The 57,671-nt window shown below is 66.1% G+C and carries 42 protein-coding genes and 2 tRNA genes (2 of these 44 cut by a window edge); 22 read left to right on the forward strand and 22 right to left on the reverse strand.

Annotation, left to right across the window (positions count from 1 at the left end; translation table 11 throughout):
* From IPM49_00900 to IPM49_00925, 6 genes are all read left to right on the forward strand, one after another.
* Positions 1–234 carry the end of a hypothetical protein gene (locus IPM49_00900; GenBank protein ID MBK9273083.1) on the forward strand. The gene continues 4,221 nt to the left of window position 1, outside the view, so 234 of the gene's 4,455 nt are visible here — the last part of the coding sequence; its start codon lies off the left edge, out of view; its stop codon occupies positions 232–234.
* A 3-nt stretch (positions 235–237) separates the two neighbouring features.
* Positions 238–888, forward strand: a complete 651-nt coding sequence (gene plsY, locus IPM49_00905; GenBank protein MBK9273084.1) for a glycerol-3-phosphate 1-O-acyltransferase PlsY — start codon at positions 238–240, stop codon at positions 886–888.
* 41 nt (positions 889–929) lie between these two features.
* Positions 930–7,292 carry a PD40 domain-containing protein gene (locus IPM49_00910; protein MBK9273085.1) on the forward strand — a complete coding sequence of 2,121 codons (6,363 nt, stop codon included), beginning with the start codon at positions 930–932 and terminating at the stop codon, positions 7,290–7,292.
* Positions 7,293–7,331: 39 nt separating this feature from the next.
* On the forward strand, positions 7,332–7,613 hold the full coding sequence (locus tag IPM49_00915; GenBank protein MBK9273086.1) for an ATP-dependent Clp protease adaptor ClpS: 282 nt from the start codon (positions 7,332–7,334) through the stop codon (positions 7,611–7,613).
* Between the two features lie 2 nt (positions 7,614–7,615).
* The gene (locus IPM49_00920; GenBank protein ID MBK9273087.1) at positions 7,616–8,410 is read left to right on the forward strand and encodes a M48 family metallopeptidase; all 795 of its coding nucleotides are present in this window, start codon (positions 7,616–7,618) and stop codon (positions 8,408–8,410) included.
* Positions 8,411–8,452: 42 nt separating this feature from the next.
* A tRNA-Arg gene (locus IPM49_00925) sits at positions 8,453–8,526 on the forward strand.
* A gap of 47 nt (positions 8,527–8,573) precedes the next feature.
* Here IPM49_00925 and IPM49_00930 read toward each other — a convergent pair.
* A complete protein-coding gene (locus IPM49_00930) occupies positions 8,574–8,822 on the reverse strand; it encodes a hypothetical protein (protein MBK9273088.1) in 249 nt (82 codons plus the stop codon).
* 24 nt (positions 8,823–8,846) lie between these two features.
* Positions 8,847–10,028 (reverse strand): aminotransferase class V-fold PLP-dependent enzyme, encoded by a 1,182-nt coding sequence (locus IPM49_00935; GenBank protein MBK9273089.1) that lies wholly within the window; start codon positions 10,026–10,028, stop codon positions 8,847–8,849.
* Between the two features lie 82 nt (positions 10,029–10,110).
* Between IPM49_00935 and ychF the strand changes: the two genes are divergently transcribed.
* Both ychF and IPM49_00945 read left to right on the forward strand, forming a co-directional pair.
* The gene (gene ychF / locus IPM49_00940) at positions 10,111–11,202 is read left to right on the forward strand and encodes a redox-regulated ATPase YchF (protein MBK9273090.1); all 1,092 of its coding nucleotides are present in this window, start codon (positions 10,111–10,113) and stop codon (positions 11,200–11,202) included.
* Positions 11,203–11,388: 186 nt separating this feature from the next.
* Positions 11,389–13,518, forward strand: coding sequence for a M3 family metallopeptidase (locus IPM49_00945; protein MBK9273091.1), 2,130 nt, complete (start codon positions 11,389–11,391; stop codon positions 13,516–13,518).
* Between the two features lie 63 nt (positions 13,519–13,581).
* Here IPM49_00945 and IPM49_00950 read toward each other — a convergent pair whose 3' ends face one another.
* Complete coding sequence (locus IPM49_00950) at positions 13,582–14,112, reverse strand: hypothetical protein (GenBank protein ID MBK9273092.1); 531 nt, start codon at positions 14,110–14,112, stop codon at positions 13,582–13,584.
* 138 nt (positions 14,113–14,250) lie between these two features.
* Between IPM49_00950 and IPM49_00955 the strand changes: the two genes are divergently transcribed.
* Both IPM49_00955 and IPM49_00960 read left to right on the forward strand, forming a co-directional pair.
* Positions 14,251–14,853, forward strand: coding sequence for a sigma-70 family RNA polymerase sigma factor (locus tag IPM49_00955; protein MBK9273093.1), 603 nt, complete (start codon positions 14,251–14,253; stop codon positions 14,851–14,853).
* Complete coding sequence (locus IPM49_00960; protein MBK9273094.1) at positions 14,846–15,517, forward strand: hypothetical protein; 672 nt, start codon at positions 14,846–14,848, stop codon at positions 15,515–15,517. The genes IPM49_00955 and IPM49_00960 overlap by 8 nt, the downstream gene beginning before the upstream one ends.
* Positions 15,518–15,522: 5 nt before the next feature.
* Here the strand turns inward: IPM49_00960 and IPM49_00965 are convergent, their stop codons facing one another.
* From IPM49_00965 to IPM49_01005, 9 genes are all read right to left on the reverse strand, one after another.
* Positions 15,523–18,552: a CHAT domain-containing protein gene (locus IPM49_00965; GenBank protein MBK9273095.1), complete on the reverse strand. Its 3,030-nt coding sequence runs from the start codon at positions 18,550–18,552 to the stop codon at positions 15,523–15,525.
* A gap of 175 nt (positions 18,553–18,727) precedes the next feature.
* Complete coding sequence (locus IPM49_00970) at positions 18,728–19,756, reverse strand: T9SS type A sorting domain-containing protein (protein MBK9273096.1); 1,029 nt, start codon at positions 19,754–19,756, stop codon at positions 18,728–18,730.
* A gap of 5 nt (positions 19,757–19,761) precedes the next feature.
* The gene (locus IPM49_00975; protein MBK9273097.1) at positions 19,762–20,787 is read right to left on the reverse strand and encodes a hypothetical protein; all 1,026 of its coding nucleotides are present in this window, start codon (positions 20,785–20,787) and stop codon (positions 19,762–19,764) included.
* A gap of 38 nt (positions 20,788–20,825) precedes the next feature.
* Positions 20,826–21,464, reverse strand: coding sequence for an isoprenylcysteine carboxylmethyltransferase family protein (locus IPM49_00980; GenBank protein MBK9273098.1), 639 nt, complete (start codon positions 21,462–21,464; stop codon positions 20,826–20,828).
* Between the two features lie 76 nt (positions 21,465–21,540).
* Positions 21,541–22,683 carry a hypothetical protein gene (locus IPM49_00985; protein ID MBK9273099.1) on the reverse strand — a complete coding sequence of 381 codons (1,143 nt, stop codon included), beginning with the start codon at positions 22,681–22,683 and terminating at the stop codon, positions 21,541–21,543.
* A 32-nt stretch (positions 22,684–22,715) separates the two neighbouring features.
* A complete protein-coding gene (locus IPM49_00990) occupies positions 22,716–23,342 on the reverse strand; it encodes a GNAT family N-acetyltransferase (protein ID MBK9273100.1) in 627 nt (208 codons plus the stop codon).
* Between the two features lie 346 nt (positions 23,343–23,688).
* Positions 23,689–24,021 carry a GNAT family N-acetyltransferase gene (locus IPM49_00995; protein MBK9273101.1) on the reverse strand — a complete coding sequence of 111 codons (333 nt, stop codon included), beginning with the start codon at positions 24,019–24,021 and terminating at the stop codon, positions 23,689–23,691.
* Between the two features lie 175 nt (positions 24,022–24,196).
* A complete protein-coding gene (locus IPM49_01000) occupies positions 24,197–24,562 on the reverse strand; it encodes a LytTR family transcriptional regulator (GenBank protein MBK9273102.1) in 366 nt (121 codons plus the stop codon).
* A 14-nt stretch (positions 24,563–24,576) separates the two neighbouring features.
* Entirely contained in the window at positions 24,577–25,206 is a 630-nt protein-coding gene (locus IPM49_01005; GenBank protein MBK9273103.1) for a GNAT family N-acetyltransferase, read from the reverse strand.
* 164 nt (positions 25,207–25,370) lie between these two features.
* On the opposite strand from IPM49_01005, the gene IPM49_01010 reads away from it, so the two are divergent.
* Positions 25,371–28,343 (forward strand): fibronectin type III domain-containing protein, encoded by a 2,973-nt coding sequence (locus IPM49_01010; protein MBK9273104.1) that lies wholly within the window; start codon positions 25,371–25,373, stop codon positions 28,341–28,343.
* A 46-nt stretch (positions 28,344–28,389) separates the two neighbouring features.
* Here the strand turns inward: IPM49_01010 and IPM49_01015 are convergent, their stop codons facing one another.
* Complete coding sequence (locus tag IPM49_01015; GenBank protein ID MBK9273105.1) at positions 28,390–30,330, reverse strand: hypothetical protein; 1,941 nt, start codon at positions 30,328–30,330, stop codon at positions 28,390–28,392.
* Between the two features lie 179 nt (positions 30,331–30,509).
* Here IPM49_01015 and IPM49_01020 point away from each other — a divergent pair, with 179 nt between their 5' ends.
* From IPM49_01020 to IPM49_01045, 6 genes are all read left to right on the forward strand, one after another.
* Positions 30,510–31,289, forward strand: a complete 780-nt coding sequence (locus tag IPM49_01020; GenBank protein MBK9273106.1) for a hypothetical protein — start codon at positions 30,510–30,512, stop codon at positions 31,287–31,289.
* Between the two features lie 170 nt (positions 31,290–31,459).
* Positions 31,460–33,367 carry a type IIA DNA topoisomerase subunit B gene (locus IPM49_01025; GenBank protein ID MBK9273107.1) on the forward strand — a complete coding sequence of 636 codons (1,908 nt, stop codon included), beginning with the start codon at positions 31,460–31,462 and terminating at the stop codon, positions 33,365–33,367.
* Positions 33,368–33,420: 53 nt separating this feature from the next.
* A complete protein-coding gene (locus IPM49_01030) occupies positions 33,421–34,191 on the forward strand; it encodes a hypothetical protein (protein MBK9273108.1) in 771 nt (256 codons plus the stop codon).
* Entirely contained in the window at positions 34,188–34,616 is a 429-nt protein-coding gene (locus tag IPM49_01035; GenBank protein MBK9273109.1) for a hypothetical protein, read from the forward strand. The genes IPM49_01030 and IPM49_01035 overlap by 4 nt, the downstream gene beginning before the upstream one ends.
* Positions 34,613–37,381, forward strand: coding sequence for a DNA gyrase/topoisomerase IV subunit A (locus IPM49_01040; protein ID MBK9273110.1), 2,769 nt, complete (start codon positions 34,613–34,615; stop codon positions 37,379–37,381). The genes IPM49_01035 and IPM49_01040 overlap by 4 nt, the downstream gene beginning before the upstream one ends.
* Before the next feature lie 83 nt (positions 37,382–37,464).
* Positions 37,465–37,848, forward strand: coding sequence for a hypothetical protein (locus IPM49_01045; GenBank protein MBK9273111.1), 384 nt, complete (start codon positions 37,465–37,467; stop codon positions 37,846–37,848).
* Here the strand turns inward: IPM49_01045 and IPM49_01050 are convergent, their stop codons facing one another.
* Both IPM49_01050 and IPM49_01055 read right to left on the reverse strand, forming a co-directional pair.
* Entirely contained in the window at positions 37,849–40,854 is a 3,006-nt protein-coding gene (locus IPM49_01050) for a VCBS repeat-containing protein (protein MBK9273112.1), read from the reverse strand. It abuts the gene before it with no gap.
* Between the two features lie 33 nt (positions 40,855–40,887).
* Positions 40,888–41,679, reverse strand: coding sequence for a universal stress protein (locus IPM49_01055; protein ID MBK9273113.1), 792 nt, complete (start codon positions 41,677–41,679; stop codon positions 40,888–40,890).
* Between the two features lie 147 nt (positions 41,680–41,826).
* On the opposite strand from IPM49_01055, the gene IPM49_01060 reads away from it, so the two are divergent.
* The gene (locus IPM49_01060) at positions 41,827–44,217 is read left to right on the forward strand and encodes a choice-of-anchor B family protein (protein MBK9273114.1); all 2,391 of its coding nucleotides are present in this window, start codon (positions 41,827–41,829) and stop codon (positions 44,215–44,217) included.
* On the opposite strand, the gene IPM49_01065 is transcribed toward IPM49_01060, so the two are convergent.
* Both IPM49_01065 and tsaD read right to left on the reverse strand, forming a co-directional pair.
* Positions 44,218–45,162: a tetratricopeptide repeat protein gene (locus IPM49_01065; protein ID MBK9273115.1), complete on the reverse strand. Its 945-nt coding sequence runs from the start codon at positions 45,160–45,162 to the stop codon at positions 44,218–44,220.
* Between the two features lie 33 nt (positions 45,163–45,195).
* Entirely contained in the window at positions 45,196–46,209 is a 1,014-nt protein-coding gene (gene tsaD, locus IPM49_01070) for a tRNA (adenosine(37)-N6)-threonylcarbamoyltransferase complex transferase subunit TsaD (protein ID MBK9273116.1), read from the reverse strand.
* Between tsaD and IPM49_01075 the strand changes: the two genes are divergently transcribed.
* Complete coding sequence (locus IPM49_01075; GenBank protein MBK9273117.1) at positions 46,202–50,770, forward strand: translocation/assembly module TamB; 4,569 nt, start codon at positions 46,202–46,204, stop codon at positions 50,768–50,770. The genes tsaD and IPM49_01075 overlap by 8 nt on opposite strands.
* On the opposite strand, the gene IPM49_01080 is transcribed toward IPM49_01075, so the two are convergent.
* From IPM49_01080 to IPM49_01100, 5 genes are read right to left on the reverse strand one after another with little or no spacing between them, the layout of a single operon-like run.
* A complete protein-coding gene (locus tag IPM49_01080) occupies positions 50,771–51,994 on the reverse strand; it encodes a bifunctional 3,4-dihydroxy-2-butanone-4-phosphate synthase/GTP cyclohydrolase II (GenBank protein ID MBK9273118.1) in 1,224 nt (407 codons plus the stop codon).
* Between the two features lie 41 nt (positions 51,995–52,035).
* The gene (locus tag IPM49_01085) at positions 52,036–53,238 is read right to left on the reverse strand and encodes a glycosyltransferase (protein MBK9273119.1); all 1,203 of its coding nucleotides are present in this window, start codon (positions 53,236–53,238) and stop codon (positions 52,036–52,038) included.
* Positions 53,235–54,437 (reverse strand): glycosyltransferase, encoded by a 1,203-nt coding sequence (locus tag IPM49_01090; protein MBK9273120.1) that lies wholly within the window; start codon positions 54,435–54,437, stop codon positions 53,235–53,237. Before IPM49_01090 ends, IPM49_01085 begins: the two co-directional genes overlap by 4 nt.
* Positions 54,409–55,842 (reverse strand): LptF/LptG family permease, encoded by a 1,434-nt coding sequence (locus tag IPM49_01095; GenBank protein ID MBK9273121.1) that lies wholly within the window; start codon positions 55,840–55,842, stop codon positions 54,409–54,411. Before IPM49_01095 ends, IPM49_01090 begins: the two co-directional genes overlap by 29 nt.
* Before the next feature lie 46 nt (positions 55,843–55,888).
* Positions 55,889–56,317: an SRPBCC domain-containing protein gene (locus IPM49_01100; protein MBK9273122.1), complete on the reverse strand. Its 429-nt coding sequence runs from the start codon at positions 56,315–56,317 to the stop codon at positions 55,889–55,891.
* Here IPM49_01100 and IPM49_01105 point away from each other — a divergent pair.
* The 3 genes from IPM49_01105 to IPM49_01115 form a co-directional block, all read left to right on the forward strand.
* On the forward strand, positions 56,316–57,047 hold the full coding sequence (locus tag IPM49_01105; GenBank protein ID MBK9273123.1) for a hypothetical protein: 732 nt from the start codon (positions 56,316–56,318) through the stop codon (positions 57,045–57,047). The two genes, IPM49_01100 and IPM49_01105, sit on opposite strands and share 2 nt — an antisense overlap.
* A gap of 103 nt (positions 57,048–57,150) precedes the next feature.
* Positions 57,151–57,224 (forward strand) — tRNA-Met (locus tag IPM49_01110).
* Positions 57,225–57,260: 36 nt separating this feature from the next.
* Positions 57,261–57,671: the 5' portion of a nuclear transport factor 2 family protein gene (locus tag IPM49_01115; GenBank protein ID MBK9273124.1), read on the forward strand. 36 nt of this gene lie beyond the right edge of the window; 411 of the gene's 447 nt are visible here — the first part of the coding sequence; it begins with the start codon at positions 57,261–57,263; its stop codon lies off the right edge, out of view.

Consider the following 57,671-nt stretch of genomic DNA (forward strand, 5'->3'; position numbering starts at 1 on the left):
AGTGGCGATGCGATGACCATCCTGCTGATGCTCGACGACCAGACCTACTACTTCTTCCAGTACGCGCGTAACTACCTTTATGCCTACAGCAGCGACCAGCAGTTCAACACGATGCTGAGCGAACTGAAGGACGACAAACGGGTGCTGGAGAGCAGGAAGGACGAACCGGCCTACCAGTTCATCCTCACCAACAAACGCAAGGTGGACGAGTTCCGCGACCGATTCGGGCTTTGAACCATGGACTTCCCCTGGGTGTACGGAGCGTTCAGCGTGGTGCTCGCCTACCTCATCGGCAGCATCCCCACCGCGGTGTGGTGGGGCCGGGCCTTCCATGGCATCGATGTGCGCGAGCACGGCAGCCGCAACGCGGGCGCCACCAACACCTTCCGCGTGCTCGGCCCCCGGGCCGGTGTTCCCGTGCTCCTCATCGACGTGCTCAAGGGCTTCATGCCCGTGCGCGTGCTGCCCAATCTCTCCGGATTGGAAGTGGACGGGGAGGCGTGGATGTGGTTCCGCGTGACGCTCGTGCTGGTCACCGTGCTCGGGCACCTCTATCCGGTGTTCGCAGGCTTCCGGGGGGGCAAGGGCGTGGCCACCTCCCTGGGCGGGGTGCTCGCCGTGCACCCCGGCGCGGCGCTGCTCTGCGTGGGGGCCTTCGCGCTCGTCTTCATCCTGTCCCGCTACGTCTCGCTCGGGTCGATGACCGCGGCGGTCATCTACCCTCTGGCGGTGGTGCTGGTGTTCCAGGAGACCAGTCCGGTGAAGGTGGGCTTCGCTGTGGTGCTGTGCCTCATGGTGCTCTACACCCATCGCCAGAACATCGGTCGCCTGTGGCGCGGAGAGGAGAACCGGTTGGACCTGGCCGGACGGAACGCCGGAAGCCCATGAAACCGCCGACCCCTCCAAGCGGTATAAGGGCGCGCTCTTCGATGATGACCCGCCTCGCGGTGCTCCCGCTGTGGCTGTGCGCTGCCTTCCTCGCCCACGGACAGGGCGACAAGCAGTTGCGCGCCAAGGCCGACGCCCTCTTCGCCGAGGAGCGGTTCGCCGAGGCACTGCCCTTGTACTCGCAGCTGGTGAGCCTGGAGCCCGGCGACCGCCGCCTGAACTATCACTTCGGCACCTGCGTGCTCCACGGCGGCGGCGACCGCGAGAAGGCCGTCGGCTTCCTGAAGTACGCGGCCGAGGACCCGGCCATGCCGGCGCTCGCCTGGTACTGGCTGGGCCGCGCCTACCACCTCAACTACCGCTTCACCGACGCGCTGAACGCCTACCAGCGGTTCCGCGGCACCGGGGACACCAAGGCCATCGCCGCCCATCCCGTGGACGGCCTGGAGCAGCAGTGCCGCAACGGCCAGCAGCTCCTCAGCAGCCTCAAGGAGATCACCGTGAGCAGCAAGGTGGAGGTGGAGGACCGCGAGTTCTTCCGCTACTACGACCTGGAAGGCATCGGCGGCCGCATCGTGGTGACCCCGGATGAACTGAAGACGCCCCTGGACAGGAAGTACACCGGCCGTTCGCTCATCTACCTGCCCGACAAGCCCGGCCCCATCTACTTCGGCAGCTACGGCAGGGACGGGAAGAACGGTCGCGACATCTACCGCACGGAGCTCCTGCCCAACGGCACCTTCGCCGCACCGGTGCGCCTGGCCGGCTTCATCAACACCGACCAGGACGAGGACTTCCCCTTCATGCATCCCGATGGGAAGAGCTTCTACTTCGCCAGCAAGGGGCACAACAGCATGGGGGGCTATGACATCTTCAAGAGCACCTACGACCGGGGGATGGACGCCTTCGGGCGACCGGTGAACCTCGACTTCGCCGTGAACACGCCCGACGAGGACCTGTTCTACATCGTGGACGGGGAGGGCCGGCAGGCCTGCTTCGCGTCGGCGCGCAGCAGCAGCCAGAACATGCTGCACGTGTACCGCGTCAGTACCGAACAGGTGCCGGTCGTGCTCACCGTGTTGAAGGGCACCTTCGCCTCGGCCTTCGATCCGGAGGACCGCAAGGCGCACATCGTGGTGGAGGACGGCCTCACCCGCGAGGTGGTCGCCGATGTGCGGACGGACATCAACGGCACCTACCTGATCAGCCTGCCGCGCAGTGGCCGTTACCGGTTCCTGGTGGAGGCGGGCCCCTCGGGGCGCACCCATGCGGGGATCGTGGAGGTGCCGCGCAGCGATGGCCCGCGCGCCTATCGCCAGGAACTGAAGCTGGAGGACCAGGGCGGCCAGGAGCGGTTGCTCATCCGCAACTACTTCGAGGAGGCGCTGGAGGGCGATCTCGTGGCCATGGCTCTCGAGGAGATCAAGCGTCGTGCCCGCCTGGATGTGGGGCAGGCCACGGCCGCACCGCCCGTCGCCCAGGAGGAGGCGCCGCGCAGCACGGACCAGTTGATGAACGAAGCGGGCTTCACCGGCGACCGCACGGCGGCCTCCGTGGTGGCCGATCTGCAGAAGTCCGCACTGCAGGACGAGCAGCGGTTGATGGACCTGGCCGATGGTTCAGGCGCCGCCTTCACGCTGGCCCAGGAGGCCGTGCAGGAGGCCGAACGCTCGGCCGCGCTGGCGGACGACCTGGTGAAGCAGGCGGTGCTGACCACGGACACGGTGGCACGCGACAGGCTGATGCGTGATGCGGCGCTGGCCCGCGCCCGCGCGACCGACGCCAACGCCAAGGCCCGCGCGGCCATGCGCACCGGGCAGGACCTCGACGCCGAGCGGATGGCCACCGCACAGCGGGCCCAGCGCACGGCCACACTGGCCACCGAACTGGGCGATGCGCTGAACGCGAAGCAGGCCGAACGCACGCTGCCCCTGCTGGTGAAGGCCCGCGAGCTCGAGGAGGCCGCGAAGGGCTCCGGCGCGACACCCGATCTGGTGGAGCGGGTGCGGCGCGAGGCCACCGAGAAGGAACTCGAGGCCACACGCGCCATGGCCGCAGCCCGCAGCAAGAGCAGCGAGGAGAGCGAGCTTCGCGACCGCATCGGCAGGCTCGAACGCGAGCTGGCCACCGCCAAGGGCAAGACCCGCCAGGACGAGATCACGCGGGAGCTCACCGAACAGCGCGAACAGCTCGGCTACCTGGGGCAGGAGGTCACCAAGGCCTACCAGCGGGCGCGTGCGGCCGAGGAGGAGGTGGCCACGATGCGGACGCGCGGCCAATTGGTGGCGGGCCTGGTGAAGCGACCCGACCTGCGCCCGGCCGCACAACTGGACGCCTCCGCGGTGGAAGCGCTCGCCGGGCGCATCGCGCAGAACGTGCAGCGCATCGGCGGCCTGGCGGTGGATGAGCGCTACAGCGGCGCCACGGCCGCGCAGCTGGCCGAGGAGCCCGCAGCCCGGTACGACTGGCGCTTGGACGAGGCCCTCGCCGCAGCGGAACCACGGGAGGCGACCACGTCGACCTCATCGGAGCGCACGGCGGCCGAGGAGGCCTCGGCGCGCACCATCGCCGCACCCGCAGGACAGCAGCCACAGGCCGCGCCCGTGCAAGTGATGCAGCCGGAGGGCATCACCGCCCAGGATGGGGCGGTCCCCGAAGAACGCCCCTCCACCGCTGCAGGAGCCGCGGCGCAGGAGGTTCCCAGGGAGCAGGCCCCGGACAGGACCGTTCCCCTGTCAGGGAGCGTGACACCGGATGCCGCCGCCGAACAGCCCACGGACGCGATCGCCGCAGCGACGACTTCAGGCGGTGCCGACGACACGATCGCGGCAGCCCCGGTGCAGCCGCAGGATGCGTCGACCTCTTCCACAGGCGAACCGAAGGTGACGAGCGACGGTGCCGTTGGAGCACCGCCGGAGGCGCAGGGGCCGCCCACGCCGCAGCAGATCCGCGAGGAGGTCGTTGCACCCGTGGAAGGGTCGGAGCGGGCGGAGACCCAAGAGCCGGCCATGACGAACGAGCAGCAGCGCTTCGTGCTGGAGAACGAAGTCGCCGAACTGCAGCAATTGCGGGCGGCCACGCGCGACCGTCAGGAGCGTGAACGCGTCACGGCCCGGATCACCCAGGTGCGTACGCGGATCGACAGCCTCGATGCGGCCGTCGCCGCAGCGCGCATCGCTGCGGAGTCCACCATCCAGCCGGTCGACAGCCCCGAGGTGGCGGTGGTCGGCGGCACCGCCCTGGACCTGCCGGCGGGGCTTTCCGATGAACAGCTCATCGAACTGCTGACCCCGGGCCACGCGGCCGATGTGGCCCGCCTGCAGGCCGTCCAGGACCTTGACGAGCGTGTGGCCGCGCTCAGCGATCTGAGCGCGATCCTCGTGGACAGCATCGACGTGCAGGTGCAGCGGCAGCTGAAGATCATCGAACGCGAACCGTCCCGCTCCGCGGACGTGCTGCCCCGGGTGGACCGGCTGCGGATGCTCAAGGCCGCCGAGGAGTCCCGCGCCGAACGCCTGCGGTCGGAAGCCATGCGCAGCGATCTGCTGGTCACCGCCGCTCCCGTCTCCGGGATCGATCGTGAGGCCGTGGGTGGGTCCGCTGCGATGTCCGGCACGGAGGCGGCACGGTACGTGGCCATCGCCGGGCGCCCCACCGCGGTGTACACCAGCAAGTTGGAGGTGAGGTCCGCAGAGGTGGGCGAGGCCGTGGCCCTGCGTGACAAGGACCTGGCGGAGATGGACCTGCTCCAGGTCCGGATCGACTCCCTGGAGGCGATGCTCGATACGGTGCAGGGGAAGACCTACGACCGCATCCGCAAGGAGGCCGACCGGGCCATCGACGATCAGCTGATCCTGCGCACGGACATGGGTCAGCGCATGGCCTACATCACGCGGGAGGAGCTCAAGGCCGGACGTGACAGCCTGAAGCTCCTGTCCACGAAGGTGGCCCCTCTCGGCCTTGCACCCGATGAGCCGGTGCTTGCCCTTGCCCGCTCCGAGGAGGGCAGTTCCCGCACCTACGCGGCGGAGGGCGAGCGCCTGCGGAAGCTTGCCGACCGCACGGAGGACATCCTGGCTCGGGACAGCCTCTATCGCCTGGCGTACACCGCCGAACTGCAGGCGCTGGCCGCGGTCGATCGGGCCATCACCGCGCAGGCGTACATCACCAGCGAGCGCTTCCTTCGCGGAGAGCCGCTGACCATGGCGCAGGTGGAGGAGCGCATGTTCGGTGCGCCTGCGACCCTGGCACAGGGAGCCGACCGCGCACGGACCGATGACGGCGCTGGGACGGCGGTCGTGGCCCCGCAGGAGGAACCGGTGAGCGCGGACGACACGGGGTTGGAGACCGTCCCGCCGACCGAGGCCGTTGCACAATCGGATACGGTGGTGCGTGCCGGGGGCGCGACCGTGGACACCGCCGACGGGCTGGATGCGCCCTCCACCGAAGGTGCTGTGGAACCGGTGGTCGCCGCCGGGGCGGAGCAAGGCGCGGATGCCGCCGCTCCGACCCGTTCGGCCCCGCTCGACCCGTCCGGTCAGGTGCGCTACTCCACCTTCCTGGCCAGCGACGCGATGCCCGCCGTGGGCGTGAGCGAGCTCCTGCTCGAGGATGAGACGGTCCTGCAGGAGCAGGCGAAGGCCGCCCTGGACCGTTCGGCGGATGACCAGCAGCGGTCCATCGCCCTGGCCGACCGTGCCGTGGCGGTGCGCGACAGTGCGCTCCTCGCAAGGAAGAAGGTCAGGCCTGAGCTGGAACGGGAGGCCATCCGCCTGCAGACCCTGTCCGACTCCCTGCATCAGGCCTCCCTGCTCACCGCCGAGGAGGCCCGCGTCCTGGAGCAACGGCAGCGCGATGTGGCCGAGGCCAAGGCGTTCGCCGAGAAGCTGAGGACCTACTACTACCTCAGCGGTGAGGAGCATCTGCTCGTGATGGACAACGTGGACCGGAGCCGCTATTTCCAGGCCAAGGTGAAGGCCATGGAACAGCAGGAGGCCGGCACCAGTGCCGCGGAGGAGTCCGCCGGCATGAAGCAGCTCGCCGAAGCGCTGACGCGAGAGGCGGACGAATTGGAACGCACCGCCCCGTCGGCCGGCCAGGAGGCCGGGCGGGAGCAGGTGGCCGCACTGCGCGCCCGTTCGATCGTGCTCGCCCAACGGGGAGATTCGCTCAGCGCCGTGGCCCAGCGCCTCAAGAGCGCGGCCTCGCTCAACGATGGTCAGGCGGCCCTGTACCTGCAGCAGCTGAACATCGACACGGCCTCGGAGATCATGGCCTTGGAACAGCGGACGCGCCGTGTGGAACCGTTGATGGCGGAGGTGCGTGCGGGTCAGGTCCCCGGACCGGTGAGCGCGCCGACGACAGTTCCAGTGCGCGAGGGCGATCCGGCATCGGCGGGCACGGCGATGCTTCCGACCGCGCCTTCTATGGCACCTGCCTCCTCGTCCGATGGTGTCCGCGGCCTGGAGGTCACGGCCGAGCCGCTGCGACGCGATGTGTTCGACATGGCGGCCACCCCGCTGCCCCGCGCCACGCCGATCCCGATGGAGCAGCCGCTGCCGGCCGGCCTGGTCTTCAGTGTGCAGATCGGCGCCTTCCGCGACCCTGTGCCGCAGCAGGTGTTCAGCGACCTGGCGCCGGTGACCGGCGAACGCACCACCAGCGGGCTGGTGCGCTATACGGCCGGGCTCTTCACACGCTTCGCGACCGCCGATGAGGCCAAGGTCAGCGTGCGCGGCCGCGGTTATCGGGATGCCTTCGTGGTGGCCTTCTACAACGGCAAGCGGATCACCCTGGCCGAGGCGCGGCGCCTGGCCCAGGGTGAAGGCGACCTGACCGCCACCACGCCGGCACCACGTCCCATCGCGGAGGGCCCAACCCCGGAAGCCACGCGACCCGCACCGGTCCCGACGCCCGCACCGGAGGTCACCGTGCAACGACCCTCCGACCTGCAGCCCGCCCCCACGGTTGCTGTCCAGGAACTGGCGAACTACCCGGCCACGGCCGCCGAGGTGATGGCGCAGTTCAGCCCGCCGGCCGACGCCACGGCCTACTACAACGACCCTGCCGCCGCACCGGCCCGGCAGGTGGAGACCGTCAAGGGCCTCTTCTTCACCGTACAGGTCGGTGTCTACTCCAAGCCGGTCGCCTTGGACAAGCTGTTCAACATCACCCCGCTCAACAGCGAGGCCATCCCCGGCGGGCGCATCCGGTACACTACCGGCATCTTCCGCGATCTGGACGTGGTGCGCACGCGGCGCGAGGATGCGGTGGCCAAGGGGGTGAAGGACGCCTTCATCACGGCCTACCTGAACGGCAGGCGGATCCCGGTGGCCGAAGCGCGGGCACTGCTGCAGCGGTTCGGTACCGAAGTGCTGGTGGACGCTGCCCTTGTGACGCCATAGGGCGGTGCGACCGCTTATTTTCGCGCCATCCCGACCCCGATGGCCCACGTCACCGAACATGAGGAGGCCCTGCTCGTTGAGCTGCTCTGCGAACATGGCCCGCAGCGCGAACTGCTGCTGCACAACGACGATGTGAACACCTTCGACCACGTGATCGGCTCGTTGGTGGAGATCTGCAGGCACGATCCCATCCAGGCCGAGCAATGTGCCTGGATCGTGCATTACAGCGGCAAGTGCAGCGTGAAGCGCGGCACCTTTGACACGCTGGAGCCCATGTGCGTGGCCTTGCTGGACCGCGGCCTGTCCGCCACCATCCAGTGACCATGCCGCCGCATCGCGCCTCACTGCTCGCGGCCCTGATGATGGCCTCGGGCTGTTCATCGGTGCCCATCACCGGCCGCAGCCAGTTGAACCTGCTGCCCGAGAGCGAGATGATGGGCATGTCGCTCACGGCCTATCAGGAGTTCCTGCAGCAGAACCAGGTGCTGCCCGCGACCGATGGCCGTGCGGCGCAGGTCCGTCGCATCGGGGAGCGCCTGGCCCAGGCGGCCACCAGCTACCTCAACGATGTGGGGGCATCCGAGAGGGTGGCCGGCTTCCAATGGGAATTCAACACGGTGAACGACCCCACGGTGAACGCGTGGTGCATGCCCGGCGGCAAGGTGGTGGTGTACACCGGCATCCTTCCGGTGACCCAGGACGAGGCGGGCCTGGCCGTGGTGATGGGGCACGAGATCGCCCACGCCATCGCGCGGCACGGCAATGAACGCATGAGCCAGGCCCTCGCCATCCAAGGCGCCGGCATGACGCTCGAGGCGCTCACGGCCTCCAAACCGGGGCTCACGCGGGACCTCTTCCTTCAGTCGTACGGCATCGGCAGCCAGTTGGGCATGCTGGCCTACAGCCGCAAGCACGAGACCGAGGCGGACAAGATGGGGCTGGTGTTCATGGCCATGGCGGGTTACGACCCGCGCTCCGCACCGGCCTTCTGGCAGCGGATGGCGGCGCAGGGCGGGGCGAAGCCGCCGGAGTTCCTCAGCACCCACCCGAGCGACGAGACCCGGGTGCATGACCTGGAGGCCTACATGCCCGAGGCGCTCAAGTACTACAAACCCTGATCGGCTTTATGCGGATCCGTTATCTTCGCAGCCGCTTTAGCCGGACCCGTAGCTCAATTGGATAGAGCATCTGACTACGGATCAGAAGGTTTGGGGTTCGAATCCCTACGGGTCCGCGGATCGAAAAGGGCGCCTTCGGGCGCCCTTCTTCGTTCCCGTCGCATCAGGCCGCATCGGTCCCCCTGCGCCGCAGCACCTTCAGGAGACCGGGCAGCGAGAAGAGCACCCAGGCGCACTCCAGGATGATGAAGCCCCACTGCACCGCCCGGATGGCGTCGATGGCCAGCAGCAGCGCGCCCAGGAAGTTGAGCAGCAGGTAGGGCAGGGAGTCGCTGCGGATGCGGCCCGTCTGCGAAAGGGCATAGGCGATGAGCAGCAGCGCGGCGCCGAGGAGCTGGGGAATCTGGGACATGCGGGCGAAGCTACCCGGGCGGCCTCAACGCTCCACCATCCGCCGGGTCACCTGCAGGAAGCGGTCCAATTCCTCCACGGTGTTGTAGTAGTGGGGCGAAGCGCGGACGACCCGGTCGATCCCGCGTTCCTCCAGGTCGAGCCGGGCGATCTCGTGGCGCGCGACGGTCACGTTGATCCCCTGGTCGGCGTAAGCCGCCTGCAGCGCCAGAGGGTCATGCCCTTCCATCGTGAAGGTGACGATGCCGCCCCGTACCATACCGGTATCGTGAACGGCGATACCGGGTAGCGCGGCAAGCCCTGTGCGCAGGTCTGCGGCCAGCGCGGCCGTGCGCGCGCTGATGGCGTCCATCCCGAAGGAGAGCGCATGGTCCACCGCCACCCCGAGCCCGATGCGGCAGGCCACGCTGTGCTCGAAGTCCTCGAAGCGTCGGGCATCCGGGCGCCAGGCGAAGTGCTCGCGGTCCGTCCAGCTCGCTGCGAAGTGATCCACGAAGGGCGGTTCCAACCGGTCGAGCACGGAACGCCGCACGTAGAGGAAGCCGGTGCCCCGCGGCCCGCGCAGGAACTTGCGGCCCGTGGCGGAGAGCAGGTCGCAGCCGATCCGTTCGACGTCCAGCACACGCTGGCCCACGCTCTGGCAGGCATCCAGCAGGTAGAGGGCGCCGCTGCCGCGCACGATCGCGCCCACCTCCTCGGCGGGGTTGATGAGGCCGTTGCTCGATGGGGCGTGGGTCAGCGCCACGAGCTTCACCCGGTGGTCGAGCATCCGCCGCAGGGCGTCCAGGTCGATCGCCCCGTCGGGGCCGTTGGGCACCACCTGCACCGCGCACCCGGTGCGTCGGGACACCTGCAGCATGGCCAGCCAGTTGCTCACGTATTCCGCGTGGCCCGTGAGGATCACATCCCCCGGACCCAGCGGAACGCTGTGGAAGGCCATGTCCCAGGCGCGGGTGGCGTTCTCCTGCAGGGCGATCTCGTCGGTGCCGCAGTTCAGCAGCCGGGCGAGGGCCGCATAGGTGTTCTCCAGCAGCGGGGCGGCCTCCATCGCGGCTTCATATCCGCCGTGGAGGGATTCCCGGTCCAGGTGCGCCTTCACGGCCTCCACCACGGGCAGGGGCATCAGGCCGGCCCCCGCGTTGTTGAAGTGCAGGCGATGCGTGCAGCCCGGGGACTGCGCCCGGGCCTCTTCCACGTTCAAGCTCATGTCCACAAAGCAACGCACCGCCGGCACCACAAGCGCGGAGCGGAAGCGGTACCTTCGCGCGCTTTTTCAACGGACCATGGGACTGAAATGCGGCATCGTCGGCCTGCCCAACGTGGGCAAGAGCACCCTGTTCAACTGCCTCAGCAACGCCAAGGCGCAGGCGGCGAACTTCCCGTTCTGCACCATCGAGCCCAACGTGGGCACCATCACCGTGCCTGACGCCCGCCTGAACAAGCTGGCCGAACTGGTGAAGCCCCAGCGCATCGTGCCCACCACCGTGGAGATCGTCGACATCGCCGGCCTGGTGAAGGGTGCCAGCAAGGGCGAGGGCCTGGGCAACCAGTTCCTCGGCAACATCCGCGAATGCGACGCCATCCTGCACGTGCTGCGCTGCTTCGACGACCCCAATGTGGTGCATGTGGACGGCAGCGTGGACCCCGTTCGCGACAAGGAGGTGATCGACATCGAGCTGCAGCTGAAGGACCTGGAGACCGTGGAGGCGCGCATCAAGAAGGTGGAGAAGCAGGCGCAGATCGGGGAGAAGGAGGCCAAGCGCCGGTTCGAGCTGCTCACCCGCATCCGCGAGGCCCTGCTGAAGGGGCAGAGCGCCCGCACGGTGGTCACCGCCAACGACGACCCCGCGCTGCTGGCCGAGTTCCAGCTGCTCACCACCAAGCCCGTGATGTACGTGTGCAACGTGGACGAGAAGAGCGCCACCACGGGCAACCGCTACGTGGACCAGGTGAAGGCCGCCGTGGCGGACGAGAACGCCGAGGTCATCTTCGTCACCGCCGCGATCGAGGCCGAGATCGCCAGCCTGGAGACCCCCGAGGAGCGCGAGATGTTCCTGAAGGACATCGGCCTCGACGAGCCGGGGGTGAACAAGCTCATCCGTGCGGCCTACCATCTGCTGAAGCTGCAGACCTACTTCACCGCCGGCGTGCAGGAAGTGCGGGCCTGGACCATCCACCAGGGTGACACGGGCCCCAAGGCCGCCGGCGTCATCCACACCGATTTCGAGAAGGGCTACATCCGCGCCGAGGTCATCGGCTACGACGACTACATCACCCTGGGGAGCGAGGCCGCCTGCCGCGCCGCAGGCAAGCTGCGCACCGAGGGCAAGGAGTACGTCGTGAAGGACGGGGATGTGATGCACTTCCTGTTCAACGTGTAGAAAGCCGAGCAGGCGTCCCGCCTGTTCCTTGTCACAGCCCTCCCAAGGCATCCCTTCAGCACAGGGTCATGGGCATCCTTGCCCGCGACAAGTGCTGAACGTCCGCTGCCTTCAGCACGAGCACCATCCGTCCCGGGATGGCTGCGCCCATGATGGATCTACCTTGCGACCCCTTTGTTGGAACCCATGTACAGATCCCTTTCACCGATCGCGGCCATGGCCTTGCTGGCCGCCTGTTCCCAAGCCCCTGAACCCACCACGAGCACCATGGAGACCGCCGTTGCCGACGCGCTGCTCGAGCGCAGCGACCTGCCCTTTTTCGCCCCCGCTTTCGACAAGGTCACCGATGCCGACTTCCGTCCGGCCATCCTGGAGGCCATGAAGCGCCACCTGGCCGAGGTGGACGCCATCGTGAACGACCCGGCGGCCCCCACCTTCGAGAACACGATCGTGGCCCTGGAGCGCGCCGGTGGCGCCTACACCCGGGTGACCAACTGGTTCTACAACATGACCGGCAGCGCCACCAACGACAGCCTTCAGGCCGTGAAGGCCGACCTGGCCCCCCGGATGGCCGCGCACGCCGATGCGATCACCTTCAACGACAAGCTCTTCCAACGCATCAAGGCCGTGTACGATCAGCGTGCGAGCATGAGCATGCTGGCTGAGGACGCCCGACTGCTGGAGCGCTACCATGCCCGCTTCGTGCGCGCCGGGGCCTTGCTCGACGCGGCCGGCAAGGAGCGCATGAAGGCCCTCAATGGCGAGGAGGCCGGGCTCACCACGACGTTCGAGGACAACATCCTGAAGGAGCGCATGGCCTCGGCCATCGTGGTGGACGAGGTGAAGCAGCTCGACGGCATGAGCCCCGAGGGCATCGAGGCCGCCGCAGCCGCAGCCAAGGCCAAAGGCCAGGAGGGCAAGTGGCTCATCGACCTGCGCAACACCACCACGCAGCCGGCCCTCGCCGAACTGAAGGACCGCGCCCTGCGCGAACGCATCATGAAGGCCTCGCTTGCGCGCAACGGCCGCGGCAACGAATGGGACAACCGGAAGATCATCGCCCGCCTGGCCCAGCTCCGCGCAGAGAAGGCCAGGCTGCTCGGCTTTCCCAGCTGGGCCCACTTCGTGATGGACGACCAGATGGCCAAGAGCCCGGACCGCGCGCTGAAGCTCATGGCCGAAATGGCCCCGGCCGCCGCCGCCAACGCCCGCAAGGAGGCCGCCAAGCTGCAGGCCATCGTGGACAAGCAGGGGGGCGGGTTCAAGATCGCTTCGTGGGACTGGGACCTTTACGCCGAGCAGGTGCGCAAGGCCGAGTACGACCTGGACGAGGCGGCCGTGAAGCCCTACCTCGAGTTCGAGAGCGTGCTGCAGAACGGCGTGTTCTTCGCGGCCAACCAGCTCTTCGGGCTCAGCTTCAAGGAACGCAAGGACCTGCCGGTGTACCACCCGGACGTGCGCGTGTTCGACATCATCGACACCACGGGCACCGCGATCGGCCTGTTCTACGGCGACTACTACGCCCGCGACAACAAGAACGGCGGTGCGTGGATGAGCAGCTTCATCGACCAGAGCACCCTGCTGGGCCAGCAGCCCGTGATCACGCAGAACTGCAACTACGTGAAGCCCGCCGCCGGCCAGCCCTGCCTGCTGAGCTGGGATGATGTGACCACGCTCTTCCACGAGTTCGGCCACGCCCTGCACGGCATGCTCAGCGCGCAGAAGTATCCCAAGTTCGCCGGCACCAACACCAGCACCGACTTCGTGGAGTTCCCCAGCCAGGTGAACGAGAACTGGGCGCTGCTCCCCGAGGTGCTCAACCATTACGCGAAGCACTGGAAGACCGGTGAGGTGATGCCGGCGGAGCTTGCCGAAAAGCTCCGCAAGGCCAGCCGCTTCAACCAGGGCTACGCCACCACCGAGTACCTGGCCGCCGCGCTCCTTGACCTGGAGTGGCACAGCCTGAGCGCGGACGCTCCGCTGGTGACCGATGTGGACGCCTTCGAGAGGGCCGCCTTGCAGAAGTACGGGCTCGACATCGCCGAAGTGCCACCGCGCTACCGCAGCTGCTACTTCAGCCATGCCTGGACCGGCTACGCCGCCAACTACTACGCCTACCTGTGGAGCGAGGTGATGGACGCCGACGCCTTCGCGTGGTTCCAGGCGAACGGTGGCATGACGCGCGCCAACGGCGACAAGTTCCGGCGCACCGTGCTGAGCATGGGCGGCAGCAAGCCCGAGGCCGAGCTGTACCGCGACCTCACCGGCCGTGATCCCAGCGTGGAACCCTTGCTGGTGAAGCGGGGGTTGAGGTAGGGGGGAGTGCGAGCGCCCACGATAGCCTGGATGGGCTTCGTGGGCGCTTGGCATTCGTTGGGGTCAGCGGTAGGTGACCGTGTACCCTTGCCGTTCGGCGAAGTCCAACACCGCCTCCGCATCCGAACGGTCCACCCTCTGATCGTCCATGGCCTGTGCCATCCGGCTCTCGATGATGAAGACCTTGTATTGCAGGGAGCCGGTCATCGTCAAGTACGGTTGTCCTCCCGTGCTGTTCCGGATGTACAACCAAAGGTCACCATCGGACTCCACGCCGTGGAAGAACTCGTTCGTGGTGTTGCCCGCATTGAAGTAGTGCATCACCGGCTGCTGGACCCATTCGTATCCCCCATCGATCGGGTCGAGCCAGATGTAGACCAAGGCGAGCTGGTCCGGGGTGAGGTTGGGCACCCAGGACGGTGCGGGTTCCGCCCAAACATGGCTGGAGCTGTAGTGATGGAAGGCAGAGAGGGACAGGCTGAATTCGTAGGCATCGACATTGGCATTCCCGTCCCGTCCGGCAGGCCCTGCAGGACCTTCTTTCGTACAGGCGCCAAGCGCAAGGCAGAGGATGGATAGGGTTCTGATGTTCATGTCCGAAGGGTTGTTGCGCCTACTCGCTCCGGGCTTTTCGGCATCCGCCCTCCCCCGGACCATCCGGGTTCAGGGGTGCATTCCGGGGGAGCTGTCCCGGTTATCGATCCCGGACTATTTTGGCGACACCGTCCCCGCATGACCGACCCGGAGATCATCGAGTCCGTGCGGAGCAGCGACCAGCTGCTCCAAAGCCGCGCGGTGGATGCGCTCCTGAAGCAGATCAAGCCCGCGCTGATCCACTACGTGAAGCAGAACAGCGGCACGCACGAGGAGGGCGTGATGATGGCCAACGAGACCGTGGTGGTGCTGTGGGAGGCGTTGGGCATGGGCAGTTACCGCCAGCAAGCGGGCGTACAGCTCAGTACCTGGTGCAACAGCGTGGGGCGCAACCTCTGGCTCAAGGAGCTCAGGCGGCGCAAGGGCAAGGTGGGTGATAACCGGGAGGGGGGCTTGGGGAATGAACCCACGGACCCGGTCACACCCGAGGACCTCATCACGGCCATGGAGGAACACAAGCTGGTATCGGCGGACATGCAGCGGGCCTGGCGGGCGTTCAAGAAGCTCAGCCCGGAATGCCAGAAGCTCTTCCAGGCCGACCTGGATGCCCGGCCGGAGCAGGAGATCATGCACGAACTGGCCATGACCAACCTGGGCTCCGTGAAGGTGAAGCGCCACCGCTGCAAGGCCAAATGGATCGAACTTTACAAGCAGGAAGGCCCTGACCCGAGCGATGGCTGAGCAGGATGACATCCGGCGCCAGGAGCGCATCGAGGCCTACGTGGGTGGCAAGCTTGCGGGGGAGGAGTTGCGCGCGTTCGAGGCCGAGCTGGCCACCGACGAACAGCTCCGGCAGGACGTGGAGATGGAGCGCACCTTGGCCGGAACGCTCCAGCGCAGCCCGGAGCTGCGTTTCCGCGACCTGGTGCAGCGCGTTTCGGATGAGCAGGAGCGGGGCGCTACCGGCGGGGGTGGAGCGGAGAAACCGGTGATCCCGATCGATCGCGGGCGCATGAGATGGTGGGCGGCCGCGGCGGGCGTGGCATTGCTCCTGGGAGCAGGCGCTTTGTTCTTTCTACAGGGTCCCGATCCCCAGCAGCTGGCCATGGCCGAGGTCCGGGAATTCTCCACCACGGTCCGCGATGACTCGATCGGAGCCAGTGCGCATGCCGATACGCTCATGAAGGCCCGTCAGTTGATCCTGGACCACAAGCCCGTTGAGGCGATCGCGCTGCTGCAGGTACCTCGGACGGCCGTATGCCAGGAGGCCGAGCGAAAGTGGTTGCTCGGTGCCGCCCACCTAGTGGCGGGGAACAGCGACAAGGCCCGACCTGAACTCCAGCAGGCCAGCCAGGCCGGCTGTGCCATTTCGCCCATGGCCGCCTCGTTGCTCAAGGCGCTGTGAAGGGCTCAGGCCGCTGCCCGGCGTGACCGCTGCCAGAGGAACGCGCCGCCAGCCAGCACCACCAAGACCCCAGCTCCCCACATCCACGGCCGGATGGGTGAGCGCTTCTTCAACCGCACCGGTTCGTTGTCCCCGATCAGGATGAAAGCCGCCCACTTGCTCGCCGGCTCGTTGGGGTAGGTGCGCCGGTACCACCGCTTGGCCTCGGCCAGCGCATCGGCCTTACCCAGGCCCTCGGCCAGCTTCTCGTAGAACTTCACCATGATCTCCTTGGTGGCGAGGTCGTCGACCTTCCAGAGGGAGGAGACCGTGGAGCGTGCACCGGCGAGCATGAAGCTGCGGGCGAGGGAACGCACGCCTTCCCCGTCCTGATGGATCCCCTGTCCTGTTTCGCAGGCGCTCAACACGACCAGCGGGGCCTTCACCGGCCGGGTGAACAGTTCATAGGCATGGAAGACGCCATCTTCTTGGTCTGAAGGGTCATTTCCCCTCGAATCTGCGGTCCCGTCAGCTGATGCGCGGAACACAAGCCCGGATCGGGCCGGCTGGGCATGGGAATACGCATGCATGGCCAGGTGGAGTACGCCGTCCTGCTCCAATGTGGTCTTGAAGGCCTCTTCATCCGCATGGCCGGCAAGGAACGGTATCGATCCTACGGTACTCGATATGGAGCGCACTTCATCCTCGTTATGGAGCAGCGGTCCTGATCGCCCCCTTTGCTCGGAAGGCATAAGCATGTTACGCGATACGTGTTCATCGCTTGTCAACAGCGTCCCTGAGCCATAGTTCGGGGCAAAAGCGAACACGTCAAGCTCAGCGGTAAGGGGAGGAATGGCATGCTCCTCAAGCAGGGTGGAAGCAGACAGTGCATAGCGGACCGCACAGTGATCAAGGACCGTCGTGCCGTCATCATCAACGGGCAGCGTTTCCATGGGCAGGTAGCAGAGCTCCTGCGAGGGCAGGAAAACCAACTCCTTCAGGCCGGGCCGTATGAACGGCTCAGGGATCAGGTTGCTCAGTGATGCTTTGGCGCTCAGCTCAAGGCCTGACAGCGAATCGATGCCGCTGCGGCCGTTGATCAGGGCGTTCAACGCACGGTTGAGATCCGCGTCACGAGATGCTCGATGGAGCATGACCGTGTCCGGGTCAAGGCACGCCATGAACACATCGTTCTTGGTCAGGCGGTAGGCGATGACCGTTGTGCCCGGATCAAGGCGTGCACGCAGTTCTCCGGCGAGCCCCACGTCCACGTGTGTCGGTGCACTAGCGGGTACAGTTGCTTGTGCAAGAACTGCTTCGATCGAATCGATCCGTGTCGAGCACCTCAGGACGTCCGGATGGATCTCTGTGGCACCCTGTTGAGCCAACGATTCTCGCTGCTCCCTGGCTGCGCTCAACAACGCTCGAAGCTCCGACCGACCAGCTTGTCGAATCAGGTAGCGATCACGCCGGAAGGCCATGGCCTTGTCGTCATCCATCCAGGCGAACACACTGTCCGCAAGCCCGGGCCGCAGTATTTCGTTTGGCGCCGGCCATGCATTCCGCATGAGCCGTGCGGTCATCAACTCGCGAGATCTGATGAGCTTGGATAGGTCGATGCCTTCCACCATGAAGAGGCTGTCGATCATCATGGATTGACGAGCCGAGAGGCGCTCGAGCAGCCGGGCGGAACGAATGGAGGTTACATCCCGCTGTAGAAGTTCCAGCACTTCCTCCAGGTCCCCCAGACCTTCGATGCTCCAAAGAGAGAGCGGAAAACTCGTTCGTTCAAGCGAGTCCCATTCGAAGTGGTCATTGTCGGCCATGATCGCACAGGCTTGTCGCACCGTCTCGAGCGAGGCCATGTGTTGGCCCTCCATCGTCTGGCAGAAGGCCAATAGCTGGAGAGCCCTGATGGTCTCCCCGCCGCATGGGCCATCAAGGCACAGTTGTGCGTACTTGGAGATGGAGTCCAAGGAGGTCGGCTCCCAGGTGTAATACTCTGCGGCGATGTTCGCGAAGGTCTTTGCGAGAAGGGCCTCATGAACCGGGGTCAGGGTGCTACGAAGCCTGAGCACGCTCTTTTGACGAGCCGGTCCGACACCGTACCGGGCGTTGCAACTATCCGCCAAGGGCATGGCCTCCAACGTTCCGGCCAGGCGGTCGCGGGCATTCCGCGCGACCAACGGGTCATCGGATCGCATGAGCGCTTCATTGAGCGCGACGGCCTTCGTGCCATAATGCTCGGATCGGCCTGAGTCCCCTAAATTCCGGAACGCATAGGCCGTATTGTGGAGTTCGACGGCCAGACCTTCCGCCTGTGCGATCGTTTTGACACGCACTGTGTCAAGCGCCAGCACCGCCTGGTGAAAGCACGTGTTGGCAGCCGTCGTACGCGAGTTTCCGGCGAGATATTGGCCTCGCTTGCTATAGTAGATGCTGATCACCTGAGGGTTGTGCACACCGGGCAGTAGCCGACGAACCTGTTCGAGTCGGATTAAGAAACTGTCCGGTTCCGCTTCAGTGGAAGCGAGGAGGGTGCCGGCCCAGAAGTTCGTATCCCGTGATGTGGAGGACGCATGCAATGCAATGACCCGGGCGAAGGCGGCGCGAGCGCTATCACGTTGGTCTGCTCTGAGATAAGCATACGCGAGTGCGCGCCCATGTGCGCCGGCGCGCATCCAATCTCGCGCGGTTCGAGCCCGTTCGAAGGCGGTCGCATAGTTCCGCATGGCTCGTTCCATCTCGCCGATCGCATTGTACCCATTACCCAAGGTCACGATCAACTCCGTGCCCATCGAGTCGCTCGCCGGCCATACCTCATCCCATCGTTGGGATATCTCTTGTAAGAAGTCGGTCGCTGCACCAGCGCCTTGCAAGAGGCCGGTGCTCCCATGGATCTTCATGCACGCCATCCCTAACGCCCTTTGGCTGTCCTGGTCGAGTCTCTTGGAGATCGTGTTAACAAGGGTGACCGCATCATCCCTTCGGCCCAGCAGATCATCAAACCGTTTGTTCCGAAAGAGTGAATCAACCTCGGTCGCAAATTCGTTCACGGCCCTATCGGGAACTGAACCATGCGGTGGATATCGCGGTTTGATCACCACTTGGCCGAGTACGACGGACAACGTCGGTCTGCTTGATTCGGCGCTTCTGGATACTTCGTGAGTATCACCTGGGATACACGCCACCAAGCCATACAGGCACATCAAGAAGCACAGAGGCGGGGTGCTATTCCTTGACGAACCTCCCATGCACTCTGCCTTTTTCCGTGGCCACGACCACGAAGTAAGCACCATTCGGCAACCCCGAAACATCAACGGTCAGTGAGCGGACGCCAGTGCCGGTCTGTCCAAGGGAGCCGTTGGTGATCGGAACCGCCTGCCCCAGGGCGTTCAGGACGAGCACAGGGCCTGTAAATTTCTCGGAGCCGGTCAGGTCGATGCGGAGGGTTTGGGTGGCGGGGTTCGGGCTGAGTTCAAGACCGAGCTGGTCCTTCTTGATGGGTGTCGATCCAACCGAAAGAAGGTCGAGTGCCAAAGTGTCGACCTCAGCTTGGCTCAGACAGCGGCCTTTGTAGATGCGTACATCGTCCACGACACCTCGGAAGAATCCAGCGGGCGGGTCAGCAGGCGCACGATCGGCAGCTCCGATCGAAAAGTGGATGTTGGTGGATAGGTTCTTGTTCGGTGCGAGCTGATCGGCGGCGACAAGCACCCCGTTCACGAAGAAGCTCAGCTCGTCCTCGGCGCAGCGGCTGATCGTGTAATGGTACCATGCACCGAAGCTTACGGGATGGTCCATGATGAGTAAAGCTTGCGTGTTGTTGCCGAACATCGCAGCCGCGCTGATGGTGTCTGGTAAATCGTCTCTGAAACCGAATGAGTAGCCGGACAGGGGAGGCGTTCCGGATACCGTAGTCCCCTTCGCAAGAGGGTAATCGTGATGGGTCGCATTCGGTGTGATGCTGTCGATGCGGCACCAGAGGGCGATGGTGTACCGGCTCGTATCCATGTCCAGCACATCTCCATAGCTCCAGAAGCTGGCACCGTCAAAGCAAGCGGCGCCGTTCGGGTCGCCGAACCGGTCTGTGCAGGATCCGGGGGTGCCGTGGGTCACGGTCGGAGTGAGCAATCCGATCACATCGTTCGGGCTACCATCCAGCGGAAAGTGTGCGATGAGGCTGTCGTTCAGCGATTGACCGACCGATGCGGTGCAGTAGAACAAGAGCGCGCTGAGCAGGATCAATGTGTTCTTCATGGGTATCAGAGTTTGATGAATCGCCCAAAGGCTTTGTACCTTGTTCCGACCAGGCTAACCCAGTAGGTGCCTGGCATCAGACCGGCGACATTGACCGTGATTCCTGCGGCTGGGGGAGTACGGAGCCATCCAAGAGCCTTGGATGAGACCACCCTTCCCATGGCATCCGTAATGTTCAATACCGAAGAGCCATCCAACGGCAGACTCGTCAAGATGACCAATTGATCGGTCACAGGATTAGGTTGGATCCTCAGGTCCAGGGCGCGCGGCAAGTCCGAAACGGGCACAGATATCCCATAGTACAACGTATCGATCTCGGTCTGGCTCAGGCAGCGGCCTTTGAAGATCCGGATGTCATCCACGGCACCCTGGAAGAATGAACCGTCCGGGTCCTGCGATGGGCTCCTGTCCAACGCCCCGATGGCGAAAACGATGTTCGCGCTCAGGTCGCGATCAGGCGCCGAATAGCGCTGATCCAGGAGCGATCCGTTCAGATAAAGGCTTAACGAGGTATCACAACGGTTCATGAGTACGTGGACCCATGCACCGATATCGAAGGCGGACTCAACCGTATCTACAGCGCTGTTCGCGTCGCCGGTGAACAACTCGATCCGAGCGGAATCCCCTCCAAAACCATTGATCAAGGTGCCCCAGCCACTATTAACCGTGGTACCAGAGACCGTACCTCCCTTGCTTACGATCCTGGATCCCACCGGATATTGCGGTACAGTATCAGCTTGGAACCAGAAGGACACTGCGAAGTCGTTGGTATCCATATCGAGCACATCCCCATAGCTCCAGAAGCTGGAACCGTCGAAGCACGCGGCACCGTTCGCTGCATTAAAGCGGTCCGGACAAAAGGATGGAGTACCCGCCGAGTCGGTCGGCGCAAGACCGCCGATCACATCGTTCGGGTTCCCGTCCAAGGGGAAGTGTGCGAGGAGGCTATCGCTAAGCGCTTGCGCCTGTGCGCTGACAAGCGCGATCGCAAAGAGGAACGCTGCAAGCGGGGTGCGCAAGTTCTGTTCCATGGTGGTTTGGGTGTTGAGGTGGCCGGGTACGGTCCGATCTACCAGATACACGGCACCAATCGTTGCGTCCGTGCTTTCAAGTTCACATAGGCCTCGCCGAAGCCTGCTTCCAGCGCCCGTTCCTCCACGGCGATCCTGCGCATGTACACCAGCAGCATGCCCGGCCCCATCAGCACAAGGCCAAGGTAACTGTGCATGAGCAATGCCGCACCGATCATGGCCAGCCAGGCACCGGTGTAGCTGGGGTGGCGCAGCCAGCGGTAGGGGCCGCTGGTGATGAGCTGCTGCCCGGGCTTGATCTGCACGGTGGCGGCGAAGTTGGTCTTGAGGGTGCGGATGGCCCAGAGCCGGAAGGCCGTGCCCCCGGCCATCAGGGCCACACCGCTCATCACCCAGGCATCGAGCACCTGCGGGGCGCCTTGCACGTACGCCCATTCCAGCACGCTCAGGATCTGGCCCAGGCCGCTGACGCCGAGGATCAGCCAGATGGTCCAGCCATCGGTGGCCTTGTGCGCTTTGCTCTCTTCCATGCTCAAGGCGGGTTGGCTGAGGAAGAGCACGGTGCAGAAGAAGGCCAGGACAACGACCGGCCAGCTGAGCAGGAGCGCCGGTGCGCCGGCCAGCGGGAGCGCGTAGAAGAGCGCCAGGAAGAGCAGGGTGGAGGGGAGCTTGGTCATGGTGAGGGCTGTTTATTGGTAGATACCAGCATGGATGATCCGGTTATCGGGTTCGCGGATTGAAGACTGTTGGGCACTAGATCGGCGGCGAACACGGCTTGGGGGGATCGTTCGGTCCTGGGCGCACCTTGCCTGCGAATGTGACCCAGAGGAGCTCTATCCGGGTGGCGGAAACCATGGCCAGCGCCGTAAGTATGCTAATGGTCACCAAGAAGAAGGTGCTTTGGATCTCGAGTTCATGCAGGCGCTCAGGCTGAAGGGCGATTCCGTGAGATCGGGTGTCGATGTCGTTCTGTCGGACCATAGCGTGTAGAATTACCGGTACCAAGTAGATCAGTTTGCTTAGGACCAGGAACATGAATCGCATGGTCCGCTTGATCTGATCATGTCCGGCATCCGTGCATCCGTTGCAGCCTAAGAGCTGTGGTGGCATGGTGAGCACATTGAAATTTGCAGCAGCCTGGTAGATGCGGAGTCGGGTGCAACGCTCCTCATTCGTTGTTCTGGGAAGGCAGTTCACCCAGTCCAGGAGGGTCTCCAGGTTGTGGTGTTCCCGGAGCAGGTTGTACACCAAAGCAAGCAGCAGTAGAGTGAACCCGAGGCCAGAGAGTAGTGCGAGGTCGTTCAGGTCAAAGGCTAGTCCGAAGAAGGGGAGGTCCACGAACAGGTTGGCCCGGATGTATGCACGTCTGGTCTGTTCGAATCCATCATGCGCATGGATGACTTCTCCGGCAGCGTTCGGCAGATCGATAAGTGCCTGGCGCATGGATTCTGCCTGCATTGGTGTGATGCTGTCCAAGTATTCCATGTGATCCACGAAGTCAGTGGAGATCCAAGGCACGGATGCTCGCTCGTATAGTGAATCTGAGATGGCCTGGATGCTGTGTAGGCGCTTAAGCGCGATGCTGAAGACATCGGGCCTATTCGTCTGTAGTATTGCGGAATCCTTCAAGAAGCTAGGACCATGTATGGATAGCACATATTGTTTGAAGCTCAACAGATCAGGATCTGCGGCTCTTGCGTTGCGGACGATTGTGTCGAGTTCGGCGAGGACCATATAGCGGTTCATGCGGGCACGCCCCCAACTGGTCTCCTTCCCGTTCCAGTAGGCGATGGAGCAAAGCACACAGGCGATGATGACCAGTGTTGTTGTGAATCTGCTGCGTTCGATGGCCTGCTTCAAGCCATCGAGAATGTGGGGAAATAGTGAGTCTTTCATGGCTCATTTATGTGGTTGGAATTGGTTGAGCCCTACGCCGCCATCTGTACCCCGCAAGGCCGCTTGAACCCCGGTGAAGGCTGGTCCCAACCCTGCTTCCGGGCGATGCGGTCGTAGTCGTAGGTGAGGCAGGTCCAGGCTCGTTCATTGATGGCTTTCCGGAAACGCACCGCTCCAGCCAAGGGCTCAAAGCCACAGAGGCGATAGAACGGGACATGCGCATCATCGCAATCGAACACGCCGTGCCTGAAGCCTTGTGGGGCCATGGTCCGCACCATGGCCAGCACGAAGGCGCGCGCGGTGCGGAACCCCCGGTGTTCGGGTACCAGGCAGAAGCGGCTGGCCTCCAGCATGGGCTGGCCCAGCGACCGGCGCTCGGCGATGTAGGCGCGCACGGCATCCGCAGCTTCGGATGCCACGTAGTTGAGCATCGGGATGGGCGTTGCACTCCCATCCGCCTCGATGAAGCGCACGCAGCCGGCGAGTTTGCCGTTCAAGTACCAGCCATAGTGATGAGCGCGTTCGTCGAACCGGTCCTTGTCCTGTCCATCGGCTCCGGCCACGTAGCCTTTCAACCGGCTCTCGCTGTAGATCCTGTACCGGAACCGGAAATACACCTCCAGCTTGCCGGGATCGGTGATGCGGGTGAGGGTGAACATGGGGTAGGGCGTTGTTCAGGGGTCTATTCCACGCGGACTCTTTCGGTTATCGATCAAGCCGCTTTACGCGGAACACGTGCTTGTTCGGCAATGGGATCATCGACAGCACGTTCGTTATACCGCACTACTTGGTCGTACACGAATTCCATGCATGTACCCTTGAAATCAGCGCAAGGACAATCGATCATTTCCGCACCTGCCAATGGACGGAAGCCCATTGATGCGTAGAAGGCAACATGGTGTGAATGACAGCCAAAGAGTCCATGATCGATCCCCGCCCTATGCAACGTGCGGGTCATGGCGAGCACGAATTCGCGTGCGTTACGAAGTCCGCGGTATTGAGGTGCTAGGCAGAACCGGCTCGCTCGACCATGCTCTGGTCTTTCGACCTACGTGAGTTGATATAGCTATGGACGGCTATTGCCGTGCTGTCCTTCATGTAGCCAAGCATGGGGATGGCTATTTCATGTGCATCTGGCTGCACGAAACGCACACAGCCTACGAGTTCGTCATGCATGTACCATCCGTAATGGTCTGCCCGCTCGTCGAATGCATCCTTGTCAGTGCCATTACCTTCAGGTAGGAACCCTTTCAACCGGCTCTCGCTGTAGATCCTGTACCGGAACCGGAAGTACTCCTCCAGCTTGCCGGGATCGGTGATGCGGGTGAGGGTGATCATGGGGTAGGGCGTTGTTCAAGGGTCTATTCCACGCGGACTCGTCCGGTTATCGATCGCAGGCATCACGTGCCCAAGTCTATCCGCTGGGCCGCCTGGAAAACCGTCGGGCCGGGGCTTTCCGCGCAGCGGGCGAAATGGCGGACCGAGCGTGGCATGGCCGGCGTCAGCGGACCGGTCACAGCAGCCAGCTGCGAAGAGTTCCGAGCAGGTGGGTGAACTCCGGCCAGGCCCGCTTGCTCATGGGCACCACGAGCTGTTCATCGAGCACCAGGTTCCGCTCCGGGTCCACCGCCTGTACATGGTGCAGGGCCACGATGCAACTGCGATGGGTGCGCGCGAAGAGCAGGTCGCCGATGCGCTGCCCGCAGCAGAGGCGATCCTCCAGGTCGCTGAGCGGGTGAAGCACCACGGTGTGCTGGCCATCGGTGGTGGTGATGCGGGCAACCTTGTCCTCGGCGTCGATGCGCAGCAGCGTGCGGGCATTGAAGAAGTACGGTCCATGGGCGGTGCGGAGGATGAGGGGGAAGGATGGGGTGCGCATGGTGTTGGGGTGTTTCAGGCGGCGACCTTCAGTGACCCGAGCATCAGGAAGCCCAGGGCCTGCAGGTCAGCGCGGTTTTTCTTCAGGAGATCGGCGTAGGTGCCGCGCAGGAGGTAGCCGGGATGCATGCCGCGTGGACGGGCGTACCCTGCGAAGCCGTCCACCACCGCGAAGCCCATGCGCTGCCAGAAGGCGGCATGCGGCGCATCGCAGGTGAACACGCAATGGTCGCGGCCGTAGCGGTGTGCGGTGGCGATGATGGCCAGCACGAAGCGGCGGGTGGTGGCCAGCGAGCGCTTCTCCCGCGCCAGGCACAGGCGGCTCACTTCGCTCACGGGCTTCCCGTCCTTCCTGGCCTGTGCCACCAGATCCAGTGCGGCATCCCGGAGCGGGCCTTCGCCCAGGTCCTTGAAGAGGTGCAGCGGATGCCGGGCCTTGATCGGGTTGAGCAACCGCACACAGCCCACCAAGCGATCATGCTCGTACCAGCCGAGGTGCAGCGCGGTCGCGTCGTATTCGTCGGTGTCGAAGCCCTCCGGTCCGGCGAGGAACTCGCGCTGGTCACTGGTCGCATAGATGGCATGCCGGAACCGGTGGTAGTCGAGCACCTCGGCATGGGAGGCGATGGGGCGGAGGGTGCACATGGCGCTGGTTTCTGGATGTGCATTCCATCCGCGTGGCCCCGGTTATCAGGTGCGGCTCCTCGACAGCATCACGTCCGTCGACCCCAAGGAGGCCCCGGTGCACAGCCCCGTAGCACCGGGCGGTTCGACCAGAAGGCCGCGCTTCCATTCCCTACCTTGCATACATGCTGCTTCGCCGCGCTCTTCTGCTCCAGCTCACACTCCTGTCCGCCGGGCTTGCGGCCCAGGATCCCGGGATCGGCCAGGTGGCCGCTCGCATCCAGGCGCTTCACGATCGCGGGGCCGCCTTTCCGGAAAGGACCCTGGTCCAGGCCGCGGCGGAGGATGCGCGAACGACCGCCCTCTGGCAACAGGCCTGCACGCGAGCCACGACGCTGCATGTGGCGCGGGAGGCCGCCATCGCCCTTCGGAACGATGCCCCATCGACCTTCCGCTTCACCCTGCCCACACCGGATGGACCGCTGACGCTTGAGCTCGAGCGGTGGGCCCCGCTGGCCGACGGGTTCACGGTGACCACGGCCTCACACGGGACGGTGCTGGTCGACCCCGGGGTGCATTACAGGGGACGGGTGATGGGTGACAACTCCTCCGTGGCGGGGCTCAGCGTGTACGGTGATGAGCTGATGGGCCTGGTGCGCGATGCGCAGGGCACGCTCGTGCTGGGGCGGCTGAAGAACGAGGACGTTCATGTGGTGTATCGCGAGCACGACCTGCGTGAACGGCGTCCAATGAACTGTGGGGCGGAGTACACGGGTGGTCACTACCATGCCGGCGAGCTGCAGGGTGATGCCGATGACCGGACGATCCGCTGCGTGAAGTTCTACTGGGAGGTGGACCACCCCATCTTCCAGGACAAAGGCGGCGTGGTGGCCACCACCAACTACGTCACCGGCCTCTTCAACCAGAGCGCGATCCTGTTCGACAACGACGGGGTGGACGTGCAGTTGCAGGAGGTGTTCGTGTGGGACGTGCCCAGTCCATACACCGGCCCGAGCACGAGCAACTACCTCAACCAGTTCGGCGCGTTCCGCACCAGCTTCAACGGCGATCTGGCGCACCTGCTGGGCTACAGCGGTGGGGGCGGCATCGCGTGGATCAACTCGTTGTGCGGAAGCACCTCGTCGCGCATGGCGTACAGCGACATCAACAGCAGCTACAGCAACGTGCCCACGTACAGTTGGAGCGTGGAGGTGGTGACGCACGAGCAGGGGCACAACCTGGGCTCGGCGCACACCCATGCCTGCGTGTGGAACGGCAACGGCACGGCGATCGACGGATGTGGTCCCACGGCGGGCTACACGGAAGGGTCCTGCGCCACAGGTCCGCTGCCGGCGGGCGGAGGCACGATCATGAGCTACTGCCACCTGGTGGGCGGGGTGGGCATCAACTTCAACAACGGCTTCGGTCCGCAGCCCGCGGCGGTGATCCGCAACCGGGTGAACGCGGCGACCTGCCTGGCGCAATGCGGCAGCAGCTGCGATCCGCCGGGCACGCTCAGCGTCACCAACCTCACCAGCAACGCGGCCACCTTGAGCTGGTCGAACCTCGGCGTGACGTCCTACACGCTGCGCTGGAAACCACAGGCCGCCAGCACGTGGACCACCATCCCGGGGCTGACCACCACGACCTATGCGCTCACCGGGCTTTCGCAGACCACGGCTTACGAATTCCAAGTGCAGAGCGATTGCGGAGCGTCCAGTTCGGCGTTCAGCGCGAGCACCGTGTTCACCACCCCGGCGCCCTGCCCGGATGCCTTGGAGCCGAACGAGACCTTCGCCACAGCGGCACAGGTGGTGCTTCCAGCGAACATCAGTGCGTTGATCGCCACGGCATCGGACGCCGATCACTATGGGTTCAGCATCACGGGCACGAGCACCATCAGCATCTTCCTGTCCGGTCTGCCGGCGAACTACAACGTGCGGCTGCTGGGGGCCGGAGGCAACCAGCTGGCCCTTGCGCAGAACAGCGGCACGAACAGCGAGTTCATCAACTACGCCAATGCGGCGGCCGGCGCGTACGTCGTGCATGTCTTCGGCTCCAACGGGGCCAGCGATCCGGTGGCGTGCTACAGCCTGTCGATCACCGCCCAGTCCAGCACCTGTGACCGTCCGCAGAGCCAGTCCGTGACGGGCATCACGTACAATGGCGCCACGCTGAATTGGTCGGCCGTGCAAGGCGCTTCGGGCTACGACGTGCAATGGAAGGAGAGCACGGCACCCACGTGGACCCTTGTTCCAGGCGTTACCGGCACCACGTTGCCGCTGACCGGGCTGGCCTGGAGCACGGCGCATCAGTTCCAAGTGCGTTCGGTCTGCCAGGGCACGATCGGCGGGCAGGGCGGCACATCGCTTTGGACGCAGCCCGGCTCCTTCACCACCGGCACGCCGCCCTGCGAGGTGGCTCCGCCCACCGTGCTCGCGGCGAAGGTGCTGTTGGACGGGGCGTGGCGAAGCGCGGCCAGCTTGATGGTGGACAGCCTGCGGCGGCAGGGCGTTCTGCCCCTCACTGAACCTTACACGGCGCTGGGCCACACGCTCACGGGTGCCACCACCACCAACGCATCGGTCCTGGCGGTCACGGGCGCCAACGCCATCACGGATTGGGTGCTGGTGGAACTGCGTTCGGCGACCGTGCCGGCACAGGTGCTTGAGGCCCGGGCCGCGCTGGTGCAGCGGGACGGGGATGTGGTGGCGGTGGACGGCATTTCGCCGCTGGGCTTCTGCCAGGCCGCGGGCAGCTACCACGTGGCGGTGCGTCACCGCAATCATCTGGGGGTGATGACGGCGCAGCCGATCGCGTTGAGCGCCACGGCCACCGCGCTGGACCTGAGCGTGGCCACCACGGCCACCTGGGGCACCAACGCACGCAAGAGCGCGAACGGTCGGACCCTGCTGTGGTCGGGCAATGTGGTGGGCGATGCGCAGGTGAAGTACACCGGCGGGAGCAACGACCGTGATCCCATCCTGACGGCCATCGGGGGGGCGGTGCCCACGAACACCGCCTCCGGCTATCTGCCGGCGGATGTCACCCTCGATGGGCAGGTGAAGTACACCGGCACCGGCAACGACCGCGACCCGATCCTGAGCAACGTGGGCGGCACGGTGCCGACCGGGACGGTGACGCAGCAGTTGCCGTGAACGTCACGGCCGGAGGCCAACCTCCGGCCGTGGCGCGCCGTCGGGGTCACTGGACCACGATGCGTTCGCTGTGCTGGACGGCCCCATCCATGAGGCTGCAGATGAGGTAGAGGCCGGCAGGCAGGTCGGAGACGTCGAAGGCGATCTGGTTCCTGCCCGCACGGGGCAGACCCGCGAACACATCCCTGACCATGCGGCCGTGTGGGTCGAGCAGGATGACCTGGGTGGGTCGTGCCTCTTCGACGATGAACTCGAACACGGCCCGCTCCGAAGCCGGGTTGGGATGCACATGCGCCTCGGTCAAGGGTTCTTCGTGTGGAAGATCGTCAAGTCCGGTCATGGACCCCATCGCGCCGATCTGGGCGATACGGGTGCGGTACACGTGCGAAGAGGTGCCGTATGCGCCGGCGATCCACACCCGTGGCTCATCCGATGCGGTATGCTCACGGCACATACCGATGTAATCCCCCCAGCGCTGGGTGCTGTTCGTCGTGTAGGCGATGTGTCCTTGTCCGGCCTTCACCGTCACGGAGTTCGACCAGGTGCCGGCATCGTCGCAGTTCACCACACGGATGGAGGGATACATGGTGGTGGCATTGCTGGAAAGCATCCCGACGATCACATTCCTGTCGGGTCCGCCCTGGGCGTAGTTGCTGTAGGGCATCACGCATGGATAGGCCAGGCTGTTCTCCGCGCTCGAATGGAAGGTGGTGCTGAAGGTGGACATGTTGGATAAGCGTATGCGGATGTAGCGGACCTTGGCGATCGAGGCGTTGCTGGCGGTGGTGAGCACGCCGTGCAGGTGGCCATCGAGGTGGAATACGTTCTGCATCGCACAGCTGTTCACCTTGAGCCGCTTGATGGATCCCGGTTGATGGGCGTCTGCCGGAAGCGAGTACCCGGTCACGTTCACCAGCTGTTGGGTAAGCTGCGGCGAACCGTTGCTATGGTCGGTGATGCGCAGCACCCGGAGCTGCCCGCCTCCGGCATGCCGGGATTCGACGAAGTACTGCCCGGTTCCGAAGCGGCCGGACCATCCGTTCGGGGCCGGCGTGACATGGTATCCGCTGAAGGGGCTCGTCGGCACCGACCAGATCAGGTAGGTGAAGGCCCCTCCGGCATAGGCCGGCCCATGAGGCACCTGAAAGATCACCGACCGCTGAAAGATGTCGTTGTTGTTGCTGAACAGGTTGACGCTGACGAACAGGTCCTTGTCGGACAAGCCCACGGCGGGGAAGTCCATCCAGTTCCCGCTGCCGATGTGCTGCGTGAGCTGCGAAGCAGGGAAGTCGTACATGTGCCAGGGTGCCATGGGGTCGATCGAACTGGAGAGGAGCAGGAGCAGGCGTGAGGTGGATGAGTGCGTGCCGGAAAGGACCGTGATGACGAAGCGATCGGCTTCGGCGTCGTAGATCACCCGAGGGTCGAAGCACTGCGCGAAGCCGGTGAATCCATGCCACGTGTGATCGGCCAGCAGCGTGCCATCATACCGGTACATCCGCAGGCCGCCGTTGTTCACGGAGACCAGCACATCCTGGTCGTTGATGGCCAGTCCATTATCCGGCGGGGTCACCGTGGTCATCGTGTTCGCATCGAAGGAGAATCCTACAGAGGGTGAGGAGGCCTTGGGGTCGACCGGCTCCGGCAAGGGCATTCCCTCACGCCAGCCGAGATGCTCGGTGGCCTCGTTCAGGATGCGCTTCAGAGAATCCACTGCGGACGGAACGGGGTTCACTTTCCCGAGGTACCGCAGGTCAGCCCGGTCTTCTTCCTGCACACCCAGCATGCTGGGCTGGATCCTGCGATCCAGGATCGCTTGAGCCGGTCCTGCAAGCACGCCGGTCGGTTGCTCAAATGCGTCCGGGTTGAGGAGTTCCGGATGCACCTCGTATTCGTGCGGTGGGAGCTGCTCCTGTGCCGGCAGGCGATGGGTGTGAAGCTGCGCGAGGAGCAAAATGCCCGCGGTCAGGGGAAGGTGGCGGTTCATGGTCGTCGGGTTAGGTTCGTCGGATGAAGCCTTGTCGGAGGTTCATCCCAGGTCAGGAGCGCGGTTATCACCGGCAACGACCGCGACCCGATCCTGAGCAACGTGGGCGGCACGGTGCCGACCGGGACGGTGACGCAGCAGCTGCCGTAATGATCGCTGTGGTCATGCGTTCCATGCCCATGCGACGACGCGCCGGCCTCCGCCAGCTGGTCCTGTTGTGGACCGCGGCGACCTGGATGACCGTGGCGGACGCGCAGCCCGCGATGCTGCTGGAGGTGGGCCCCTCATTGGTGCAAGGCGGGCTGGTGCCGGGCTATCGGGACGGAGATGGTCGCACCTTCATGGGGAGCGATCGGATCCATGCCTTCGGGTTCCGTGCGGGGCTCGCGGTGCTCGTCCGGCCGGAGGGCGGCCGCGGCGGACTGCTGATCGGTCCGGAGGTGTGCTTGGGAAGCCAGCGTGCCATGATCCGCTCGGAGAGCGCGCACACGGCGCCATCCTCGCTGCGGAGCGACGTGAGCCGATGGTCGGGGCGCTTCAGCGCTCCGCTGTTCCAGGGCGGTCTGGCCGTGCACGGGTGGTGGCAGGCTACAGGACCGCTGGCGGTCACCGCCGGACCGGCGGTGCGGCTGGCTTTCGTCGCCTCCGGACAGGAGGTGGGCACCGTGGAGACCACCACGACGCATTACGACCCGGGCTGGGTCCCCCAATGGACGGAAGTGACGAGCAGCACCTACGTGCTGCAGCCGTCCGTGAAGGATCGCGCCTTGCTGGTGACCGCCTTCCAGGCCGGCCTTCGCTACCAGCCGCTGCGCGGCTTATTGCTCGGTCTTGTGGGCGGGGTGGAGTTCGGGTCCACCGATGTGTCCCTTCATGGCGGAAGGCAGGCCTTCGGGGCCTTGACCGTGGGCTGGCTTGCGCCGCTGCAGGCCGCGACCGCCCGGTCTGTTGAAAACTGAGCCGGATCGTTGAAAACCGTTCCCCGGATCGGCCGACCGGGGCTGCCGGGGCTGGGTTACCTTCGTGGCGCCCCGCCGGAACCCTTGTCCCTGTTGGATCTCCGGCGTTCAGGCCCGAACGGCCACCGCGTTGGACGGTGCCCTCCGGGCCGGATGGGCGATGAAGCACGATGAGCGAGACGAACTATGGTGAAGAGCATATCCGGTCGCTGGACTGGAAGGAGCACATCCGCCTGCGGCCGGGCATGTACATCGGCAAGCTGGGCGACGGCAGCAGCTACGACGACGGCATCTACATCCTGCTGAAGGAGGTGCTGGACAACTGCATCGACGAGTACGTCATGGGCCACGGCAGGAAGGTCGAGGTCCGCATCGACGGCGGCCGGGTGGAGGTGCGGGACTACGGCCGCGGCGTTCCGCTCGGCAAGGTGATCGATGTGGTGAGCAAGATCAACACCGGCGCCAAGTACGACAGCAAGGCCTTCAAGAAGAGCGTCGGCCTGAACGGGGTGGGTACCAAGGCCGTGAACGCCCTGAGCACCTACTTCCGCATCGAGAGCGTGCGCGACGGGCAGATGAAGCGTGCGGAGTTCGACCGCGGAGTGCTGCGCAAGGATGAGAAGCTGCAGCCCACCACCGAGGCCAACGGCACGCGCGTGGTGTTCGAACCGGACACCGAGATGTTCCGCCACTACCAGTTCCGCGATCAGCACATCGAACGGCTGCTGTGGAACTACTGCTACCTGAACACGGGCCTCACCATCGTGTACAACGGGCAGCGCTTCCAGAGCAAGAACGGCCTGCTGGACCTGCTCACCACCAAGATGGACGGCGAGCCGTTGTACCCCATCATCCACCTGGTGGGCGACGACATCGAGCTGGCCATGACCCACGCCAACCACTACGGCGAGGAGTACTACAGCTTTGTCAACGGCCAGCACACCACCCAGGGCGGCACGCACCAGGGCGCCTTCCGCGAGGGCGTGGCCAAGGTGATCAAGGAGTTCTTCAAGAAGGACTGGGAGGCGGGCGACATCCGCACCGGCATCGTGGCGGCCATTGCCGTGAAGGTGATCGAGCCGGTGTTCGAGAGCCAGACCAAGACCAAGCTGGGCAGTTTGGAGGTGGAGCCCGGCGGGCAGAGCATGCGCAGCTTCGTGGGCGACTTCCTGGCCACCAAGCTGGACAACTTCCTGCACAAGCATCCGGAGACCGCGCAGGCCCTGCAGTCGAAGATCCTGGAGAGCGAGCGCGAACGCAAGGAGCTGAGCGGCATCCGCAAGCTGGCCCGCGAACGCGCCAAGAAGGCCAGCCTGCACAACCGCAAGCTGCGCGACTGCCGCATCCACCTCAGCGACCCCAAGAACGATCCGCGCAAGCAGGAGACCACCCTCTTCATCACCGAGGGCGACAGCGCCAGCGGCAGCATCACCAAGAGCCGCAGCGTGGAGACGCAGGCCGTCTTCAGCCTCAAGGGCAAGCCGCTCAACAGCCACGGCCTCACCAAGAAGGTGGTGTACGAGAACGAGGAGTTCAACCTCATCCAGGCCGCGCTCGACATCGAGGACGGCATGGACGGGCTGCGGTACAACCGCATCGTGATCGCCACCGACGCCGATGTGGACGGCATGCACATCCGGCTGCTGCTGATGACCTTCTTCCTGCAGTTCTTCCCCGACCTGGTGAAGAACGACCACCTCTACATCCTGCAGACACCGCTGTTCCGCGTGCGCAACCGGAAGGAGACGGTGTACTGCTACAGCGACGAGGAGCGGCAACAGGCCATCGCCCGGCTGGGCCGCGACCCGGAGATCACCCGCTTCAAGGGTCTGGGCGAGATCAGCCCCGACGAGTTCAAGCACTTCATCGGGCCCGACATGCGGCTGGAGCCGGTGATGATCACCAAGGAGGCCGCCGTGCAGCAGCTGCTTGACTTCTACATGGGCAAGAACACCCCCGAGCGGCAGGAGTTCATCATCGGCAACCTGCGCGTGGAGAAGGACGTGGTGAACGACAAGCCGGAGGACCCGGTGAAGGCCATCGCCCGTAAACTGGACGAAGTCGAGGAAGAGGTATGAGAACGGCGGCACTGCAACGGAACCGGAACGTTTCCACAGGTGGTCATGCGACCGTGCGCACGTCGCGTGGGGTTCGGCGCTCAGGACAAGCAGGAGCCGGTGGCCCGATCACCGCGTTCCTCCTCGTCTGGTCGGTCTGCTTCCTCGTCCAGCCGGCCATCGCCCAGACCACCGGCCAGTTGCGTCTGGTGGTGGATCCGGGGCATGACTTCCAGGTGATCCTGGACGGCGCGCACCGCATGCAGGAACGCGTGCTGGACCTCTCGGAGGGCAACCACCGGCTGCAGCTCTGGGCACCCACCCGCCGGATCGTGGACACCACGGTGTACGTCCGTGCCGGCAGCAGCCGCGAACTGGTCGTGCGGCTGCCGTATTCGGCGGAATTCCTGGCCCACCAACAGGAGGTGAAGCGCTTCCGCGAGCGGTTGTGGCTGAACAAGGCCCTGCCCACGGTGGCCACGGTGGGCGCCGCAGCATGGACCACGGCCGCCTACCTGGACTATCGCAAGGCCGGGCGACAACTGCGGGACGACAAGGACCTCTACACCACGAGCGCCGACCCCGGCGAGATCGCCGAACTGAAGAACGACGGCATCCCGGCGCATCAGGACGACTTCCGCCGGAGCAAGGTGATGCTCGGCGTGAGCACCGGCGTGTTTGCCGTCGCGGCGGCCTACACCATCTGGTCGTACCGCCGCGCGGACCGGACCCCGCTGCCCCTGTTCGACGACAGGGAGAAGGTGCGCTTCGATGGGCTGGTATGGCTGCCGGGCCCCGATGGACGTGGGGTGTGGGCGGCCGGACTGACGATCCCCCTGCGATGAGCACCCTGCGCCACCTGCCGATCATGGCCGCCCTGCTGCTGGGGCTGGCCGGCTGCTACAAGGACGACATCGACCTCGCGGCCCTGACGAACAACCCATTCGACGCTGACTACGCGGGGCCGGCGGTCTTCAGCCTGGACACCATCTTCGTGGAGCAGGTGCTCGGTCCGCCGAACTTCTACCGCCAGGTGGTGCAGTTCAAGGTGAACGCGAGCCTCTTCCTGGCGTCCGCCAGCTATCAGGTGGAGGTGCACGACCTCGTGGAGGGTACGCGCACGCTGGTGGGGCAGGTGCCGCCGGGTTCGCATACGCTGCGCTTCTATCGCCTGGAGTACCTGCCCGGCCAGGAGGTCTGCCTGGAACTGCGGCTCACCAACAACAACGCATTCGGTCGTCCCGAGACGATCTGTGGAACATGGCCATGAACGACGAACAGGACGGGTCGGAGGAGCGCACCGGGGCGGAGGAAGGTCCGGTGGAAGGTGCAGCGCAGGAGGGTGGTGAGCGCGGTGTGCCGGGCCTGGCCCCGGGCACCGGTGGTGCGTTCAGCGTGAGCGGCATGTACCGAAGCTGGTTCCTGGACTATGCCAGCTACGTGATCCTGGAACGCGCGGTGCCCGCGCTGTACGACGGCCTGAAGCCCGTGCAGCGCCGCATCCTGCATGCCATGAAGGAGCTCGATGATGGGCGCTACAACAAGGTGGCCAACATCATCGGGCACACCATGCAATACCACCCGCACGGCGACGCCAGCATCGGCGATGCGCTGGTGCAGCTGGGCCAGAAGGACCTGGTGATCGACTGCCAGGGCAACTGGGGCAACACCCTCACGGGCGACAGCGCCGCGGCGCCCCGCTACATCGAGGCCCGCCTCAGCAAGTTCGCCAAGGACGTGGTCTTCAACCCGAAGACCACCGAGTGGCAGCTGAGCTACGACGGCCGCAACAAGGAGCCCATCTTCCTGCCGGTGAAGTTCCCGCTGCTGCTGGCGCAGGGCGCGGAAGGCATCGCCGTGGGCCTCAGCTGCAAGGTGCTGCCGCACAACTTCAACGAGCTCATCGACGCCAGCATCGCCGTGCTGCGCAAGCGCTCCTTCGACCTGGTGCCCGACTTCCCCACGGGCGGCCTGGCCGATGTGAGCAACTACAACGAGGGCGAGCGGGGCGGCCGCGTGCGCTGCCGGGCCCGCATCCGCAAGGAGGACAACAAGACCCTCGTCATCACCGAGATCCCCTTCGGCACCACCACCACCTCGCTCATCGAGAGCATCATCAAGGCCAACGAGAAGGGCAAGATCCGCGTGCGGCACATCGAGGACAACACGGCCGAGAACGCCGAGATCCTCATCCACCTGGCCGCCGGCGTGAGCCCGGACACCACCATCGATGCGCTCTTCGCCTTCACCGATTGCGAGGTGAGCATCGCGCCCAACGCCGTGGTGATCGAGAACGACAAGCCGCGCTTCGTGGGGGTGAAGGAACTGCTGCGCATCAGCACGGAGAACACGCTGCGCCTGCTGAAGCTCGAACTGGAGATCCGGCTGGAGGAGCTGGAGGCCCAATGGCACTTCAGTTCGCTGGAGCGCATCTTCATCGAGAAGAAGGTGTACCGCAAGATCGAGGAGGCCGAGACCTGGGAGGAGGTGCTGAGCTTCATCGACAAGGGCCTGAAGCCCCACGTCAAGGAACTGCGCCGGCCCGTCACCGAGGAGGACATCCTCCGCCTCACCGAGATCCGCATCAAGCGCATCTCCAAGTACGACAGCTTCAAGGCCGACGAGCACATCCGCGGCCTGGAGGACCAGATCGCCGAGGTGAAGGACAAGCTGGCCCACCTGGTGGACCATGCCGTGGAGCACTTCAAGGAGCTGAAGAAGAAGTACGGGGCGGGCCGCGAGCGCCGCACCGAACTGCGCACCTTCGACACCATCGTGGCCACCAAGGTGGCCGTGGCCAACCGCAAGCTCTATGTGGACAAGGCCGAAGGCTTCATGGGCTGGAGCCTGCGCAACCACGAATTCGTGGACGAGTGCTCGGACATCGACGACATCATCGTGTTCCGCGAGAACGGCACCATGCTCGTCACCAAGGTGGCCGACAAGAAGTTCATCGGCAAGGGCGTGCTGCACGTGGGCGTGTGGAAGAAGAACGATGAGCGCACCATCTACCACATGGTGTACCAGGACGGCCCCAAGGGCGCGTACTACATGAAGCGCTTCGCCGTCACCGGCATCACGCGCGACAAGGAGTACGACCTCACCAGCGGTGCGCCCGGAAGCAGGGTGGAGTACTTCAGCGCCAACCCCGATGGCGCCGCCGAAGTGCTGCAGGTCACGCTGCGGCCGCGGCCCAACCTGCGCAGAACGAAGTTCGACGTGGACTTCAGCCAGTTGTCCGTGAAGGGCCGGGGCAGCAAGGGCAACCTGCTGACGCGCTACATGGTGCAGAAGGTGGTGCTGAAGGAGCGCGGGGGCAGCACGCTCGGCGCCATCCCCATCTGGTTCGACGAGACGGTGCGCCGCCTCAACGACACCGGCCATGGGCGCTACCTGGGCCGCTTCTCCGGCGAGGACCGCATCCTGGCCATCATGAGCGACGGCAGCTACCAGCTCTTCCCCTTCGTGCTCAGCACGCACTTCCCGGACAACGCCGTCACCGTGGTCAAGTGGGACCCGAAGGCGGTGGTGAGCGCCGTGTACTGGGAGGGCGAGAAGCAGCAGTTCCAGGTGAAGCGCTTCCTGGTGGAGCCCTCGCGCGAGCCCATGTCCTTCATCACGGACCATCCGGAGAGCCGGCTGGCCGTGCACAGCCTGGTGGGCCATCCGCGCGTGCGGGTGAGCTTCGACAAGCGCAGCAGCGACCGGCCCGACGAGGAGGTGGACCTGGAGTCCTTCATCGCGGTGAAGGGGGTGAAGGCCCTCGGCAACCGCCTCACGCCCTTCAAGGTGAAGGAACTGGAGCTCCTGGATCCGGCTTTCATCCCGATGACCCCCGAGCTGGAGGAGGTACAGGGCATGTTGATCAGCGATGAGGAGATCGGCAACCTGGAGGCGCCCGAGGAGGAGGGCCTCGAGGAGAGCCCGGTGAAGCGGTTCAAGCGGCAGCAGGCCGTTCAGGAGGTGGAGCGGTCGCCGGAGGACCCGCTGATCGGTTACGAGCCTGGCAAGCAGATCACCCTGGGGCTGGACTGACGCCGGCACCGGTCCGCACGGCCCATCCTGTTGGGGATGAACAACGGGCCTGCTGCTGTAGCTTCGGCGCACAAGCCGATGCCATGAGCCTCTACCGCCGGTCCCTGCTCACCGCCGTCCTGATCGGCTGCGGTGCGGTCGCCCAGCTCGATGCACAGAACTTGGTCAACACGCGCCGGACCGAGGTGCACCTGCTGTGCCACTGGCGGCCCGGCACCGAATGCCCTGGCGATGTGCTGAAGGAGACCGCGGTGATCTATACCGTGCCGGCGGACAGCGCGATCGTGCCCATGCGCCCCGGCGGTGGCGACCGCTGGGTGCTCAACCGGGTGGAAGTGTGCTGCGATGCGCGGTGCCTGGTGCGGTCCGAGGCGATCGTGACATGCAGCACCTCCAGCGACAAGGGCCGGTGCGGCAAGGACCCGGTGAAGCTCATCCGGGAGGAGCGGCGGTACACCGTCGAGTGATCACGGCCTGACGACCACCAAGGGCAGCCTGTCCGTGTGGTCACCGCGGACCACCTCCACCGTGTACCGGCCGGCTGCCAGCGCGTGGACATCCAGCACCAGCGGCAACGAGGGGCCCTTTGGCTCCATGGCCGGGCGCCCGGTGGCATCGAGCACACGCACGATGGCCTGGTGCGGCCGCGCATCGATGCGCAGCTGGTCCGTGGCCGGATTCGGCCAAAGCCGCAGGGATGCGGAGGACGGATCCGGCCCCAGGCCGGTATCGTCGTCCACGTAGATGCTGTCCACCGCGGTCCCCGTGCAGGTCCCATCGTTCACGGCGTACTGCACCACCACCCAGCCGAGGCCATGCTCCTGCGCGTTGAACTCCTGCACGGTCAGGCCGTCGATCGCATACGTGCCGCCCGCTGGCGATCCACCGGCCAAGGGCAGCGCGGGTTGATGCAGGCCAAGGCTGTCCACCGGAAGGTTGAGCGCGGCGAGCGGCGCGGCGAGCACCACCACTTCGACGGTGTCAATGCCCGGGCACTCGTCCACGAGCGCCGCCGTGAGCGTGATCACCTGTAGCCCCGCGCCGGAGGCCGCGGGGTCGAACTGCCCGATGGTGCCTGATCCGCTTGCCGCGCCGCCCCAGTCGCCCGCCGGGGATCCGGTGAGCTCAACCGCGGGCCCGTTGTCGCAGTAGGGACCACCGGCCATCACCTCCGGAACGGTGCGGGCCTGGACGGAGAAGGTGCGGGGCAGGTTGCTGCACTGGCCGCCGGTGGCATCGGTGAAGGTGTAGATGGCCGCACCGTCGTACGGCAGCGGTGCGATGAAGGTGGGATCCAGCGAACCATCGGCGCCGTTGAGCGGTGCGGACCACAGCCCGCCCAACGGGAGCGCGTGATACGCCTGGATGCCTTCATCCGCACAGAAGATGGACCCATCGGCAGGGCCGAACACCGAGGGACGGCGCAGGGCGGTGATGGATTGGGAGGCCTCGGTGCTGCAGCCGTTGGCGTCGGTGTAGCTGTAGTGCAGCAGGTAGTTGCCGAACTGATGGGTGCTCACATCGAAGTGTCCGCCAAGCACGCCGAAGCCGCTCCACAGGCCCCCGGCCGGTTGCGCGTGGTGCAGGGCGTAGGGGCCCGAACTGCTGCACAAGGTGTCGAACGGGGTGAGGAGCACCTCGGGTTCGGGGTGTACCGTGATCCAGGTGGTGAGCGTGTCGGCACAGAAGGCCCCGGCATCGGCGGTGGTCACCAGCGCGTAGGTCCCGGGCCCCAAGGCCGGATCGAACTGCACGGCCAGGATGTGGGGCTGCACGTATTGCGCGCCGAACACCGGTCCGCTCAAGGTGACCGTGCCCGGTGACGGGCCACTGAGCACCACGGTCTGTGGCGCATCGTTGGCGCACATCGCGGTATCCACCAGCAGGCTCATCGGCGCGGGTGCGGGCAGGTCGAGCCATAAACCCTCGCTCGCGCAGCTGCCACCGGCGGCATCCTGCAGCACGAAGACGACCTCGCCCAGGATGGGCCGCTGGTCCAGGTCCAACAGACCGGTGCTGTCCACCGCCCCGAACCACACGCCGGTGGATGGTCGTGCCACCAGTTGCACGGGACCTTCGGGGCAGGTGGGGATCGGGGCCACCAGGGGCTGCACGGTGGGGGCCTGCACCACCAGCAGGGATGCGTCCGCGGATACGGGACAGCCCGTGGTGTCGACCACAAGATGTTGAAGAGCATAGGCACCGGGTGGGGCCATGAAGGCCTGGAACTGGCCCTGGGCCACGTAGGGGCCGGACCAAGATCCGGTCGCCGGCAGGGGCGGAGGGAGCGCGTAGCTGCCCCCGAACCAGCACAGGGTGTCGAGCGCGGGCATGCTGAGGGACCAGTCCGGCGCCGCATGCGGGAGCTCGCTCCGGTACCATCCGAACGCGTTCGGATAGGTGACCACCAGGTCATCGCGTCCATCTCCGTCGAGGTCGGCCCAAAGCGGTCCATCCCCTTTCAGCACATCGTTGAGGGCGATGGGCGGTGAGGATCCGATGAGGCCGTTGCGCAGGTGGCGCCAGCGCGTCGGGGCACCGGGGTCGGTGGGGAAGTAGACCACCGAGGCCGATGCGCCGCAACCCGGACGCCCATAGGCCGCTTCGCCGACATCGCTGCCGGAGGCGAGCGGCAGCAGGGTGAAGGAGGGCCATGCGCCTTCGTTCCGCACCCATTGGAGCAGCGGCCCGTGCAGCCCGATGTCGAGGTCACCATCCCCGTCGAGGTCGAGGAGCGCCGCTTCATGTTCGATATCGGAGAGGGTCGTGAAGGCGATCACCGACGTCCACGCGCTGCCATCCCCGGCGCTGTTCTCCAACACCACGTAGGTGCCCGTGAGGTCATGCTGCAGCAGGTCGTTGTCGCCGTCGGTGTCCAGGTCGCCCACGGCGAACAGCCCTGAGCTGATGCCCGGGAGCACGTCCGGCAGGGTCTCCAGCGGGGCGAAGGATCCGCCTGCATTGGTGCAGCGGAACACGGTGTTGTGTCCGCCGAAGAGCGCGAGCACTTCGGGCAGCCCGTCGCCGGTAAGGTCGGCAAGGTGGAGGGCGGTGAAGCCGACGGGCAGCAAGCGGGCCGGCAGGGTGGTGATGGGCTGCGGCGCACCGAAGGCGCCCAGCCCGTTGAGGTTCTCCAGCAGGAAGAGGGTGCTGTCGTTGTCCCGGGCCACCACCAGGTCCGTGTCGCCGTCCCCATCCACATCGCCGGGCCGCACCATGAGCCGCACGTTGGCCGGCTGGGGCAGGATCACATGATGGGGACCGAAGTCACCCTGCCCATCGAGGTTGCGGTACCAGTGCAGACCGTCCTCCTTGGTCGCCAGCAGGTCCAGGTCATCATCGCCGTCCAGATCGCAGGCCTGCACGTGGCGCACGGCACAGCCATCCACCGGCTGAAGACCGCCGAACTGCGCCATGGCCGGCCAGGCGTGGACGCACGCCACAACGACGACCAGGTCACGAAGGGTCCGCATCAGGCTACGACAAAGGTAGCCCGGCGGCGAGGGTCAATGCGCACAAAGCACCGGGATGGCGTGCTCGTTCACGAGCAGGCGCTCCTTCTCGGCATCGGCGATGTAGCGGTATTCGTCGGACGCGTCGGCGATGATGGCGAACCCGTGGGCGTTCACGCGATGGGCGTAGCGGATGGTCTGTTCGGCGAAGCCGATGGAGAACACCTGAAGGGGTTCGTTCACTTCCACGGTGCGGATGCCGGCCTGTTCCAGGTGGCGCAGCGCGCGCAGCTTGTTGGACAGGAGCACCTCCGAGGGTTGTTCGTTCGGGCGCATCACCTGATAGATGTGCACCTCGGTGCCGTCGAGCTTCGCCAGCCAGGTGACGGCGTCCAGCAGGCCGCCGATCTCCGCATGGCCGGAGACGGGCATCACCAGGCGCTCCACGCGCTGTGCCGGGCTCTGTTGCTGCATGATCCACGCGGGAAGGGGCACATGGCGCACCAGCTTGAGGATGTCGGCACCGAACAGGTTCTGGCGCAGCCCGCGCGGCCCGTGGGTGCCGGCCACCATCAGGGCATGCCCGGTGGCCGCCTCGGCGGCGATCTCCTTCAGGAAGTTGCCATCGCGGTAGAGGACACGCACCGGAGCGCCGGAGGCACCGCGCATGGCGAGCCCTTCCAGTTCGGCGCGGACCTGATCCCCGACGGGGCCCGACCGTTCGTGCTTATCGCGCACATGCAACAGGGTGACGGAGGACGCCGAGGCCTTGGCGAGCCGCACAGCATGGGCCAGGGCGGTGCCGCCCAGTTCGGACATGTCCACGGGGCAGAGCAGGTCGCGCATGGTCTCCGGATGGGCCGGCAAGATAGAGGTGTTCCGCAGGTGCGCACCGACGACCTTCCATCGGCGTTGGATGCCCTTCCAACGATCGCACCGGCCTTTCCACGGTCGGCTCGGGGGAGGCCCCCTGCGAACCCCTACCTTGCCCGCATGAACTTGTTCCCGTATCGCCCGCTGGCCGGTCTGCTGCTGGTGTGCACCCTCTCCACGGCCACCGCTCAGGTGAACATCAACCTCCTGGGCAACTATGACTACCAGGCCGCGCGCAACAGCGACCTCAGCAACCTGTGGGGCTATACCGACGAGTTCGGCAACGAGTATGCGTTGGTGGGGGTGAACGGGGATGACAACGTGCAGAACTCCGGCGGCTTCTCGGTGGTGGACATCACCGATCCGGCGAACCCGGTGGAGGTCTTCTTCACGCCGGGCCCCAACAGCATCTGGCGCGAGATCAAGACCTGGGGCGACCATGCCTACATCACCACCGAGGCCTCGGCCGGCCTGCTGATCGTGGACCTGAGCCCGCTGCCCCAGAGCACCGCCCTGCCGGTGACCCTGTTCCAGGGCGACAACTGGGACACCTCGCACTCGCTCTTCATCGATGAGAACGGCCGGCTTTACCTGCACGGGGCCAACCGGGGCAACGGCGGCGTGATCATGTACGACCTGACGCAGGATCCCATGGCGCCCGTGGAGGTGGGCGTGTTCGACAATTGGTACTGTCACGACAGCTTCGCCCGCGGGGATACGCTCTACGCCGCGCACATCAACGATGGCTTCTTCAGCATCGTCGACGTGAGCGATCCGGCGAACCCCGTGCTGCTGGGCACCCAGCCCACTCCGAACACCTTCACGCACAACACCTGGCTGGACGACAGCGGGCAGTACCTCTTCACCACCGATGAGCGCGAGGACTCTTACGTGGGGGCCTATGATGTGAGCGATCCGGCCGACATCCAGTTCGTGGACAAGCTGCAGAGCGACCCCGGGAGCAACACCGTCCCGCACAACACCTACTGGCTGAACGACTACGTGGTGACCAGCTACTACACCTACGGCGTCGCCATCTATGACGCCACACGGCCCTGGAACCTGGTGGAGACCGGCAGCTACGACACGTCACCGTTCAGCGGTGGCGGCTTCAACGGGGCCTGGGGCGTGTATCCCTTCTTCCCATCGGGACGGTTGATCATTTCCGACATCGAGCAGGGGCTGTTCATTCTGGAGCCCACGTACGTGCGGGCCTGCTGGCTCGAGGGTACGGTGACCAATGCCATCACCACGAACCCGGTGAACCTGGCCGCGGTGACCATCACCGGCCTTGCCGCCACGGACACCACCGCCTTCGATGGTCAGTACGCCACCGGCACGTTGACCGCCGGCACCTATGATCTGCAGGTGAGCGCACCCGGGTATTTCCCCACCACGGTGACCGCAGTGGTGCTGGTGACCGGACAGGTGACCTTCCTGGATATCGAACTGCAGCCCATGGTGCCCTTCGATGCGACGGGCCAGGTGGTGGAGGCGGGCACCGGCGACCCGGTGCCGGGCGCCATCGTTCAGTTCGACGGGGCGATGGTCGATGCCCAGGTGGTGGCCGATGCCAACGGCGTCTTCACCATCCCGTCCATTTTCGACGATAGCTACGCGGTGACGGCAGGCCGTTGGGGCTGGCGGACCACCTGCCTGCCGGCCCAGGCCATCGACGCCAACACACCGGCCCTCACCATCACCCTCGATCCCGGCTACGCGGACGACTTCGCCCTGGACCTCGGCTGGAGCGTGGTCAACGCGGCCAGCAGCGGCGGATGGGAGCGTGGCGACCCCATCGGTACGGTCTACCAGGGCGATGCCTGCGCACCCGGTGCCGACGACCCGAACGACTGCCATGGTGCCGCCATGATCACCGGCAACGGAGGCGGCAACGCCGGCGATGACGACGTGGACGATGGCGTGGTGCTGTTGAGCTCCCCGCTGTTCGATGCCACGGGGCTCAACCTGCCCGCCGTGCGCTACGACCGCTGGTTCTTCAATGATGGCGGCACAGGTGGCGCGCCCAACGACGAGCTGATCGTGCTGCTCACCGATGGCACGGACACGGTGACCGTGGAAACGGTGACGGCGGGCAGCCCGGGCATGGGCAGCTGGCAGCCGGTGCAATGGGCCATCGCCGATCATCTGGCCCCCACGGCCACCATGCGGGTGCTCTTCCGCACGGCTGACGATCAGCCCGGGCACCTGGTGGAAGCGGGCGTGGACGTGTTCGAGGTGGTGGAGACCTCCTTCACTGCCATCTCCGAACAGGACCGACCGGTGTTGGTGGTTTGGCCGAACCCGGCGCAGCGCACGTTCGAGGTGCGGGTGTCGGGCGCCGGACTGGAGGCCGTTGAGGTGCTCGATGCCCAGGGTCGTCGGGTGCATATGCAGCGTGCCGCCGGTGATCGGGCCCTGGTGGAGGCCAGCTGGGCCCCGGGCGCCTATGCCGTGATGGTGCGCACGACGGACGGACGTGCGGCCACCTCCACCGTGCTGCTGCAGTGATCAGCGCCGGTTGGGCACGGCACCGCAGTGCTCCTGGATCAGCGCGTCCACATCGCTGACCCCGCCGAGGATGCGGGCCAGGGACAGGTCGGCGCAGGCCTTCTCCAGATCGCCCTTGCGCAACCGCAGCAAGGCGCGCGTGCGCAGTGCGAAGGAATTCGCCGGATAGAAGCGCAGGCTGCGTTCCACATCCTTCCACGCCTCCTCGTTCCGGCCCAGGTTCAGCAGCGCATAGGCGCGGTTGCTGAGCGCCACGGGCTCGTCCCGATCGATCGCAAGGGCCTGGTCGAACATGGCCAGCGCGTCGCCCCATCGGCCCAAACGCGACAGCTCGAAGCCGCGGTTGGTCCAGTGTCCAGGGTTGCGTGGTTCCAGTGTGCACAGGCGCTCCAGCACCAGCAGGGCCCCTTCGTGGTCGCCGGTCTCGTCCAGCATGCGGGCCAGCGTGCGGTTGGCCTCCAGGTCATCGGGGATCACGGCCAGGCCGTCCCGCAGATCGGCGATCGCCAGTTCCGGCCGGCGCAGCTCGGCGAGGGCCTCGCCACGCACCAGCAGCAACTGGGCACGGAGGCGTCCCTGTGCACCATGACGGATGCCCCGGTCGCTGTACCGCTCCGCCGTGCGGTGATCCTCGCCGCGCAAGGCGTAGAGGCTGCGTTGGTAGTTGGCCTCCGGATGGGTGCTGTCGGCCTTCAAGGCCTGTTCCACGTCCAGCAGAAAGCGGTCGGCCCGGTCCATGGCGTACCAGGCCCGCGCACGCGCTGCATAGGTGTCCGCCGAGGGCCGTGCGGTGATGGCGCGCGAGTAGGCATCGATGGCCTTGGTGTAGCGCTCCTGGGCGACGAGGCTGTCCCCTTCGGCCATCAACTGCTCCACCGACTGGGCCGAAGCGGCCGTGCAGGCCAGCAAAGCCGCCGCGACGGGGACAAGGGGAAGGCGGGCCATGAACGACAAAGGTAGGGCCTGGCCCCAACGGCTTCAACGCTGGGGGATGCGTGCAAGGGGGACCACGTCCACGCCGGATGTGCGGCCCGCGCGCAGCAGCCGATCGCCGGCCATCGCCACCATGGCCGCATTGTCCGTGCAGTAGGCGAAGGGCGGGATGTGAACGGTCCACCCGCGTGTGGCCGCCAGTTCGACGAGGCGGCTGCGCAGGCCCGAGTTGGCGGACACGCCGCCCGCGATGCCGATGCGCGGGATGCCTGTGCGCTCCACCGCCAGGGTGAGCTTGTGGAGCAGATGGTCCAGGATGGCGTCCTGAAGCGTGGCACACAGGTCCGGGAGCAGTTCGGGCGGAAGAAGGCCATCGGGGCCGCGCAGGGGAAGGACCAGGTTGCGGAAGGCGCTCTTGGTGCCGCTGAAGCTGAGGTCGAGCTCCGGCACAACGGGACGGGGAAGGCGGAAGCGGTGCGGGTCGCCTTGGGCGGCGAGGGCATCCACCCGCGGACCACCGGGATAGGGCAGGCCCAGCAACTTGGCCCCCTTGTCGAAGGCCTCGCCGGCGGCATCGTCCAGCGTGCCGCCGATGGCCACCATGTCCAGGGCGGAGCGCACCAGCACGATCAAGGTGTGGCCGCCGCTCACCGTGAGGTTCAGGAAGGGGAATTCCGGCAACGGGCGGTCCTCGGTGTCACGGATGAAATGGGCCAGCACGTGCGCCCGCATGTGGTCGACGGCCAGCAGCGGCACCCCCAGGGCCTGGGCGAAGGATTTGGCGAAGGCGGCTCCCACGTGCAGCGCACCGATGAGCCCGGGGCCCTGGGTGAAGGCGATCGCGGTGAGCGCGGCAGGGGACAGGCCGGCCTCCCGCAGGGCGGCCTCCACCACCGGGACGATGTGCTCCTGGTGCGCCCTGCTGGCCAGTTCGGGCACCACGCCACCCCAGGCGGCATGCACGGCCTGGCCGGCGACGACATTGCTCAGGACACGTCCATCCTCCAGCACGGCCGCAGCGGTCTCATCGCACGAGCTTTCGATGCCCAGAATGCGCATGGGACCGGTCACCGGCCGTTGCTCCGCTATTTTCGCCATCCGGGCCCGCGATCTGCGTGTTCGCGCCCAAAACTATCCCCTCCTGAGCAGCTCCCCGTTCCTGAAGTGGTCCGGCCGTGTGCTTCGCGCGATCGCGTGGCTGCTGCTCCTGCTGGTGGTGGCGGCCATGATGGGTGTGTTCGCCCTTCGGCTTCCATCCGTGCAGACCTGGCTCGCCGGCCGGCTCAGTGACTACGCGTCGGAGGCCTTGGGAAGCTGTGTCCGTGTGGAGCGCGTGCACCTCACCTTCACCGGTCCGGCCGAGCTGCGCGGCGTGCTGGTGTGCGACCTGCGTGGCGACACCCTGTTCGCCGTGCGTCGCCTCAACCTGCGCCGATGGAGGGTCGGCACGGAGCGGCGGCAGGTGCACCTGCGCGGCGTCACCGTGGAGGGGGTGCGCTGGCACCTGCGCCAGGCGGTGGGCGACAGCACCAGCAACTTCACCCAGTGGATCGCCGCGCTCTCCTCCGGGGAGCCCACGCCACCTGGCGCACCCTGGACCATCCAGGCCGATGCCTTCACCATCCGCGACCTGCGCTTCACGCACCACAACGCCGCCTCGCCCGTGCTGCCCTTCGGGGTCGACTTCGAGCACGTGGACGTGTCCGGCGACGTGCTCGGCCACGACCTGCTGGTGATCGAGGACAGCATCCGGGCGGTGCTCGACCACGTGTCGTTCCGGGAGAAGAGCGGGCTGGCCTGCACCGGCCTGCAGGGCCGGGCCACGGTGAGCGGACGGGGCATCGCGGTGGACCACCTGGAGCTGCGCACTCCGTTCAGCACGCTTCGAGGGCGCTACGAGATGCGCACGGCCTCCTGGAGGGACTACAACGACTACATCGATCGCGTGGAGATGCGGGCCGAACTGGACAGCTCGGTGGTGGACCTGCGCGACATCGCCTGGTTCGCGCCGGATCTGGAAGGGCTTGCCGCGCGGGTGGGCGTGCGGGGTCGGGCGTACGGCACGGTGCGCGAGCTCAAGGCGCGCGAGCTGACGCTGGACTACGGGCGCCACACGCGCTTCGAGGGCTCCGTGGAGATGAGCGGCCTGCCCGACCTGGCCGGCACCTTCATGGTGGTGGATGCACGCACCCTGCGCACCGACGCCACCGACCTGGCCACCGTGCCCGTGCCCCCGTTCCCGGAGGGACGGGTCATGGACGTGCCGCGCGAGCTTGCCGTGCTGGGACCCATGGCCTTCCGCGGCAACTTCACCGGCTTCGCTTCCGCCTTCACCGCGTATGGCAGTGCCAGCACGGCGCTGGGCGTGTTGGCCACCGACATGTCCTACGACCGCGACACGGTGAGCGATGTGTTCCGGTTCCGCGGTGCGCTGTCCACCACCGGCTTCGATCTGGCGCCACTGGCCGGCGACTCCACCGTGGGGCCCATCGCCTTCGATGTGAAGGTGAACGCCAGGGGCCGCGACCTGGCCACCATGCAGGCCGATCTGGACGGCCGCGTACCGCTGATCACCATCAACGACCGGCCCCTGACGGGCATCACCGCCTCCGGCCGCCTTCAGCGCCGCTTGTTCAACGGGCAGCTCACCTGCGACGACCCCAACGTGAAGCTGCGGTTCGACGGCCTGGCCGACCTGCGCGGTGCCTGGCCGAAGGTGGACTTCACCGCGGCCCTGGAGCGCGCCGACCTCTTCGAACTGAACATCGCACCGGAACTGCACCTGGGCGAGGTGAGCGGCATCGTCCGCGCCCAGGGCGAACTGGCCCCGGACAGCCTCAAGGGGAGCCTGGCGATCGAGGGCCTCACCTATTGCGACGATCAAGGTGTATTGACGCTGGGGGATGTCACGGTGGCGAGCACACGCAAGGATGGCGGACCGGTGCTGTCCCTGCGCTCCGACCTGGTCGATGCCGACGTGCAGGGCCGCTTCCTGCCGACACGGCTTCCGGCCGCCTTCACCAGCGTGGTGTACAGCATCTTTCCGGCGCTCGCTGAAGAGGTGCGGTACGACCAGGAGCAGCAGCGCTTCGCGTTCGATGTCCAGGTCAAGGAGGCCGGGCCCCTGCTCAAGCGCGTGGTCCCGCGTCTCGAACTGGCGGCCGGAGCACGGTTCACCGGCATGTTCGACACCCGCACCTTCGACATGGCCCTCACCGCCGATCTGCCGCGGATCGCCTACGGCACCATCGGGGGCGATTCGGTGCGCATGATCCTGGACAAGACCCTGGACCTGCTGGTCTTCAGCATGCGAAGCCGCCGCCAGCAATTGACGGACAGCACCTTTCTGGAGGGCATCGACCTTTCGGGCAAGGCCTATCAGGACGAACTGGAGGTGCGCATGGTGTGGGATGGCAGCACGCACGACACGCGGGGCGACCTGCATCTGGTCGGGCTCGTGAACGGACGGACCGACGTGGAGATCGACCTGCTCCCCAGCCGCCTGCACCTGGGCATGGGCGCATGGACGAACCCTGCACCGGTGCGGCTCCATGTCCACGAGGGCGGTCTGGAGATCCGCCAACTGGAGGTGCGGAACGAGGAGGAACGCATCACGCTGGACGGATGGCTCTCCACCGACCCGGAGCGCGCGCTCGCCTTCGATGTGGACGGTGTGCAGCTGACGCATCTGCGGCCGTTCTACAAGGGGCCCATGTTGTCCGGGGCGGTGAGCGGGGAGGGCCGTGTCTTCGACCTGTTCGGCGAGCCCAGCCTGCTCAGCTACCTCTGCATCGATTCCTTGAAGGTGGACAGGCATCCGGTGGGGGATATCACGTTCGCCGCGACATGGAGGAACGCTCGGCGCGAGATGGAGGTGGGCGGAACGATGCAGCGCGGCCGGTTGAAGGCGCTGGAGTTCCAGGGCCGCGTCTCGCCCGCCGCCGAAGAGGAGCAACTGGACCTGGTCCTGGAGCTGGACTCCTTCGACCTGGCCTTCATCGACCCCTACCTGCCGGAGGGGGTCAGCGACATCCAGGGCCGGGTGACGGGGGACATCCGCGTTGGCGGGACCTTGTCGGAGCCGCGCGTGGAGGGCACGGCGCTGTTGGATGAGGCCGGACTGCGCATCGACTACCTCAACACCTTCTACAGCCTGAGCGATCGGGTGAGGATCCTGCCCGACGGGTTCTGGCTCGACCTGGTCCGGGTGAAGGACCAGGAAGGGCGGACGGCCAGGGCGGTGGGCACCATCAACCACAAGGGCTTCGCCAACTGGGACTATGACGTGGTGCTTGAGCTCGATCGCTTCCTCTGCCTGAACACCACCGTGAACGACAATGAGCTGTTCTACGGCAAGGCCTATGGCACGGGCGATCTGCAGGTGAGCGGATACGAGGACAACCTCGAGGTGGTGTTCACCGGCCGCACCGCGCCGGGCACCTCCATCAGCCTGCCCTTGGGCACCGCACGCGACCTGAGCGGGATCGACTTCGTGCGCTTTCACGCGGGCTCCCTGGAGCTCGACACCATCCGTACGCCGGTGGACCTGAGCGGCGTGCGCCTCGACCTGGATGTGGAGGTGACCCCGGACGCCCGCTTCGAGCTCATCTTCGACCCCACCGTGGGCGACATCCTCAGCGGCCGTGGCCGGGGCAACATCGAGATGTCGGTGAGCCCGACCGGCAACCTCTCGATGCGCGGCGACATGGAGGTGGTCGATGGCACCTATCTGTTCACCCTGCGCAACGTGGTGAACAAGCGCTTCGACGTGGACCCCGGCGGTCACATCACCTGGTACGGCGACCCCTTCGATGCCCAGCTCGCCCTGAACGCCGTGTACAAGCTGCGGGCGCCGCTGGTGGACATCATCCCTGCGGAGCGGGCCGAGGGCCTGGGCAAGCGCGTGCCGGTGGAGGTGGTGATGCGCCTCAAGGACAGGCTGGCCAACCCGGACATCGGCTTCGATGTGCGCCTGCCCTCGGTGGACGAAGGCACCCGCACCCAGGTGAACAGCGTGCTGAGCGAACCGGACGAGATGAACCGCCAGGTGTTCAGCCTCATCGTGCTCAACCGCTTCCTTCCTGTGGACCGGCTGGGTGCCGCGAACGGCCCCACGGGGTCGCGGGGCAATGTGGTGGGCACCTCGGGCAGCGAGCTGCTGAGCAACCAGGTGAGCAACTGGCTCAGCCGCCTCAGCAATGATGTGGACCTGGGGTTCAACTACCGCCCGGGGGATGCGCTCACGCAGGATGAACTGGAGCTGGCGGTGAGCACACAGTTGTTCGATGAGCGATTGGTGCTCAGCACGAACGTGGGCGTGCAGTACGGGTCCGGCGCCACCCAGCAGCGCGATCAGCTGGTGGGCGACTTCCAGCTGGAGTACCTGATGACCAACGACGGCCGCATCCGCCTGAAGGCCTTCAGCCAGAGCAACGACCGCAACCTGAACCAGGCGGACCAGGCGGCCACCACCCAGGGTGCCGGTGTGGCCTATCGCGAGGACTTCGACACGCTTGGCGAGCTCTGGCGCAACTTCACGGGCATGCTCGGCCTGCGTCGGCGGAGACCGCAGGCGAACACGACGACCCCGGTCCCGGAGAAGGTGGAGGAGCCGCGTTGATCAGTCGCGGTCGCCCAGGCGCAGCAGGTGGCCCAGCTTGTTCTTCTTGGTGCGCAGGTAGCGCTCGTTGTGGGGGTTGGCGTCGATCTCGATCGCCACGTTCTCCACGATCTCCAGCCCGTAGCCGATGAGGCCGGTGCGCTTGCGCGGGTTGTTGGTCAGCAGCCGCATCTTGCGCACGCCGAGGTCGTGCAGGATCTGAGCGCCCACCCCGTAGTCGCGGGCGTCCATGTCGAAGCCGAGCATCACGTTGGCCTCCACCGTGTCCGCCCCCTCCTCTTGCAGCTTGTAGGCCTTCAGCTTGTTCACCAGGCCGATGCCGCGGCCCTCCTGCTGCATGTAGACGATGACCCCCTTCCCGGCGGCGTCGATCATCTCCATGGCGCGGTGCAGCTGGGGGCCGCAATCGCAGCGACAGCTGCCGAAGATGTCGCCCGTGACGCAGCTGCTGTGCACGCGCACCAGCACGGGCTCATCTGGCCGCCAGCTGCCCTTCACCAGGGCCAGGTGCTCCTCGCCGGTGTTCGTCTGCCGGAAGGCGATGAGCTCGAAATCACCATGCGTGGTGGGGAGCTGCACACGCACCTGCCGCTCCACGAGGCTTTCGGTGCGCATCCGGTGGGCGACCAGGTCGGCGATGCTCACCAGCTTCAGCCCGAAGGTGTCGGCCATGCGTCGCAGTTCGGGCAGGCGGGCCATGGTGCCGTCCTCGTTGAGGATCTCCACGATGACCCCCGCAGGCTCGAAGCCCGCCAGCCGGGCCAGGTCCACCGCGGCCTCGGTATGGCCGGTGCGGCGCAGCACACCCCCGTTGCGGGCCTTCAGCGGAAAGATGTGTCCGGGCCTGGCGAGGTCGGCCGCCGTGGTGGTGGGGTCGATCAGGGCCTGGATCGTGGCGGCACGGTCCTGCGCCGAGATGCCGGTGGTGGTGCCGCGGCCCTTCACGTCCACGCTCACGGTGAAGGGGGTCTCGTGCAGGGCGGTGTTGTCGTGCACCATCAGGCCCAGCCCGAGCTGGTCGCAGCGCTCCTCGGTGAGGGGGGCGCAGATGAGCCCCCGGCCGTGCCTGGCCATGAAGTTCACCACCTCGGGCGTGGCGTTGCGCGCGGCGGTGAGCAGGTCGCCCTCGTTCTCACGGTCCTCATCGTCGACCACGATCACCACCTTGCCGGCCCTGATGTCGGCGATGGCCTCCTCGATGGGGTCCAGACGGATGTCGTTCATGCACCAGGGTGCCGGGCAACTGGGCCGCAGCGGCTGCGAAGTTAGCCGATCGGCAGGGGGGCGGTCGTGCGGACGGGCGAGGTGATCAGGCGGTCCAGCGTGTCCACGGCCCGTGCCCAGTCGAAGGTGGACAGCACATGGCGGTGGCCGTTCGCCGCGATGCGCCGCCGCTCCTCCTCGTCCGCCAGCAGGCGAAGGATGTGGGCCGCATAGCTCGCAGGGTCATGGCCGATGAGGATGCCCTCCCCGGGCGGGGCCCCCACGGCGTTGTTCGCCAGGGCCGAGGTGATGCACGGCATGCCCATGGCCATGGCCTCCAGCAGCTTGTTCTGCAGCCCCGTGCCGATCTGCATGGGGGCCACGAACACGCGCGCCGACACGTAGCTCGTGCGGATGTCCTTCACCCAGCCCGTCACCGTGATCAAAGGGTCCTCCTCGGCCAGCTGCCGCACCCGCGGGCTGGGGTCCACACCACTGATCAGCAGCGACACTTCGGGCCGTTCGCGGCGCACCAGCGGCAGCACCTTGTTCACCAGGTAGAGCACGCTGTCGATGTTCGGGGGGTAGTTCATGTTCCCCGTGAACAGCAGGTCATGGGTCAGTTCTCCGGGGATCGGATGGAAGTGGGTCGTGTCCACCCCGTTGGGGATCACCGTCATGTGCGCGCGCTCCGGATGGTAGAGGTAGTCGCGGTCCTGGGCCGAGATGATGATGCGGTGGTCGAACAGGTCGAACATCAGGTTCTCGTAGGCCTGCAGGCGGCGTGTTTCCGTGAGCAGCAGGGGACGGAGCAGCGGGCTGGAGGTCTCCGTGCGGCGCTCCATGCCCTTGCTCAGCGTGTCCATGTAGTCCAGCGTCTTGGGCAGGGTGAAGTGCCACCGCACGTATTCGGTGGTGCGCACCAGCTGGCAGAGCACATGGTCCGGTGCGAAGCGCTCGATGATCGCATCCACGCGACGTTGTGCGGCCGCATGGTGGAAGTAGGCCACCTGGAAGGGCAGGCGGGAGAACACGGCGGTGACGAGCTTCCACACGATGCGCCATCGGGGCAGGTGGATCACCTCCAGGTGGTGGCAGAAGCTGCGCAGATGGTCGAGGTGGTCGGGATGGATGAGCTGGTCGCTGAGGCAGCAGAGGAGCACCTCGTGCCGTTCGGCCAGCCGTTTCACCAGGTGGTAGGCCCGCAGCTTGTCGCCCTTCTCCAGGGGATAGGGCACACGGGAGAGCAGCACCAGCAGCCTCATGCGCGTTCGAGGCTGCGAAGGAAGCCCTGCAGGTCGTGGATGATGCGCGCGTCGCTGTAGTGGCCCACGATGGTGGCGCGGGCGTTGGCCCCGATCGTGGCCACGAGGCCCGGCTCGTCGAGGGTGCGCATCATCTGCCGTGCGAAGGCGGCGGCCGTGTCGGCCAGCAGGATGTCGTGGTCATGCGTGACGGCGATGCCCTCGGCGCCGATGGTGGTGCTGATGACGCATCGGCCCATGGCCATGCCCTCGATGATCTTCACCCGCATACCGCCGCCGCTGTGCAGGGGGACCACCATCACATGGCGCTCGGCGATGTATTGTTCGGCGCTCTTCACGCGGCCTTTCACCTGGAGACCGGGCAGGTCCAGCTTCAGAAGGTCGTCGGGCATCCGGTTGCCGGCCAGGTGCAGGCGCGCCTCCGGATGGCGGGCGATGACGCGGGGCCACACCTCCGCCACCAACCATCGGATGCCTTCGAGGTTCGGCTCCCAGTCCATGCTGCCCAGGTGGAAGAACACCGGTCGGCCGCCGGGCAGCGGCCGCTCATGCTCGGCCGGGTCCACGCCGAAGGGGATGGTGGCGATCGGGGTGCGCGAGCCGTGCGCCTCGAAATGCGCGGCATCGGACGGACTGATGGCGGCCACACCGTCCACCCGGTCCAGCACGGCCATCTCGTAGTCCTTCAATTGGCGGGCGAGGAAGCGGCGGTAGGGCCGCTTGATGAAGTTGCGTTCACCGCTGGCGATGCGTTCCTGCAGCACATGCTCCAGGTTGTGCGACCGCAGCACCACCAGCGCATCGGTATAGCGGCGGATGGTGGCGATGTACGGGGTCATGAACAGGCTCTCCAGCAGCACCACATCGAAGGGACGGGCGCTGAGCACGCGGATGAGCGCGATGTCCATGTCCGGCGAGAAGAACCGGCTGATGTTGTAGTTGTCCGCCGTGATCAGGTCGGTGAAGGCGTCGACCACGTTGAGGCTCGTGTCCACGAACACGCCCTCGATGTCGGTGGCCCGGCGGTAGTCGTCGGGCAGCGCATCGATGTCCAGGGGATGCTTGGGGGTGTGGATGCACATCACCTTCACCGAATGCCCTGCGGCCAGCAGACCCCGCGTGAGGTTGTGCATGGCCTTGCTGCCGCCGTCGATGGGCGGGTAGGGGGGCTTATGGCACAGCTGAAGGATCCGCATCACGCCGGCCGCGCAGCAAGGTTCTGAGCCGGTACCAGCCGCGATAATAGGCATCGCGGTCCAACAGGGGGCTATCGGTGGCGGCCTTCCAGGTGAGCCAGATGCCGATGGGGAGCAGCACCAGGCTGCTGATCCACATGCCGGGCCAGGGGGGCATCTTCAGGCTGATGACGAGCTTCTCGGTGCTGAAGGAGATGATGTGGAAGATGAGGAAGAAGACGATGGCGAACACGGTGGGCAGGCCCATGCCGCCCTTGCGGATGATGGCTCCGAGGGGCGCGCCGATGAAGAAGAAGATCAGGCAGGCGATGGCGAGCATCAGCTTGCGGTGCCACTCCACGCCGTGCCGTGCGATCTGCTCAAGGCTGCCTTTGCGCTCCTCGTCGGTGCGCTCCAGGAAGTTCATGGTGGCGCGCGCCATGTCGATCGCCTGGTCGTGCACGGCCGGCGTCGGCAGGGAGCCCGTGCCGGACGAGGTGGCCGTCGGCATGCCCGCCACCGGGAGGCTGTCGCGCAGCGGGCGGAAGGCGTTGTGCAGGTAGCTCTCCTGCATCGCCACCCGCTCGCGGAACGCGCTCGTCAACGAATCCTCGGTGCGCGCCAGCTGGCCGATCGTCTGCATCTTGTAGTTGTCCTTGAACAGGTCCTCATCGGTGCGCTGAAGCCCCAGCCCGCTCAGGTCGAGCCGCACCACGTCCGTCGCGAAGGTGCCATGCACCAGGGCGTCCGTCCTTCCCTTGCGCCCGGAGGGGTCGCGCGCGTCGTAGAAATGGCCGTCGCGAAGGGTCAGCAGAAGGCTTCCTCCATCGGCGCTGCGCTGCATGGTGCCGCTGCGGGCGCGCACCACGGTGCGGTTCCCCTGGAACGGCTCGCGGTGGTCGTAGATCAGCACATCGGAGAGGGTCCCGTCCTCGGCCTTGTCCCGCACGCGGATGCTCAGTCCGTCGATGCCGTTGTAGAAGACCCCGGGCCGCAGGTTCATCGCGGGCTTCTTCCGCGTCACGTCCCAAAGCAGGCTGTGGAAGCGGAGGTTGGCCACGGGCAGCACATTGTTGCAGAAGAGGAACGACAGGCCGGAGAGCAGCATCACCAGCACCACCAGCGGCCGCAGGATGCGGAACAGGTGGAGGCCGGCCGAGCGCATCGGAACAAGCTCGCTGTTCTCCCCGAGCCCGCCCATGGTCATGATCGAACTAAGCAGCACGGCCAGGGGCAGGGCCAGCGGTACGAAGCTCGCCGTGGCGTACACCAGCAGTTCGGTGAGGGTGTACCAGGGCAGCCCCTTGCCCATCAGGTCATCCACGTACTTCCACAGGAACTGCATGCTCAGGATGAAGAGCACGATGCCGAAGGTGACCACCAGCGGGCCCAGGTAGGCCGCGATGATCATGCGGTGAAGGCGCTTCATCCCGAGGAGGACGGCGGCGGGGCCGATGGGCGCAAAGGTACCTGCCTCAGGAGCCGATCACCCGCATGAGGTGCGCCACCTGCGAGGCCCAGAGCTGACGTGCGCTCTCCAGGTCCTGCGGCCAGGCGTGGTCCGTCACCACCAGGGCCACATCGTTCGTCATCGGGTCGATGCGGATGCGCAGCTCGAAGTAGGCCCCGGGGTCCTCGTCCTCCAGCCAGCGGAAGCGCATGAGCTCACCGGCGCGGCGGCCGATGCACAGCGCCTTCTGCACGTCACCGCCCCACTCGAAGGCGAACTCGTCCCCACGAACGTTCACGTCATCGCAGAACCATTCGCTGAACCCGCTGGGGGTACTGATCAGCTCGAACAGCACACTCGGTGTGGAACGCATGTAGAACTCCGCCTGGTACCGCTCCTTCAACGCTCGCTTCAGCGCACGCGCCGGCTGCGCAGCGGGCTCCACGCCCATCATGACCGCCTGGACCGGGGGCGCCGGTGGCCTGGCCGGGGCTGCGGACTTCGGCTTGGTGCCGCCGTTGCTCGGAGCCTTCGCAACCGGCTTGGCGGCAGGTGGCGGAGGCGCGGGCTTGGCGGCCGGACGGGTCGTGGCCTTGGCGGGAGCGGGCGCGGCTTTCTTCTTCGCCGCCACCGGCTTCTGCGCCACCTTCGGTGCTGCGGCCGCCTTGCGGGCCGGAGGGGCGGGGGCGGCCCGCTTCGCCGCCGGTGCGGCCTTTCGCGGCGTGCTGGCCTTCACGGTCCCTGCCGCCTTGACCGGTGCAGGCTTCCGTACCGGGGCCGCCGGCTTGCGTGGGGCAGGCCTGCCTTTCACGCCCGGTCGAGCGGGGGCGGCCTTTCTCACCGGCTTGCGCGGCAGCGTCCTTGAGGCCTGCTTCTTCGCCGGTCGGCGTGCGACCGTTCCTGACGACCGTTTCGCCGGTGCTGCGGGGGTGCTCCGCCGGACCGTCGAAGCCGGTCTCTTGGTGCCGGACCGCTTGGGGGCCGCCTTCCGTGTCCGGGCCACCGATCCGGCTTTCCCCGATCCAGGCCGTGATGCCGGTTTCTTCTTCTTCTCCTCCTTCTTCCGGACGGATCGGACCGCCGGCCGTCCCTTGCCGGGCGCCGCTTTCTTCGGAGCGGGCCGGGGTGCGCGGCGCGCCGGTTTCGTGCTGGTGCGGGACTTGGCCATGGTCCGGGCAAGGTAGAAATTCCCCACGCCCACGCAAGAACGGCGGCGCTCGGGCCGGTACGGGAGGCCTGCTATATTTGCCGCCCCTTTCGCCCGGCGCAGGCCGGACCAAGGCCGATGGCGCGGTAGCTCAGCTGGTTAGAGCGCAGGATTCATAATCCTGAGGTCGAGAGTTCAAGTCTCTCCCGCGCTACAAAGCCCCCTGCACGGGGGCTTTTTCAATGGCCCCATGAACACCATCCCGATGCGTCATCTGGTGCTCGCCCTCCCGCTGTGGCTTGTGGGCTGTTCGGCGGAGCCCAAGGACTTCCACGACATGGAGGTGCGGGCGGCCGTGACCAAGGTGATGGCGGAACAGGAGGAAGCGTGGGACCGGGGCGACATCCGCGGCTTCATGACCGGGTATGCGGAAGGGGCCTGCTTCATCACGGCGAAGGAGCGCACGTGCGGGCGGGAGGCGGTGACCCGGCGCTACCTGGAGCGGTACACCGACAAGGCCGCGATGGGCGACCTGCACTTCGGCATCTCCGAGGTGCTGGCAGTGGGCCCTGAGCACGCGTGGTGCACCGGCACCTGGAGCCTGTTCCGGTCCGCCGACACCTTGAGCGGGGGCTTCAGCCTGCTGTGGCAGCAGGGCCCC

Source organism: Flavobacteriales bacterium (assembly GCA_016715895.1).
Classification (GTDB): Bacteria; Bacteroidota; Bacteroidia; order Flavobacteriales_F; family PHOS-HE28; genus PHOS-HE28.

Excerpts from the sequence above, each read along its gene's own strand:
- IPM49_01010 (MBK9273104.1), top strand. The coding sequence starts at position 25,371 with ATGCTGCTTCGCCGCGCTCTTCTGCTCCAGCTCACACTCCTGTCCGCC.
- IPM49_01080 (MBK9273118.1), bottom strand. The coding sequence starts at position 51,994 with ATGAACGACATCCGTCTGGACCCCATCGAGGAGGCCATCGCCGACATC.
- IPM49_00995 (MBK9273101.1), bottom strand. The coding sequence starts at position 24,021 with ATGATCACCCTCACCCGCATCACCGATCCCGGCAAGCTGGAGGAGTAC.
- IPM49_00955 (MBK9273093.1), top strand. The coding sequence starts at position 14,251 with ATGACCGACCCGGAGATCATCGAGTCCGTGCGGAGCAGCGACCAGCTG.
- IPM49_01060 (MBK9273114.1), top strand. The coding sequence starts at position 41,827 with ATGAACTTGTTCCCGTATCGCCCGCTGGCCGGTCTGCTGCTGGTGTGC.
- IPM49_01050 (MBK9273112.1), bottom strand. The coding sequence starts at position 40,854 with ATGCGGACCCTTCGTGACCTGGTCGTCGTTGTGGCGTGCGTCCACGCC.
- IPM49_01020 (MBK9273106.1), top strand. The coding sequence starts at position 30,510 with ATGCGACGACGCGCCGGCCTCCGCCAGCTGGTCCTGTTGTGGACCGCG.
- IPM49_00950 (MBK9273092.1), bottom strand. The coding sequence starts at position 14,112 with ATGAACATCAGAACCCTATCCATCCTCTGCCTTGCGCTTGGCGCCTGT.
- IPM49_00970 (MBK9273096.1), bottom strand. The coding sequence starts at position 19,756 with ATGAAGAACACATTGATCCTGCTCAGCGCGCTCTTGTTCTACTGCACC.
- IPM49_01095 (MBK9273121.1), bottom strand. The coding sequence starts at position 55,842 with ATGAAGCGCCTTCACCGCATGATCATCGCGGCCTACCTGGGCCCGCTG.
- IPM49_01000 (MBK9273102.1), bottom strand. The coding sequence starts at position 24,562 with ATGCGCACCCCATCCTTCCCCCTCATCCTCCGCACCGCCCATGGACCG.
- IPM49_00975 (MBK9273097.1), bottom strand. The coding sequence starts at position 20,787 with ATGGAACAGAACTTGCGCACCCCGCTTGCAGCGTTCCTCTTTGCGATC.
- IPM49_01085 (MBK9273119.1), bottom strand. The coding sequence starts at position 53,238 with ATGAGGCTGCTGGTGCTGCTCTCCCGTGTGCCCTATCCCCTGGAGAAG.
- IPM49_01075 (MBK9273117.1), top strand. The coding sequence starts at position 46,202 with ATGCGCATGGGACCGGTCACCGGCCGTTGCTCCGCTATTTTCGCCATC.
- plsY (MBK9273084.1), top strand. The coding sequence starts at position 238 with ATGGACTTCCCCTGGGTGTACGGAGCGTTCAGCGTGGTGCTCGCCTAC.
- IPM49_01005 (MBK9273103.1), bottom strand. The coding sequence starts at position 25,206 with ATGTGCACCCTCCGCCCCATCGCCTCCCATGCCGAGGTGCTCGACTAC.
- IPM49_01025 (MBK9273107.1), top strand. The coding sequence starts at position 31,460 with ATGAGCGAGACGAACTATGGTGAAGAGCATATCCGGTCGCTGGACTGG.
- IPM49_00960 (MBK9273094.1), top strand. The coding sequence starts at position 14,846 with ATGGCTGAGCAGGATGACATCCGGCGCCAGGAGCGCATCGAGGCCTAC.
- IPM49_00945 (MBK9273091.1), top strand. The coding sequence starts at position 11,389 with ATGTACAGATCCCTTTCACCGATCGCGGCCATGGCCTTGCTGGCCGCC.
- IPM49_00930 (MBK9273088.1), bottom strand. The coding sequence starts at position 8,822 with ATGTCCCAGATTCCCCAGCTCCTCGGCGCCGCGCTGCTGCTCATCGCC.
- IPM49_01065 (MBK9273115.1), bottom strand. The coding sequence starts at position 45,162 with ATGGCCCGCCTTCCCCTTGTCCCCGTCGCGGCGGCTTTGCTGGCCTGC.
- IPM49_00990 (MBK9273100.1), bottom strand. The coding sequence starts at position 23,342 with ATGTTCACCCTCACCCGCATCACCGATCCCGGCAAGCTGGAGGTGTAT.
- IPM49_01040 (MBK9273110.1), top strand. The coding sequence starts at position 34,613 with ATGAACGACGAACAGGACGGGTCGGAGGAGCGCACCGGGGCGGAGGAA.
- IPM49_00920 (MBK9273087.1), top strand. The coding sequence starts at position 7,616 with ATGCCGCCGCATCGCGCCTCACTGCTCGCGGCCCTGATGATGGCCTCG.
- IPM49_00910 (MBK9273085.1), top strand. The coding sequence starts at position 930 with ATGATGACCCGCCTCGCGGTGCTCCCGCTGTGGCTGTGCGCTGCCTTC.
- IPM49_01035 (MBK9273109.1), top strand. The coding sequence starts at position 34,188 with ATGAGCACCCTGCGCCACCTGCCGATCATGGCCGCCCTGCTGCTGGGG.
- IPM49_00935 (MBK9273089.1), bottom strand. The coding sequence starts at position 10,028 with ATGAGCTTGAACGTGGAAGAGGCCCGGGCGCAGTCCCCGGGCTGCACG.
- IPM49_00980 (MBK9273098.1), bottom strand. The coding sequence starts at position 21,464 with ATGACCAAGCTCCCCTCCACCCTGCTCTTCCTGGCGCTCTTCTACGCG.
- IPM49_01055 (MBK9273113.1), bottom strand. The coding sequence starts at position 41,679 with ATGCGCGACCTGCTCTGCCCCGTGGACATGTCCGAACTGGGCGGCACC.
- IPM49_01045 (MBK9273111.1), top strand. The coding sequence starts at position 37,465 with ATGAGCCTCTACCGCCGGTCCCTGCTCACCGCCGTCCTGATCGGCTGC.
- IPM49_00915 (MBK9273086.1), top strand. The coding sequence starts at position 7,332 with ATGGCCCACGTCACCGAACATGAGGAGGCCCTGCTCGTTGAGCTGCTC.
- IPM49_01105 (MBK9273123.1), top strand. The coding sequence starts at position 56,316 with ATGACCGCCTGGACCGGGGGCGCCGGTGGCCTGGCCGGGGCTGCGGAC.
- IPM49_01100 (MBK9273122.1), bottom strand. The coding sequence starts at position 56,317 with ATGATGGGCGTGGAGCCCGCTGCGCAGCCGGCGCGTGCGCTGAAGCGA.
- tsaD (MBK9273116.1), bottom strand. The coding sequence starts at position 46,209 with ATGCGCATTCTGGGCATCGAAAGCTCGTGCGATGAGACCGCTGCGGCC.
- IPM49_00985 (MBK9273099.1), bottom strand. The coding sequence starts at position 22,683 with ATGAAAGACTCACTATTTCCCCACATTCTCGATGGCTTGAAGCAGGCC.
- IPM49_01015 (MBK9273105.1), bottom strand. The coding sequence starts at position 30,330 with ATGAACCGCCACCTTCCCCTGACCGCGGGCATTTTGCTCCTCGCGCAG.